The sequence below is a fragment of the Flagellimonas nanhaiensis genome (genome assembly GCF_003382275.1).
Taxonomy (GTDB): Bacteria; Bacteroidota; Bacteroidia; order Flavobacteriales; family Flavobacteriaceae; genus Flagellimonas; species Flagellimonas nanhaiensis.
Window position 1 is genome coordinate 115,343 of the sequence record NZ_QTJX01000004.1, and the last position, 57,671, is coordinate 173,013.

At 39.1% G+C, this 57,671-nt stretch carries 53 protein-coding genes and 2 tRNA genes (2 of these 55 running past the window's edge); 33 read left to right on the forward strand and 22 right to left on the reverse strand.

Features of this window, described 5'->3' with window-relative positions; all coding sequences use genetic code 11:
* Together gyrA and DX873_RS15320 are read left to right on the forward strand one after the other, a co-directional pair.
* On the forward strand, positions 1-1,479 hold the 3' portion of the coding sequence (gene gyrA, locus DX873_RS15315) for a DNA gyrase subunit A (RefSeq protein WP_116185375.1). It extends 1,092 nt beyond the left edge of the window; 1,479 of the gene's 2,571 nt are visible here — the last part of the coding sequence; its start codon lies off the left edge, out of view; the stop codon is at positions 1,477-1,479.
* A 28-nt stretch (positions 1,480-1,507) separates the two neighbouring features.
* Positions 1,508-2,770, forward strand: coding sequence for a tetratricopeptide repeat protein (locus tag DX873_RS15320; protein WP_116185376.1), 1,263 nt, complete (start codon positions 1,508-1,510; stop codon positions 2,768-2,770).
* A gap of 52 nt (positions 2,771-2,822) precedes the next feature.
* On the opposite strand, the gene DX873_RS15325 is transcribed toward DX873_RS15320, so the two are convergent.
* Both DX873_RS15325 and DX873_RS15330 read right to left on the reverse strand, forming a co-directional pair.
* A complete protein-coding gene (locus tag DX873_RS15325) occupies positions 2,823-3,572 on the reverse strand; it encodes a C40 family peptidase (RefSeq protein ID WP_116185377.1) in 750 nt (249 codons plus the stop codon).
* A 20-nt stretch (positions 3,573-3,592) separates the two neighbouring features.
* Positions 3,593-4,768, reverse strand: coding sequence for an acetyl-CoA C-acyltransferase (locus DX873_RS15330; protein WP_116185378.1), 1,176 nt, complete (start codon positions 4,766-4,768; stop codon positions 3,593-3,595).
* A gap of 113 nt (positions 4,769-4,881) precedes the next feature.
* On the opposite strand from DX873_RS15330, the gene DX873_RS15335 reads away from it, so the two are divergent.
* The 9 genes from DX873_RS15335 (at position 4,882) to DX873_RS15380 (ending at position 14,065) form a co-directional block, all read left to right on the forward strand.
* A complete protein-coding gene (locus DX873_RS15335; RefSeq protein WP_116185379.1) occupies positions 4,882-6,918 on the forward strand; it encodes an HD family phosphohydrolase in 2,037 nt (678 codons plus the stop codon).
* A 112-nt stretch (positions 6,919-7,030) separates the two neighbouring features.
* Positions 7,031-7,114, forward strand: a tRNA-Ser gene (locus DX873_RS15340).
* A 22-nt stretch (positions 7,115-7,136) separates the two neighbouring features.
* A tRNA-Pro gene (locus DX873_RS15345) sits at positions 7,137-7,211 on the forward strand.
* A gap of 236 nt (positions 7,212-7,447) precedes the next feature.
* A complete protein-coding gene (locus DX873_RS15350) occupies positions 7,448-8,680 on the forward strand; it encodes a site-specific integrase (RefSeq protein WP_116185380.1) in 1,233 nt (410 codons plus the stop codon).
* A 579-nt stretch (positions 8,681-9,259) separates the two neighbouring features.
* Positions 9,260-10,366, forward strand: coding sequence for a hypothetical protein (locus DX873_RS15360; protein ID WP_116185382.1), 1,107 nt, complete (start codon positions 9,260-9,262; stop codon positions 10,364-10,366).
* 94 nt (positions 10,367-10,460) lie between these two features.
* Positions 10,461-11,240 carry a hypothetical protein gene (locus tag DX873_RS15365; protein WP_116185383.1) on the forward strand — a complete coding sequence of 260 codons (780 nt, stop codon included), beginning with the start codon at positions 10,461-10,463 and terminating at the stop codon, positions 11,238-11,240.
* Positions 11,241-11,243: 3 nt separating this feature from the next.
* Entirely contained in the window at positions 11,244-11,873 is a 630-nt protein-coding gene (locus DX873_RS15370; RefSeq protein WP_116185384.1) for an AbiU2 domain-containing protein, read from the forward strand.
* Between the two features lie 4 nt (positions 11,874-11,877).
* Positions 11,878-12,801 (forward strand): hypothetical protein, encoded by a 924-nt coding sequence (locus DX873_RS15375; RefSeq protein WP_116185385.1) that lies wholly within the window; start codon positions 11,878-11,880, stop codon positions 12,799-12,801.
* A gap of 121 nt (positions 12,802-12,922) precedes the next feature.
* Complete coding sequence (locus tag DX873_RS15380) at positions 12,923-14,065, forward strand: hypothetical protein (protein ID WP_147296675.1); 1,143 nt, start codon at positions 12,923-12,925, stop codon at positions 14,063-14,065.
* A 118-nt stretch (positions 14,066-14,183) separates the two neighbouring features.
* On the opposite strand, the gene DX873_RS15385 is transcribed toward DX873_RS15380, so the two are convergent.
* The 8 genes from DX873_RS15385 to DX873_RS15425 all read right to left on the reverse strand — a co-directional run bounded on the left by DX873_RS15385 (position 14,184) and on the right by DX873_RS15425 (position 22,247).
* Positions 14,184-15,509, reverse strand: coding sequence for a P-loop NTPase family protein (locus DX873_RS15385; RefSeq protein ID WP_116185387.1), 1,326 nt, complete (start codon positions 15,507-15,509; stop codon positions 14,184-14,186).
* 553 nt (positions 15,510-16,062) lie between these two features.
* The gene (locus DX873_RS15395) at positions 16,063-17,049 is read right to left on the reverse strand and encodes a hypothetical protein (protein WP_116185389.1); all 987 of its coding nucleotides are present in this window, start codon (positions 17,047-17,049) and stop codon (positions 16,063-16,065) included.
* Between the two features lie 323 nt (positions 17,050-17,372).
* The gene (locus DX873_RS15400) at positions 17,373-18,953 is read right to left on the reverse strand and encodes a type IV secretory system conjugative DNA transfer family protein (protein WP_232520956.1); all 1,581 of its coding nucleotides are present in this window, start codon (positions 18,951-18,953) and stop codon (positions 17,373-17,375) included.
* 13 nt (positions 18,954-18,966) lie between these two features.
* Positions 18,967-20,046: a MobB family relaxase gene (gene mobB / locus DX873_RS15405; protein WP_116185390.1), complete on the reverse strand. Its 1,080-nt coding sequence runs from the start codon at positions 20,044-20,046 to the stop codon at positions 18,967-18,969.
* On the reverse strand, positions 20,046-20,627 hold the full coding sequence (locus DX873_RS15410; RefSeq protein WP_116185391.1) for a BfmA/BtgA family mobilization protein: 582 nt from the start codon (positions 20,625-20,627) through the stop codon (positions 20,046-20,048). The genes mobB and DX873_RS15410 overlap by 1 nt, the downstream gene beginning before the upstream one ends.
* Positions 20,628-20,997: 370 nt before the next feature.
* Positions 20,998-21,195 (reverse strand): hypothetical protein, encoded by a 198-nt coding sequence (locus DX873_RS15415; protein WP_010519679.1) that lies wholly within the window; start codon positions 21,193-21,195, stop codon positions 20,998-21,000.
* A gap of 10 nt (positions 21,196-21,205) precedes the next feature.
* Positions 21,206-21,655 carry a JAB domain-containing protein gene (locus DX873_RS15420; RefSeq protein ID WP_010519678.1) on the reverse strand — a complete coding sequence of 150 codons (450 nt, stop codon included), beginning with the start codon at positions 21,653-21,655 and terminating at the stop codon, positions 21,206-21,208.
* An 88-nt stretch (positions 21,656-21,743) separates the two neighbouring features.
* Positions 21,744-22,247 (reverse strand): single-stranded DNA-binding protein, encoded by a 504-nt coding sequence (locus DX873_RS15425; protein WP_010519677.1) that lies wholly within the window; start codon positions 22,245-22,247, stop codon positions 21,744-21,746.
* Positions 22,248-22,705: 458 nt separating this feature from the next.
* Here DX873_RS15425 and DX873_RS15435 point away from each other — a divergent pair, with 458 nt between their 5' ends.
* From DX873_RS15435 to DX873_RS15520, 18 genes are all read left to right on the forward strand, one after another.
* Entirely contained in the window at positions 22,706-23,128 is a 423-nt protein-coding gene (locus DX873_RS15435) for an HYC_CC_PP family protein (RefSeq protein ID WP_010519676.1), read from the forward strand.
* A 103-nt stretch (positions 23,129-23,231) separates the two neighbouring features.
* A complete protein-coding gene (locus tag DX873_RS15440; RefSeq protein WP_116185392.1) occupies positions 23,232-27,011 on the forward strand; it encodes an efflux RND transporter permease subunit in 3,780 nt (1,259 codons plus the stop codon).
* Positions 27,008-28,225: a TolC family protein gene (locus DX873_RS15445; protein ID WP_116185393.1), complete on the forward strand. Its 1,218-nt coding sequence runs from the start codon at positions 27,008-27,010 to the stop codon at positions 28,223-28,225. Before DX873_RS15440 ends, DX873_RS15445 begins: the two co-directional genes overlap by 4 nt.
* Before the next feature lie 14 nt (positions 28,226-28,239).
* Positions 28,240-28,755, forward strand: a complete 516-nt coding sequence (locus tag DX873_RS15450) for a DUF3347 domain-containing protein (protein WP_116185394.1) — start codon at positions 28,240-28,242, stop codon at positions 28,753-28,755.
* 6 nt (positions 28,756-28,761) lie between these two features.
* On the forward strand, positions 28,762-29,484 hold the full coding sequence (locus tag DX873_RS15455) for an acetolactate decarboxylase (RefSeq protein ID WP_116185395.1): 723 nt from the start codon (positions 28,762-28,764) through the stop codon (positions 29,482-29,484).
* The gene (locus DX873_RS15460) at positions 29,481-30,038 is read left to right on the forward strand and encodes a helix-turn-helix domain-containing protein (RefSeq protein WP_029511585.1); all 558 of its coding nucleotides are present in this window, start codon (positions 29,481-29,483) and stop codon (positions 30,036-30,038) included. Before DX873_RS15455 ends, DX873_RS15460 begins: the two co-directional genes overlap by 4 nt.
* Positions 30,039-30,115: 77 nt before the next feature.
* Positions 30,116-32,839, forward strand: a complete 2,724-nt coding sequence (locus tag DX873_RS15465) for a heavy metal translocating P-type ATPase (RefSeq protein ID WP_116185396.1) — start codon at positions 30,116-30,118, stop codon at positions 32,837-32,839.
* A 2-nt stretch (positions 32,840-32,841) separates the two neighbouring features.
* On the forward strand, positions 32,842-33,558 hold the full coding sequence (locus DX873_RS15470) for a PepSY domain-containing protein (RefSeq protein WP_116185397.1): 717 nt from the start codon (positions 32,842-32,844) through the stop codon (positions 33,556-33,558).
* Positions 33,555-35,321, forward strand: coding sequence for an efflux RND transporter periplasmic adaptor subunit (locus tag DX873_RS15475; RefSeq protein ID WP_116185398.1), 1,767 nt, complete (start codon positions 33,555-33,557; stop codon positions 35,319-35,321). The genes DX873_RS15470 and DX873_RS15475 overlap by 4 nt, the downstream gene beginning before the upstream one ends.
* A gap of 95 nt (positions 35,322-35,416) precedes the next feature.
* A complete protein-coding gene (locus DX873_RS19190) occupies positions 35,417-35,674 on the forward strand; it encodes a DUF6660 family protein (RefSeq protein ID WP_313777750.1) in 258 nt (85 codons plus the stop codon).
* A gap of 124 nt (positions 35,675-35,798) precedes the next feature.
* Complete coding sequence (locus DX873_RS15485) at positions 35,799-40,142, forward strand: CusA/CzcA family heavy metal efflux RND transporter (RefSeq protein ID WP_116185399.1); 4,344 nt, start codon at positions 35,799-35,801, stop codon at positions 40,140-40,142.
* 1 nt (position 40,143) lies between these two features.
* Complete coding sequence (locus DX873_RS15490) at positions 40,144-41,346, forward strand: efflux RND transporter periplasmic adaptor subunit (protein ID WP_116185400.1); 1,203 nt, start codon at positions 40,144-40,146, stop codon at positions 41,344-41,346.
* A 1-nt stretch (position 41,347) separates the two neighbouring features.
* Positions 41,348-41,761, forward strand: coding sequence for a Fur family transcriptional regulator (locus DX873_RS15495; protein WP_116185401.1), 414 nt, complete (start codon positions 41,348-41,350; stop codon positions 41,759-41,761).
* A 56-nt stretch (positions 41,762-41,817) separates the two neighbouring features.
* Positions 41,818-42,174: a DUF3703 domain-containing protein gene (locus tag DX873_RS15500; protein WP_116185483.1), complete on the forward strand. Its 357-nt coding sequence runs from the start codon at positions 41,818-41,820 to the stop codon at positions 42,172-42,174.
* The gene (locus tag DX873_RS15505) at positions 42,171-44,123 is read left to right on the forward strand and encodes a heavy metal translocating P-type ATPase (protein WP_116185402.1); all 1,953 of its coding nucleotides are present in this window, start codon (positions 42,171-42,173) and stop codon (positions 44,121-44,123) included. Before DX873_RS15500 ends, DX873_RS15505 begins: the two co-directional genes overlap by 4 nt.
* A gap of 144 nt (positions 44,124-44,267) precedes the next feature.
* Complete coding sequence (locus tag DX873_RS15510) at positions 44,268-44,639, forward strand: ArsR/SmtB family transcription factor (protein WP_116185403.1); 372 nt, start codon at positions 44,268-44,270, stop codon at positions 44,637-44,639.
* 1 nt (position 44,640) lies between these two features.
* Positions 44,641-45,243 carry a mercuric transport protein MerTP gene (gene merTP / locus DX873_RS15515; protein WP_181899528.1) on the forward strand — a complete coding sequence of 201 codons (603 nt, stop codon included), beginning with the start codon at positions 44,641-44,643 and terminating at the stop codon, positions 45,241-45,243.
* Positions 45,243-45,455, forward strand: a complete 213-nt coding sequence (locus tag DX873_RS15520) for a GDCCVxC domain-containing (seleno)protein (protein WP_116185404.1) — start codon at positions 45,243-45,245, stop codon at positions 45,453-45,455. The genes merTP and DX873_RS15520 overlap by 1 nt, the downstream gene beginning before the upstream one ends.
* Positions 45,456-45,513: 58 nt before the next feature.
* On the opposite strand, the gene DX873_RS15525 is transcribed toward DX873_RS15520, so the two are convergent.
* The 8 genes from DX873_RS15525 to DX873_RS15560 are packed head-to-tail and all read right to left on the reverse strand — an operon-like array spanning position 45,514 to position 52,325.
* On the reverse strand, positions 45,514-46,311 hold the full coding sequence (locus DX873_RS15525; RefSeq protein WP_181899530.1) for a DUF4138 domain-containing protein: 798 nt from the start codon (positions 46,309-46,311) through the stop codon (positions 45,514-45,516).
* A gap of 11 nt (positions 46,312-46,322) precedes the next feature.
* A complete protein-coding gene (gene traM / locus DX873_RS15530; protein ID WP_116185406.1) occupies positions 46,323-47,264 on the reverse strand; it encodes a conjugative transposon protein TraM in 942 nt (313 codons plus the stop codon).
* Positions 47,254-47,871, reverse strand: coding sequence for a conjugal transfer protein TraK (locus DX873_RS15535; protein WP_116185407.1), 618 nt, complete (start codon positions 47,869-47,871; stop codon positions 47,254-47,256). The genes traM and DX873_RS15535 overlap by 11 nt, the downstream gene beginning before the upstream one ends.
* A 29-nt stretch (positions 47,872-47,900) precedes the next feature.
* A complete protein-coding gene (locus DX873_RS15540) occupies positions 47,901-48,743 on the reverse strand; it encodes a hypothetical protein (RefSeq protein ID WP_116185408.1) in 843 nt (280 codons plus the stop codon).
* 3 nt (positions 48,744-48,746) lie between these two features.
* Positions 48,747-49,307: a TrbJ/VirB5 family protein gene (locus tag DX873_RS15545; protein WP_470299675.1), complete on the reverse strand. Its 561-nt coding sequence runs from the start codon at positions 49,305-49,307 to the stop codon at positions 48,747-48,749.
* Between the two features lie 14 nt (positions 49,308-49,321).
* Positions 49,322-51,736, reverse strand: a complete 2,415-nt coding sequence (locus tag DX873_RS15550) for a TraG family conjugative transposon ATPase (RefSeq protein WP_116185410.1) — start codon at positions 51,734-51,736, stop codon at positions 49,322-49,324.
* Positions 51,723-52,007, reverse strand: coding sequence for a hypothetical protein (locus DX873_RS15555; RefSeq protein WP_116185411.1), 285 nt, complete (start codon positions 52,005-52,007; stop codon positions 51,723-51,725). Before DX873_RS15555 ends, DX873_RS15550 begins: the two co-directional genes overlap by 14 nt.
* Positions 52,008-52,037: 30 nt before the next feature.
* Complete coding sequence (locus tag DX873_RS15560) at positions 52,038-52,325, reverse strand: hypothetical protein (protein WP_010519653.1); 288 nt, start codon at positions 52,323-52,325, stop codon at positions 52,038-52,040.
* A 203-nt stretch (positions 52,326-52,528) separates the two neighbouring features.
* Between DX873_RS15560 and DX873_RS15565 the strand changes: the two genes are divergently transcribed.
* Together DX873_RS15565 and DX873_RS15570 are read left to right on the forward strand one after the other, a co-directional pair.
* Entirely contained in the window at positions 52,529-53,158 is a 630-nt protein-coding gene (locus tag DX873_RS15565; protein ID WP_010519652.1) for an N-acetylmuramoyl-L-alanine amidase family protein, read from the forward strand.
* Positions 53,159-53,312: 154 nt separating this feature from the next.
* Positions 53,313-53,750: a hypothetical protein gene (locus tag DX873_RS15570; protein ID WP_010519651.1), complete on the forward strand. Its 438-nt coding sequence runs from the start codon at positions 53,313-53,315 to the stop codon at positions 53,748-53,750.
* Positions 53,751-53,755: 5 nt separating this feature from the next.
* Here the strand turns inward: DX873_RS15570 and DX873_RS15575 are convergent, their stop codons facing one another.
* The 4 genes from DX873_RS15575 to DX873_RS15590 all read right to left on the reverse strand — a co-directional run bounded on the left by DX873_RS15575 (position 53,756) and on the right by DX873_RS15590 (position 56,620).
* Positions 53,756-54,274 (reverse strand): ORF6N domain-containing protein, encoded by a 519-nt coding sequence (locus DX873_RS15575; protein ID WP_010519650.1) that lies wholly within the window; start codon positions 54,272-54,274, stop codon positions 53,756-53,758.
* 2 nt (positions 54,275-54,276) lie between these two features.
* Positions 54,277-55,392 (reverse strand): hypothetical protein, encoded by a 1,116-nt coding sequence (locus DX873_RS15580; RefSeq protein WP_010519649.1) that lies wholly within the window; start codon positions 55,390-55,392, stop codon positions 54,277-54,279.
* On the reverse strand, positions 55,389-55,676 hold the full coding sequence (locus tag DX873_RS15585) for a helix-turn-helix domain-containing protein (RefSeq protein WP_010519648.1): 288 nt from the start codon (positions 55,674-55,676) through the stop codon (positions 55,389-55,391). Before DX873_RS15585 ends, DX873_RS15580 begins: the two co-directional genes overlap by 4 nt.
* Before the next feature lie 116 nt (positions 55,677-55,792).
* Positions 55,793-56,620 carry an RteC domain-containing protein gene (locus tag DX873_RS15590; protein WP_010519647.1) on the reverse strand — a complete coding sequence of 276 codons (828 nt, stop codon included), beginning with the start codon at positions 56,618-56,620 and terminating at the stop codon, positions 55,793-55,795.
* Positions 56,621-57,159: 539 nt separating this feature from the next.
* Here DX873_RS15590 and DX873_RS15595 point away from each other — a divergent pair.
* Entirely contained in the window at positions 57,160-57,561 is a 402-nt protein-coding gene (locus DX873_RS15595; RefSeq protein ID WP_116185412.1) for a response regulator, read from the forward strand.
* A gap of 76 nt (positions 57,562-57,637) precedes the next feature.
* Positions 57,638-57,671, forward strand: partial view of a heme NO-binding domain-containing protein gene (locus DX873_RS15600; protein ID WP_116185413.1) — the 5' portion only. It continues 512 nt past the right edge of the window; 34 of the gene's 546 nt are visible here — the first part of the coding sequence; the start codon lies at positions 57,638-57,640; its stop codon lies beyond the right edge, outside the window.

The window sequence follows — 57,671 nt, forward strand, 5'->3', positions numbered from 1 at the left end:
TTTGAGCTAAAGAAAGCTGAAGATCGCGCCCATATCCTGGAAGGTCTGATCATTGCTTCGGATAATATTGATGAGGTCATTGAGATTATCCGGGGATCCTCCAATGTGGATGAAGCCAGAAACAATTTGATGGAACGGTTTAAATTGACCGAAATCCAGGCAAAGGCTATTGTTGAAATGAGATTGCGACAGCTTACAGGGCTGGAACAAGATAAACTTCGTGACGAATACGATGAGCTTTTAAAGACCATTGAAGACCTAAAGGACATCCTTGACAAAAAGGAGCGTAGAATGCAGATCATCAAAGATGAATTGCTAGAGGTAAAGGATAAATATGGAGATCCGCGCCGATCAGAGATAAATTTTGCTGGAGGCGACCTGAGTATCGAGGACATGATTCCGGATGAGCAAGTGGTCATCACCATTTCCCATGCAGGTTACATTAAAAGAACCCCGCTCACGGAATACAAGACCCAAAATAGGGGAGGAGTGGGCCAGAAGGCGTCCTCGACACGAAGTGAAGATTTCTTGGAACATCTATTTGTGGGAACCAACCATCAGTATATGTTGTTCTTTACCCAGAAAGGAAAATGTTTCTGGATGCGTGTCTATGAAATCCCAGAGGGAAGTAGGACTTCCAAAGGAAGAGCCATTCAAAATCTTATCAATATTGAACAGGACGATAAGGTGAAGGCATTTATCTGCACCCAGGACCTGAAGGATGAGGATTATGTGAACAGCCATTATGTGATCATGGCCACCAAAAAAGGTACGGTCAAGAAGACTTCCTTGGAGCAATACTCTAGACCACGCCAAAATGGTATCAATGCGATTACCATCAAAGATGGAGATGAGCTTCTAGAGGCAAAACTTACTACAGGTACAAGTCAAATTTTCCTTGGCCTAAAATCAGGTAAGGCTATTCGCTTTGAAGAAAGCAAGACACGTCCTATGGGTAGAAATGCTGCTGGGGTCCGTGGTATAACCTTGGCAGATGACAAAGATGAGGTCATAGGAATGGTTTCTGTTCATAACTTTGAGGACGATATCCTGGTAGTTTCAGAGAATGGCTATGGTAAACGATCTACTATTGATGATTATAGGGTTACCAATAGAGGAGGTAAAGGAGTCAAGACAATTTCCATTACGGAAAAAACTGGAGGTCTTGTGGCTATCAAAAATGTTTCTGATTCTGATGATTTAATGATTATCAACAAATCAGGTATCGCTATACGTATGAGCGTTGAGGACCTCCGAGTAATGGGAAGGGCAACGCAAGGGGTAAGACTGATCAACCTTAAGGACAGTGATTCCATTGCGGCCGTGGCCAAAGTCATGAAAGATGATGCAGATGTTGATGAAACCAATATCCTTGATATTGAGGTCAATGGAGAAGATGGCACAGCTCTTGATAATGACAAGGGGGAAAACAAAGACAGTGATAACAACGACGAAAATAATAACGACAACAACGAATAATCAGTAAACACTAATAATTACATTCAAAATGAGGACAAAAGTTTTAATACTACTTGCAATTGGGATTTCAACAATGGGATTCTCCCAGAAAAATGAGATCAAAGCTGCGGAGAAGGCACTGAAAAATGGAGATGCCGCTAGCGCAAAGGCTTCACTGGAGGGAGCAGCCTCCCTCATAGATGCAGCCGATGCAAGGTTACAAGCGCAATATTATGCCGTAAAAGGTAATATTTATTACGACTTGGCAAAAAAAGGGGATGAAACAGCCTTTCAAACGGCGATTGATTCCTATAACAAGGTCATATCTGTTGAAGAGGGCAGTGGCAAAGTAAAATACACTTCGGTGGCCACTCAAAACCTAGCTCAAATAACAGGTGATTTGGTAAACTCTGCTGTAGAGGACAACAATAGCCAAGAGTTTGAAAAAGCTGCTGATAAATTGTACATGAGCTATAAACTGAGCCCATCTGATACCATTTATCTTTACTACGCAGCCAGCAGTGCTGTAAACGGGCAGAACTATGAAAAAGCACTTAAGCACTACAACGAGCTAAAAGATTTGGGTTATGATGGAAGCGCTGTCACCTTTACTGCAGTTAATGTAGAAACAGGCGAGGTTGAGACCATGGACCAAACCACTAGAGATCTTTACGTTAAGGCAGGAACCCATAAGGATCCAAAAGAAGAGAAATCTGAGTCTAAAATGCCTGAGATTGTTAAGAACATTGCACTTATTTACCAGCAATTGGGAGATAATGAAAAGGCTTTGGCTGCCTATTCAGATGCTAGGTCTGTAAACCCAGACGATGTTAACCTAGTATTGGGTGAAGCTAACCTTTACTATTCCATGGGGCAAAAGGATAAGTTCAAGGAAATGATGTCCCAGGCCTCTGACATGGCACCTGATAATCCTGATTTGCTATACAATATTGGGGTAATCAATATGGAGCAAGGCAATCTACAAGATGCCCGGGAGGCATATATAAAGGCCATAGCCATTGACCCAGGTTATATCAATGCGCTATTGAACCTTTCTACTACTTATGTGGATGAAGGAAATGGCCTTATTGATGAAATGAACAGTCTTGGAAGCTCTAGAGCCGACATCGCCAGATATGACGAGCTTAAAAAACAAAAAGATGATTTGTTCAGGGAAGGGGCAACTGTTTTGGAAGACGCGTTAAAGACAAATCCGGACAACCAAAGTGTACTTACTCAATTAAAGAACATTTATGGAGCTCTTGGGGATACCGAAAACTTTATGAGAATGAAAAAGCTTTTGGGAGAATAAAAAGAAATTTGAAAGTTTAAAAAAGGCCCTGATGCACAATCAGGGTCTTTTTTTATATCACTTTTTTAATGACTCGCAACGTGTGGGAATAGAGTTTTTCTTCAACATTGAAGATTCCTGTATGGTCCAATCTGTCTATTCTGACATGTCCGTGGGAATGAATCACGTAGTTGTCCTTTAAAATTATCCCAACGTGGTCTATAATACCTTCTGAGTTGTCAAAAAATGCCAAATCCCCTGGTTCACTCTCTTCAATAAAACTCAAAGCTTCACCTTGTTGTGACTGTTTTTCCGCATTTCTCCGCAAATGATGTCCATTGATTTTATAGACCATTTGGGTAAATCCGGAAGAATCAATTCCAAAAGGAGTTTTCCCGCCCCATTGATAGGGTGCTTTTAAATACAACAATGCCGTATCTACAAGGCAAGACTTTGGATGAGCCCCCTCTATGGTACTTCCTTCAAAGGTGTGGCCCAAAATCTTTGCTGACGAGACCACTGAACCCAAGAGAATGGGAAGTAAAATATCATCTGAAGTACATACATGTGAAATAATATCTGATGAATATGATGGTGTAGCATCTTCCAATTCACCATAAACATTCTCAGAAACTAGGGTAATCTGGTCATTGGAAACCCAGCCTTCATACCCGTCATAGGCCACTCGAATTCTGCTCCACTTCTTTCTTTGTTCCAGGACCTTAACGTGCTCTCCATACTGCAATTGCGATACCATTTCAGTGCAATCGTCAGGGAGAGCTCTTACGGGAACAATGCTCAGATGGCAAATTCCATATTGCATTTATTGGCAGGCTTGTTTGACTAATTTCTTTCAAGAACAATGGCTGAAGCACCACCTCCACCATTACAAATTGCCGCAGCTCCCAATTTGGCATTGTTCTGCCCCAAAATATTGAGTAAAGTAATAGTGATTCTGGCTCCAGAGCATCCTAGGGGGTGTCCCAAAGAAACAGCTCCACCATTCACATTTACGTTATGGTCTTTCAATCCCAAAATTTTCATATTGGCCAATCCAACAACAGAAAAAGCTTCATTGAATTCAAAGAAATCCACATCATCAATGGAAACTCCCGCTCTATCCAAAGCTTTGGGCAAAGCTTTAGCTGGTGCTGTTGTGAACCATTCTGGTTCCTGGGCCGCATCGGCATAGCCCTTAATCGTAGCTAAGGGAGTAAGGTTGAGCTCTGCAGCTTTTTCGGCACTCATTAATATTACCGCAGCGGCTCCATCATTAATGGTGGATGCATTGGCAGCGGTAACGGTACCATCCTTGGTAAAAGCTGGTCGTAACGACGGAATTTTTTCCATCCTTACATTTTTATACTCTTCATCTTCAGAAATTATGATAGGCTCTCCCCTTCGTTGAGGTACTTCAACAGGAACAACTTCGTCCTTGAACTTACCTTCTTTCCAGGCTGCAGCAGACCTTTCATAAGACTGAATGGCAAAGGCATCTTGGTCTTCTCTACTGAAGCTATGTTTTACTGCACATGCATCTGCGCATACACCCATTGCGTTTTGATCATAAACATCTACCAAACCATCTCTTTGCATTCCGTCCACTAAAGTGGCGGGACCAAACTTGAGACCGTTTCTCATATACGCATAATGAGGAATAAGACTCATATTTTCCATACCTCCTGCAACAACAATTGAATTTTCTCCAAGAGCAATGGATTGGGCACCTTGCATAATGGTCTTCATTCCGGATGAACAAACTTTGTTTACCGTAGTACAGGGAACAGAATCCGGAATTCCGGCGTAGATGGCAGCCTGTCTGGCAGGAGCTTGTCCTGTGCCAGCTTGAACTACATTGCCCATAAGGACCTCATCTACCATTTCAGGTTTTAAGTTTATTTTTTCCAAAGCTCCCTTAATGGCTATGGAGCCCAGTTTTGGGGCAGGTATGCTTGATAATGCTCCCATAAAGCTTCCTATTGGAGTTCTAGCTGCGGAAACAATCACTACTTTGTTCATATATGCATTTTTTACTATTGCGAAAATACTAAAATTAAACGCAAGGAAGCTCAAAGAAATAGCTGGGAGACTTCTTATTTATATTTTCTATTTTTGACGGTAACTGCATACAAATGGGAAAAACTTTGGACAACGTATATAAGTATCAATCACTTGCCTACAAGTACTTCCTCTATTTTGTATCGGTAGCATTGATTGTGTTTTTTTTTCCGAAAGGTGGGAAGTTCAAGTACGAGTTTCAAAAGGGAAAACCTTGGCAATACGATAACTTGTACGCCCCTATTGATTTTTCCATTAAGAAAACCGATGGCGAAATTGCGGAGGAGCAGTTATCACTAAGGAACAATAAAACAGATTACTACGCTTTTGATGCCACCATCTTTTCTGATGTTACAAGTGGATTTGAAGAAGATTTTCGAACCGTTTTTCCCTCCGGACAATACTCCGAGGGTCAACAACGAAGATTATCTGATCTAGGTTCAGCCGTTCTGGATAGTATCTACGTTTTGGGTATTGTTCAAAACCTGCCCGTATCCAATTCCATAAATCTGGTTAAAAACAATGAGGCAATTTCAATTACCCCGGGCAATTTCGTAGACCTTGTTAAGGCCAAGGCCCGGGTGACGTCTATTTTATCGATGGGGAATCGGGATGTTAACCAGCGATTGGAAGCACTTATCCAAAGAAGCCTTAGGACAAATGTTTTCTATGATGAAGCTCTTACCGATAGGGCTCTGGAGGAAGAACTCTCAAGAATCTCCTATACTCGTGGCGAAGTTTCCGAAGGAACCTTGATCATTGCTAAAGGTGAAGTTGTAGAAGCGGAGAACTTTAAGATTCTAAATTCCTTGAAAGAAGAGTATGAGTCGGAACTCTGGAGAGGGACAAACTACTATTTCATAATTCTGGGATATACCATTTTGGTTGCCTTGGTATTGGTTATGCTGTTCCTATTCCTAAAAAGGTACCGCTACGAAATTTTCCAAAACAATAATAAAGTCACATTTATCTTCTTCAATATTTTGTTGATGGTGCTTGCGACCACATTGATGGTCAAAAACAATGAGGATTATGTTTACGTGGTGCCGCTTTGTATACTTCCTTTGGTCCTCAAGAATTTCTTTGATGCCAGGTTGGGGCTTTTTGTACATGTACTTACTGTGCTGATTCTTGGGTTTGTAGTGCCCAACAGTTTTGAGTATATCTTTTTGCAGACCATAGCAGGTATTGTTACCATTCTTACGGCCTCTGAACTTTATAAGAGGGCAAATCTTTTCATTTCGGTTGGTCAGATAACATTTATCTATATTGTTGGTTATTTCGCTTTTCACGCAATCCACGAAGGCAATCTGGAGAATATTGAGTGGATATTGTTTGGAATCTTCGTCTTGAATGGCCTGCTTACGTTGTTTGCCCAACCCCTGATTTATATCTATGAGAAAATATTTGGATTGATTTCGGATGTGTCGTTATTGGAACTTTCCGATACAAATTCCAAATTGCTAAAAGAACTGTCCGATAAAGCTCCGGGAACGTTTCATCATTCATTGCAAGTAGCAAATTTGGCGGAGGCTGCGGCCAATGAAATCAGGGCCAATGCAATGTTGGTAAGGGTAGGGGCACTATACCATGACATTGGAAAGATGGAAAAACCAACTTTCTTCACCGAAAACCAAATTACCAACGTTAATCCGCACGATGACCTTCCACCAAGAGAGAGTGCAAAAATTATCATTGACCACGTTATAAGAGGTATTGAAATAGCCCGAAAAAATAAAATCCCCGATCGAGTTATAGATTTTATTAGAACCCATCATGGAACAACTACGGTATATTATTTCTTCAAGAAACAGCAAGAAATGGATGCTGAGGTAGATGAAAAGGATTTTAAATACCCCGGACCAATTCCCTTTTCAAAAGAGACAGCTATTCTTATGATGGCAGATGCAGTGGAAGCCGCTTCCAAAAGTTTGAAGAACCCTACGTTTACAGTAATTGATCAATTTGTAGAGAAAATAGTAAAAGGCCAAATGCAGGCAAATCAATTTTTGAATGCTAACATCACCTTGAAGGAAATAGAAATGGTGAAAAAGGTTCTTAAACACAAGTTGACCAATATTTACCATCTGCGAGTTGAATATCCGGAGTAAAACTTTGGGTATGAGTTCTTTTTTAAAAAAATGGAAAAATAGTTGCGATCTTACAGATGAAAAAGTACATTTGCATCCGCATTTTTAAGATGCACGTTCATAATAGAATTTAGGAGAGGTGCCGGAGTGGTAACGGAGCAGATTGCTAATCTGTCGGCGGGTAACTGTCGCCTGGGTTCGAGTCCCAGTCTCTCCGCTTTTTCCAATAAAAACAAATTCGGGGTGTAGCGTAGCCCGGTTATCGCGCCTGCTTTGGGAGCAGGAGGTCGCAGGTTCGAATCCTGCCACCCCGACGAACCTCATTTTATTTGAGGTCATAGAATAGCTAACTTTATGATTATCAGGAATTTAATTTTTTTTGATATCATTTGGTTAGCTATTTTTTTATTAAAAAAGTGACCTATTCGGTTACCTAATCGGTTACCTCTTTTTTTTGTAACTTTTCAATGAGAGCAAGGCTTTCAGCGTGATTTGACTTTCGTTTATGGATTTTAATCGGTTACCTATTCGGTTACCTAAAACGAAAGATATGAGGACTTCAAAAACATTCACCATTTTGTTTTGGCAGAACATCGCCAAAAAGAAGCGGGGTATCGCCCCGATTTATGCTCGAATTACCGTCAACGGTAAAAGGGCGGAAATAAGTTTGGGAATACAATTCCCCATGGATTCTTGGAATCGGAAAATGAGTCGGGCCGAAGGCAGAACCGCAGAAGCACGTGACTTAAACCAAGATTTAGATACGATTTACACAGAACTTGTAGACTGTTACAAACAACTAAGAAAAGAAGGAAGGTTCGTTACGGCACAATCGGTCAAGGCAAGGTATTTAGGAACGGACCAGAACGATGAAACCTTATTCGGCTTGTACAAGTACCACTATGACAAAAACCAGTTCAAATTAGCTCAAGGTACTTTAAAGAACTATGGTGGCACCAAAAAATATTTAAAGTGCTTTTTAGCCAAGAAATTCAAAGCCGCAGACATACCTCTGACATACATACAATATAGCTTCGTAGTGGATTTTGAGCTGTTCTTAAGAAATCCCGAAAACCATTTGGATAAGGCTAAACCCCTAAAAAATAATGGTATTATGAAACATATAGAACGGCTCAATAAACTCATGGGATTTGCTGAAAAATTAGGTTGGATTATGAAACACCCTTTTGAAAAATACCAACTGAGCTATACCAAGTACAAAAGTGGTTTTTTGACCAAGAAGCAATTGGAGACTTTTGAAACCATAGAATTGAATGAGCCGAAGCTTATTCGTGTGCGAGATGTATTTGTATTTTGCTGCTATACAGGTCTGTCCTACATTGATGTAAAGCTGCTTACCGATGAAAATATAGTTATGGGAATTGATGGCAATCTTTGGTTATTCCTATATCGAGAAAAAAGTGCCCAACCCGTAAAAATTCCAATTTTGGACAAAGCAAAAACTATATTGAACAAATATGAAAACTTTGAAAATTCAGAACGTTTATTGCCTGTTTGTTCAAATCAAAAAATGAATGCCTATTTAAAGGAGATCGCTGCTCTTTGCGGAATTAATTTTAAGGTTACCTGTCATGTAGCGCGGCACACATTTGCCACAACAGTTACTCTTTCGAACGGAGTACCCATTGCCACGGTATCAAAATTGTTGGGGCATGCCAAGCTTTCTACAACTCAGATTTACGCCAATGTTGTAGAAAAGAAGTTGCTTGACGACATGGGCAAGCTGCAGGATGCATTAAACAGCGATAGAGAAACTGCATAGTAAACACAAATCCGTTGAAGATTATTTAAAAGGCACATGAAGAACCTGTTAAAGTAAGAATGAGTAAAATTGATATGGTTACTTCAAAGTAATTTGATTTTGAAAGTCAAATCATAAAAAAACCGCTTAAGAATTTTTCAAGTCTTTGGCGGTTTTGATAGTCTTAAATCAACATATGTCAATTATTGGTCTAAATCTATCTAATTTGAGTTCCGGGTTTAGTAAGCCATCAATGTGTATATAAACCAGACTTATATTCCTTTTCCTATATTAACTTTATGGATTTTGAAATCAGATTGAAAGAAGATACATCGCAATCGGAAACATTCATATTACTATTCATTTTTATTTCCTTTCAGAGCTTAGATTGCCCAAAATGCACATCGTACCGATCAAATGTTTTCCGTGGAAAATCTATATGGATGCGAGTTTGTTGAATTCTTTAATTATGAGTTCCCAACCTTTATTGGAATCAAAGGGTGGGGAAGTTATCTTTATCCTTAGTCTGTTTATTGATGACTACAAGTGCCAAGACCATCAAATAACAAAGTGCCAAGACTATCAAATAACAACAAACTAATGATTTATTCACAAGAAGAGATTTACAAATTTACCGGACAATTTGATAAGGTAGTGTCAGTATCTTTTAGGTTCGGTTCAGAGGCAGCCAAGAAGTATGGAAGTTATATTACCGGGACTTTTTATTATACCCCGGATGAACGGGAAAAATTGGAAGAAGCAGTAGCCGTCGATGACTTCGAAAAAACGGATGGGCTAATTAAGTTCAAAGCCGGAAAAGGGATAAACCAATTGTCCGAGGAGCAAATTGGAGATTTGCGATTTGAGGGTATTTTGGCCTCTGATATCATTGAAATCTTATCTTTTGCAAAACCGGTAGAAAATGAGTTTTCAAAATCAGATATCAGGAACCTGCCGGATCCCATAGTGATCAAATCGAATTTTTCAGATGTTGATGAGGAAGAATTAACCCTATGGACGAATAACCAAAGACTCAAAAGTGGCTTCAAATTGATACCAGAGGAAATTAACCGTCATAATGGAATCATTCTTCGGAAGTACGAAGATAAAATGCCAGAAGAGCACCTAAAGAACTTCAAGGACCCGGAAACAGGCGAAATAAAAAAAGGGATTAAGTATCATTATTTGAACAGTAAATACTACAAAGACCTACTGTCGAACGAAGAGAAAGCGGAATTCGAAAAGGTAATAAATGAGGATGTCGATGAAAAAATCAAAATTCTAGGGAAAGAGTTACAAAAAAGTCAAGATAAATGGAAAGAAGTAGGGATAAATTACAAAGATGCTTTGGCTTGGTTAATCCATTTTTCTTCAAGTTTTAGACCGGAACGACTTACTCATGGTAAGATACCGGTTTGGTGGGATTATGAAAGCTTATTGCACATTTATATGCGACACGTCAGTGAAACGCAAATCGGCGAAAGGTTTGAGTCCAAGACGGTCTTCCAATATAAGTTTAAGGACATAAAGAGAGTGATTGAAATGGTCCTTAGAAGGGCAGAAGATGAAATCATTCAACATTTTACTGAACATCCGGATAGGGACTTCAGACGGGTGGGAGCACAGAGTGTATATTTCAATGGTGATTATTATACCTTCCATATTAGTCCCGGAGGTAGACTAAGAACCTTTTACAAGAATAACTGATTCGCCTACCTTTAAAGGGATATTATGGATGTTGCCGAGGAGTATTCATTCAAAAGGCCCTTGATAGTTAAGTTGATTTAAACCTAAAAATACTATGGCTAAAAAAGAAGGGAAGGAAGTGCTTATATCTGTCGCAAAATCTTCCTTGGGGGCAATTCCTTACGCAGGGACAGCACTAAATGAAATGTTTTTCGATCATCGCGAACGAGTGAAACAGAACCGATTTAATCGCTTTGTGGAAATCCTTGGTGAAGGGTTCACCGATGGGACAGAGTTCAATTTGGAGAATGTGACTTCTGAAGATTTTGGGGATCTTTTTGAATCCGTTTTAAGACGTGTAGTAAAAACAAAATCGGACCTAAAGCTCCAGAGGTTCAGGGAGATTCTTTTGAAGCAAATAAGGGAACCGAGCAACCAAATGGAATTGAGTGAACTGTACCTGGATTTGGTCGCCGCACTTTCGGAAGAGGAAATATCGATATTGTTCCATCATCAATGCTTTGACCTTTCCTATGAGGAAAGAATAACAGAAATGAACCGGCTCAAAGATCAAAGAAATGAAATTGCCCAAAAGAAAAAGAGGGAGACCATTATTTACGAAAGGTCCAAGTATGCGGATGAGGATGAATTGGTCAACGGTAAGATCAGTGAAATCGAAAAATGGCTAGATACCTTGCAAAAGTTTAGACGGGCAGACTTTTATAATCTACCGGAGAGTAAATTCATGTTGTTTAAACAGCGGTTACAAGCCCAGGGCCTACTAGTGGACAATAGGATGAACCGGATAGGGGGTGGCAATTTTCAGAACATGGGCATCACTGAGTTTGGATTGGAATTTTTGGACTTTATTCAAGAAAAGAACGAATTAGTATGAAAAATGCCAAGTAAAAACGAACTGAAGGAAAGTATCCTACCGATTTGGAAGGTAGTTACCCTAGCCAAAAAATGCTTCAGGTATGCCTTTTATCTGCATAAGCCAGATACGGAGATTGAATTGGAATTTCTTGAACGCTCCCGGGAGTTCACATTTATTCGCCACATATTATGGAGGAACACAGTTATTGAACTATCCAAACTGTTCAGCAGTTCGCCCAAAAGGGACAAATACAATATCTTTCATTTTATCAATAAGCTCAAAAAAGATCAGTATTTCGGCACCTTTGAAATTGACCCGTCGAAAATCAAAACATGGGAAGAACAACTTGAAATGAATAGCTCCACCATTAATATTATTTTAGAGCTAAGGGATAAGGTATACGCCCATACAGATAATGAAAAAGCAAAGTCAAATTTGGATACCCCAACCTTTGAACAGACTGAAAAGCTTTTGAATATTGTAGAGGGTGTAATTCAAGAAATTTATGCAACTGTTTTTGATGGCTATGCGGAAATGGAAAGCCCAACAGTTAAAGAGACTCCAGAAAAAATCATTAAGATTTTGGCCAAAGAAAAAAAGAATCGGATAGATGCCATTCATAAAGGCCTAAAATCAAAAACTACCAAGTAGAATCATGCTGTTAAAAATTGAAGCGGAAGTATCGGGTGCTATTATTATTGAGAGTGGTATCAATACATTCCAAAATCCCTTTACGATTGAGGTTCGGTGTGATTCTGAGAATGGAAAACACTATATAGGATTGACAAAGAGGGTAAAAGATTATCATATGTTTCTTCCTAAACTTGAGGTGAGTGGTAAAAAGGTGAAATCCGCGGTTTTTTTTGAGGAGAATTTTCTTGAAGAATCAGTTCAAATTTTGAGGCACCTTGAGGCCTTCGGCTCAATGGATTTAAGTATTGAAAGAATCCAATGGGAGAGTTGTTCCATAGAGTGGATTCCTGAAAGTGAAAAGGAGGCAGGCGAATTGCATATTCGTGAGTACAAGCAGGAATTCAGTTACAGTTCAAAACAAACAATATTGACCGAGGAATGGATTCGAGATACATTGATATTTCGCAAACAACTTCAACATTTAGTGGTGCCATTTACCTTTTTTAGAATTGGTGTTAATCTCTTTCATAAATTTCAATATCAAGAATCCTTCCTTAACTTTTATATGATGTTGGAAGGTTGCTATGGCAGTGGCCAATTCAAAAATGAAAGGATGAAAAGGGAGTTTTCCAAGTCTAATGGCTTGACTCAGGCTATAAATAAAGTAATTAAAAAGCTCTCGAATACTAAGGATAAACACTATGAGTGGCTTTTGGAAGTCTGCAAGAAATACCATAAGGAAGCCGATATATCAGGGGTCATTCATATCATGGTTGAAATCAGGGGAAATCTGTCACATTTTTCATTGGAGGGTCCTCAAAAATTCAGAAACCCCTTCAATCAAAGGGATTTTGAATCATTGGCTTATATCTCTATGTCTATCTGCGCTTTTGCCGCCATTGATATGAGGCTACAACCATTTCGCATGAATAACTCTAGTAGTTAGATTTCGGCCTTGGTTAACGGAGTATTTTTGTAGTAAAATCAATTATCATTTAGTTATGTCCCAAGACCCAAATGTTTTGTTAGATCGGCAAACCTTAACGATTAAAGCCGTGTTTAACGAAATGGAGGTTTCATTATCTGGTCAACGATTGTTCACAATGAAAGGAATTTCATTGATTCCTATCCATGTAAAAATTGAACCTTTAGAAATCAAGAACAATCTGGTAAAAAAGACCAAAGAGAATCAAGAAGATATTCAGAACAAACTGTATGAGGGAAACTATTTCGTCAATATTCTGGACTATACGCTGGGAGAGATTACGTTCGCTGCGAATTCTATTTGTGAAAAATGGAGTGAACACATCTTAAACTACATTCAACATGACGATTCCAATAAGAAAGAGGCGCAGATTACATTGACAGATGACGCTATCAAGAAGCATATTCAAAAGGCCAACCCTGAAATATTCCCTTCGATTGATGAAATAGATCGATTTTGCTCAAAATATAACGTTACGGTAGAAAAATTTGTCATTCCAGCAAAATTCAATCAATTGGAAATAGAGCTTGAGGGCATTTCGGCAAGGCTATCTTCCGAAATCTTTTTTTTCCGAAGAAAACTTTTTGCTGAACTCTTCATGCAAAAAATGGACAGTAAAATATATCATTGCGAACAAAATGAAAAAGCAATCTTGAACCCTGCCAGCAAGAAGATTTTCAAGAGATGGAAGGATACGCAGTTAGAGGAAATCCACAAGGTTCAGAGATACATAAAATCACCTTTTGTTTTTGATGATTTAGAACAATTCTCAAATTTCAAGTCAATTAATGAGTTTTCACCCAAAAGGGAACTACAACAAGATTTGATTTCTGAAACTTTTTACTGGATAGACGGTTTTCCAAAGGTTAAGAATCGTTTTGAAAGGGCGGTTACCCTTTACAATGATAAGTCGGACCATATCGACTGTGTAAATAACTTGCGCCTTACCTTGGAGTTGTTGGTCAAAGAAATCTTACAGAACAAAAAAAGCTTGGAAAACCAATTAAACGAAATAGGTAAATATCAGAAGGAAATGGGAATCAGTGCTGAAATAAGAAACACCTTTGTTTCTATGCTTGATTATTTTAATAAATATCAAAACAACAAGGTAAAACACGATGTTGAAATCAATAATGAGCATGAAGTAGAGTTTCTGTTTGGAATGACAATGGTTTTCATCAGGATGCTCACAAAGCCCAACAAGGATTTTCAAGGAAGTCGCTAGCTCGAAACTTATTAGTGATAGTTAAAAAATTGTATTTCGCTTTTCTACAGTCAATATTTTATAAGTGTAAAGATGGTTGAGAGCTTTATAGTTATCAAATAAAGGATGAATCTTTAAACTAATTTGATTCGAAATCTTTAATGAAAGCTTGTCTAGCAATTTCCAATTCTTTGCTTAACGTTTCGCGAAACTCTGTTAGTAATTTTGACTTACTAAATTCTGTTTTAACTGAGGTTTTCAATGCGCATTGACAGTATGCCTTTATGAAAGGATTTGAAAAATAATATGAATTGTAGTCTTTATTAAATCTAAGAATTTCCGCACGGTCAGAAGTTGTCAACTCGTCTAGGTACTTCTTTAGGTTATTTCCTTTATATGATTTATCATTTATTTTCAGGTTTTCTTTAACATCAAAAACTGTAACATTCTCTTTGCTGGATAACAAAACTGCATTTAAAATATCTGCAGGATTCTCGGATTTTCTTTTATGAATAATCTTAGTAGCTGTTTCAAAAACAGATTTAAAAGTATCCGAGTTCTCTTCTAAATATTCATCTAAAGCAATATCAAATGACTTAACATCAATTTTCTTTGGAAGTGTGCTTCTAATGGTTTTATCAACTGAATTTGCTTCACATATTAATAAAGCTAATTGATGCGTAACCGCTGGCAAACCACTAGAGTAGGCTATGATTTTATCAGCAACAGAATCAGGGATTTTTATATTCAATAATGATTCGCCAACATTCAGAATTTCTCTTAGATTTCCTTTTTCCATTAATGGAACCTCAATCTCAGAGACCCTATTTTTCATTTCAGAATCATATTGAATGACCTCTCTTGCAGTGTTAACGGCTCCAATGGCAATAATTTTCAGTTTGGGATATTCGGTGGAACTATCCATGAAAACTTTCATTATTTGTGCCAGAAGAATTTTGTCTTCTGAGCGTACTTTGTGATAATCCTCTAAAACCCAGCACTTAGAAGATTCACCTATAAACTTTGCAAGGTTCTGGGGAGTTATCGGGAGCTCAACTGCTCTTTTTGCAATCGCTTTATCGTTTTCATTTAATTCAGAGGATAGTGAAGCTTTTATTCCAAAATATGAGGCGCCAATTGAGCCTCCGATTTTTCCTCCCTTACTTACATCTTTTTGAGCAACATAATATATTTCTAATTGTGCAAATGCATCTTTCACAATATCTGCTAAAGTCATACCCGACATACATCTTGTTGTGATGCAATCAAACTTTTCTTCTTTAAGCTTTTTTGTAAGTACAGTTGTTTTACCAGCACCAGAGTATCCATAAATTATAATCTGCTTGCCAGGCGTATTTAAAGCTCTTTTCAGTCTTGTGTTGACAGAGTACCTTTCAACAAATGTGTAATTAGCAGGCTGACTTGGAGTAAAGACTTCATTAAGAGTAAAATATTTTTTTTTCATATTGATTTTCTAACAAATTTTCAAGATTAGTGGTCGATTTGGGTCATTCGTTAGACTTGGAACCTTGCATCTTAAAAATCAGATTCAGTACGTAAAAGGATCGAAGAAATACCAGTAAGGTGAATATGAAACAAACTACGTTCAAATAAAGGCCTATTGCCGCATAAACATTCTTTAAAACTACGCTAATACCTAAAGTGACGAATGAAACTATTAGTAAGTAAATAACACCGTTTCTTAAAACGGATATTGCTTTAGAATATAAATCAGAAGCTAAAAAAATGCTAAAGTTATTTCTTAGGGTTTCCTTTAATCCATTCTCTTCTTTGGTAATTAGACTTGACTTTAGTGTCAAAAGAATTGTAAGAACCGTTAGGATAAATCCTGAGATAGTAATTCCTATTGAAGGTATCACCTGAGAAGTTTTATCAAATGAGAAAGCATAGTAACCTTTGTATTCAATGAAAAATATTAGGCTTACGGCGGCTATATTAATTAAGAAATCAAAAAGTAACGGTCGTCGATAATAAATATCTAGAATCTTTATTAACATCTAATTCCTTTTTTCAGCCTTATAGGCGAGATATTTCTTTTTAATGTCCTCAAATAGGAAACGAGTATCAAGGAGACCTTTCTTACCATCTTTTAGGGGACAGTTTGAATCAAGAGACACCTTGCCCCTAATCAAACTAAAATCGTTACTTTCCCCATTAGAATCTTCGTATTCTAGAAAGAAATCATCAATATCTTCAACTACCTTTGTGTTATTAAGTACAGCATTCAAAATCTTTTTAGAAGTACTTACCATTTTATAATTAGTTTCGGACACTAATTTCTTACCACCCTGGTCTCTAAAAGATAAATCAACACGAATAGTTTTAGGGTCAACCGTGTTTACTAATGATTGCATATTGGTAATAAATGCATCATTAATATCTCTATATAGAGACGGAAGGTTTTCCGGTCTTGCCTTGAATTTAAATCTAAAGACATTTTGCATGGAATCGATGACCTGTTCCACAGATTTTTCCATATGTATTTTTGCTTTACATGCTTTGGAAATTATCAAATGTTTTCTAGAAGATATTGTTCTAAAGTAGTACTCAATATCTGAAATCTTAGGGCCTAGATTGTTGTATTCGCAAATGACAGTTGGTTCGTTAAGCTTATCCATGTCTATGTAGAAATTAGTTGTCTCGACAAGTTCTTTGTTTTTTAGATCAATTGTTGAGGAGATAGTGAGCTTTTCTTTATCGAGAAAAGAAGGGGCTTTATCTCTTAATAAATTAATTCTGCATTTAAACATTTTGTCTGTATGTGAATAGCTCGCGGAGGAAACAAAAAGTTTTCGTGACTCTGCTTTATCCCTTGTCTCGTGTCTATCTATGATAAGAAACCTACGGTTTTGGGTCCGTTCATCATTTATTTTTCTAATACAGGATTTAAGTATGTTGAAGCTTCCAAGGGTGCCCGATTGTTCTTTGTAAGGCTGAAACTCTAAGTCGAATATGTGAAATTTAACATCTAAGTTTTCTGCCATAAAATTATTTGTACGTGTTTTTTTTATAGGATCTCAATTTCCCATTAACAACCCATTTCTACAGCCTATTGTTCAATCAGGCTGAGATAAGTGAATTATTCAGAATTTTTAGGATTCATTAATTCGCCAGAGTTGAAAAACCCTTGGAAGTGATGCTAATATATATAATTGTTCATTCAACATTAAGTATATTTTTACCTCACATAGGATCATAAACAAGTTGTTTGGGGAAGTAGGTGAAGATAAAATTTTTGTAATAAACTGAATTGTATAAAAACCCTAATTTTTCTATGGTTTTTACACAATGAGCAATCAAATATTTACTATCTAAAAATGCTTTGGGCCTCTCGATGAACCCTCTCAAAATTCGCTTTCAATTCATCTTCATCAATTGACATTGGTTGGGGCAATTCCCTTTTGATTTGCGGCGTTTTAAACCGCACTTTTTTGTCCTTCCCATCAAAGAACACCACGAATTCCCCTTGTTCTAAACCATAGAAGGCGTCGGCCCGTCGTTTGGCCACTTCCTTTTCCCCTTGGGTCACTCGGGTATCAAAACTCAGGGAATTTCCCTTACTAACACTTCGTGTTTCCTTCTTTACGATTTCAAAGAAACGCTCATAATACTTTGCAGTATCAGGGTCATTGGCCTTCCCAAAGAATTGATAGGATAGGTTGCTCAAGATGGCCTTGCTGGCCTTATCACCGTACATCATATCGTTCTGAACCTTATCCTGTAGAACATAGATGGTAGCAATGTCATAGCTTCTTAGAGTTGCCGGAATACGATGCATGTTCAACAACCTCAAAGTGGCGGCTTCCTCCATCAAAAGAAAGGAGGACAAGCGATTTCGTTCGCTCATTTGTTTGGTGATGGAGTGGATGATAGTGGCAATGACAGGAGAGAGGGAGGTTTCCTTTTTCGGGTCATTGACCACAGAAATGACGGAGGGAGTTTCAGGGTCGTTGACATTCAAGGGCACTTCGTCCGCCGACAAGACCATAAAGATTTTTTGTGTGCTTATCTTTTTAAAGGCATTGGCCAAGGTGCTCTTGACCCCAGCGGTCTGCCTATCGGATTCCACACCACTTATAAAGGCATCGGCCATGGCCTTTGAGGTGGTATTGTCACTAAGAAACGCTACCAATTCCTCAGTGGTCAGGTGTTGATACAGCGCGATCATATGGGGAATGGTACAGTAATCGGAATAGTCTTCTTTCAACCGCCACATCAATCCACCTATGAGCCCTTCCACGGCATCATTAAAGAATTTTGAGGTTCCGGTGCTGCCACTTTCTTTTAGTTCGAGGAGGTTTTCCAAAAGGACGCGGGAGATTTCATGGACGCTTTCCTCATCAGGAATGTATCTCGGAGCGATGGGATTTACACGGTTATAGATTGGCCCAAAGGAAATAATATAGAAGTCCTTATTGGTCGCTTTAAAGATGGGATACGCCATCTCGGTAATCTCAAAATTCTTGTAGTCGTGCATTACCCCACAGAACCCATGAGCCCCCAAATGTTGGAAAAGACCATGGACGACGCTTTCCGTTTTTCCGCTCCCAGCCGAGCCAATAATGGAGATGCCACGACGGATATTCCCTAGGGTCAAGCGGTAGCCTTTTGTGTCCAATATCGCTCTGTATTTCGCCTCCACATTTGATGTCTTTTCCTCTTTGGCCACAAAGACAAAGAAGAGAATGGCCACGAATAGGAGGGGGAGTCCTGCATACAAAACCGACTTTAAAAACATTGTGGTGGGGAAATAATAATAAAAGATTCCGGCCAATACAAGCAAGAGCAAAAGGGTCACATAAAAGCCCTTTTTCAGAAAACGGATCAACATATACTCCAAAGCAAATCCTACAAGAAGCACTACGATTAATAGCAAAACATTTTCCATATCATTCATTTTTTTAGATGCCTATTGAACCCGATTCTAGGGCCCTTTTCATTCCTTTTTTCATTTGCCTAAAGGCTTTGATAGCGAGCTGTACCTGGTTGGTAGGGATGCTGGGCACATGCAATCCCGCCTCTCGAAAAAGTTTCAAGGCCACTCCCTTTTGATTGGTGGGAATTCCCATTTTGTACAATGATTTTAAGGCCAGTTCCCGTTCATTGGTGGGCAGTCCAACAAGCAGGGCAAAGAATTTTATAGGGTCTTTGCGATATAGTTTTTTGGTGGCGTAGCGGTCGATAAAGTTTCGTTCATAGCTAAACAGTTTGTCAAAGCGCTGTTCTGCCGCATCAAAGAATTGGTTTCGATCAAAGCCCTGTTTCTGCTCTTTCCCATTGAGAATGGTCACATTTTTTCGGTGCTGGGAATTGGGGGAAAGGCTATAGGTATTGGTGACATCCTTACGGCTTACAATGATGTGAACATGGGTCTGAAAACCCTCTTTTTTCGTGCCTTCGGTTATCATTTTTCCATTAATCTTATGGGGAGCTTCGGCCATCAATCGGTCAATTTCCCGTTGTATTTTTTTAAGATTGCCTTCCAGTTCTCCCTGTCGCACCTTGGCCATATCGTGTTGGAGTTTGGCGATTCTTTTTCGATACGGTTCATTAGCCTTTACTTCCTTTTCAAAGCCGCGAAAGGTTCGTTCATGTTCGATTTTGGCATAGTATTTAATGTCATCAACAGTAATCTGTCTATCACGATAAAAGGAAGCGGCATAGTCCTTCATGAGTTCACGGACATAGGCACGCAGTAGGGCAGGATCGTTATTGATATGTTTGAGTTCCTTGGCACTCGGACTGACGACTATGGAGTAGAATTTTGGGTCGCGTTTTTTTAATTTTTTGAGGTTCCCATCGATTTCCGAGATGACGGTTTCGGGGCTGACTTGGTTATTGTTCTGATCAAAGAAATGCTCTTGCAGTTCAGGGTGTTTCCCTTCGTTTTCTTTTTCCAGATAGTTCACATAGTCGGTCACACTACTGTTGTAGGTCTCGTGTTGTGGGCCAATCTTTTGTGGGGTGATATTGATGTGCATCACGAATGGTTTTTTAGGGTTCTTTTGAATTTTTCAAGCTCTGATGGTGTAAGCTCCAGTTTAAAATAGGCCTTCCCAAAACTTCCTTTGACAAGCTCTACCTTGTCCAGCACATGAGCATAATCCTGTTTGATTTTTTCCAATTTTTCCGAAAGCCGTTCATAGCGGATTTTGGGAACTGTCACTTCGATTTCGGGTATGGGTTTGGATTTATTTTCGAGCTGTTTTCGTTCTTTTCGGAGTGGTTTTTTGGTCTTGGCATCTTCCCCAAAGAGGGCCAACAGCATGGCATTGTTGGGCTTGGTCTGGTTGATTTCAATGTCGCGGATGATGGCGATGGTGGCCTCATTACGTTTGATGGAGGTCTCCGTTCGCTGTCGGTTTTTCAGGATTTCTTGGATAATACTTTTGCCGAATTTCTTGGACGGGTCAAGGCCGTGCCACTCAAAAAAGTCCATGATGGACTCCAAGCATTCAGAATGGGATTGGGCCATCTTTTTGGAGAAGGAACGAAACCGCACGGCAATCGTATGTTTGATGCTGATGGCTGAATACCGATATGTGCTATGCTTCTTTTCCATGGTTTACAGTAACTTTTTTCAGTGTTTACGAGGGTTTTGATGGTGTTTACAGTAAATTTCATTTTTTATCCTTTCTCGTAAACCTTCGAAAACCCCCTTGTTTTCAATGCTTTTCGGAGCAAATCAAATTCGTAGCGTCGCTTTAGCGCGCTACCCTCTTGCTATTCCTTTTCGCCCGCGAACGGTCGAAAATCCATACAAATACCAAGGTATTCGCAGGGGCTTGTTTTTAAGGTAAAACAGGAGATTTTAAGAAAGTGGAAAGCGGACTTTTGAAGTATTGTTAGTGGATATTTCTTTTCGCTGTATATCCATCAAAAGAAAAAGGACAGTTTATAAACTGCCCTTTCCAATAGTAAAACTATACTGTTTAAATAATGAATACATAATCGTAGGTATATAGATTACGTTGTGCCTCCTGTTCCAAAAGTGACTGGTAATCAACATTGTTTCTTTTGGCGTATCGTTGTAGGTCTAGACCAAATTTTTGTTCGATATCTTTTTTAGAAACGGTCATTAAATGTTGCTGCGTTTCTTCGTCCAAATTTGTAAAATTCAAATAGATCATTACTCAAATTTTAGATTAGGCCTTCATCGGCAAAACTGAAATAGTCGGCATTGGGGGCAATGATGATATGATCCAATACTTTGATGTCCAAAAGGGTTGCGGCATCCTTTATCTTTTTAGTGATTTGCTTATCGGATGCACTTGGTATTAGCGTTCCGCTTGGGTGATTATGGGTCAATATCATTCCCACGGAAAGGCATTTTAAGGCCACGGCCAGTAATACCCTTATATCTACCAATGTACCCGTGATACTCCCTTTGGAGACCTCAAATATTCCTTTGGCTTTATTACTATTATTAAGTAACACCACTTTAAAGGTTTCATGTAGGGCTATGGTGTTTTTGTCCCATTGTTTGTATATGAATTCCGCTGCACTTTGAGAGCTGTTCAGCTTCACCCATTTATCGGATAAGATGCGGTCTTTGTAGCTTATTTTTATTTCATTAATTTGCGTTCTCATTGTATTATCTTAATAGGATTTATAATGAAAAAGAGGGCAAACCTGTGGTTAGTGTGTGCCCTCTTTACTTTTGAAGAAGTACCTAGCGTTAGGCAACTTTCTGGTTACTTTTTGGAGTTCTTTTTCTTGTGCTTCCCTGTGGTTTTTTTCCTTGTTGGGCTTCTGTAGTTTTCCCATTGGCTGAAGTGTTGTCCATAGAAGGGTTTGCATTTACTTCATCTGCGGTAACCTCCATTTCCTTTAGAGGGGTAGGTTCATTTTTAGACCCCAATAGCAAGATTTCTGTGGCCACAATTTCGGTCACATAGCATTTAACACCCATTTCATTGGTATAGCTTCGGGAGATTAATTTACCCTCTATGGCCACTTCTTTCCCTTTATGGGTGTACTGCTCTATGATGTCCGCTTTATTATCCCAGGCGACTACATAGTGCCATTGTGTGGATTGTACTTTTTCCCCTTGTGCATTTCGGTAATACTCATTGGTTGCCATGGAAAAACGGGCCACTTTGTTACCGCTTTCAAGGTTGGTGATTTTTGGCTCATTGCCAATGTTTCCGATCAACTGAACTTTGTTTCTTAATGTACTCATAACTTAAAAATTTAAAATGTTACTATTGATTTTGCCTTCTTCATAAGGCCTTTAAAACTGATTTACTTATTATATCCAGAGCGTTTTCCCTTTTTTGATTTTTTAACTGCTGTATCGCTTCCGTTTTATTGTTTTGGTATGATTTCATTGGATTTATTTTAAATGATTTACTTCCCATAGTGCCGTCGCTGTTACCTTTTTTGATGCTATTCTCGATACAATAGCAAGGCCTTGGAGGGCGTATAAAAAGTGAAGGAAACGAAACGGCTTTATGCCGCAATGCAAGGTTTTGCTATTGTTTTTTTGCCTATCCAAAAAGGGAATGGTGACGGTTAAAGGGAAGTCGATTTAAATGCATTGGAGAAGAGTACTCCTGCAATGGAAGCAGTTACGGCTCAATTAAATAAATGTTATAGTTTATCGTTATATATTAAAATTGAATACTTTTGTGTTGTTCAATGAAGGACTTGTTTCATAAAATATCGGCCCTTGCCTTATCGGCAATTGTGTTGCTGTCCACGATGTCTTTTACCGTGGATATGCACTATTGTGGTGACCACTTAGTTGATTTCAGTTTTTCCGATAGTGCAGCTAGCTGTATGATGAAGGCTGAGATGTCCAAATCATCAGCGGGGTGTGCTGTTATGGACATGAAGATGGATTGTTGTACCGATGTTCAAATTGTTTTGGAGGGTCAGGACGATTTAAAGGTATCCTTTGACCAACTCACCTTCGACCAGCAACTTTTCGTTGCCTCTTTCATCTACACCTATATCAACCTTTTTGAAGGATATGATGATACAATAATCCCCTTTAAAGAGTATTCCCCTCCCCCCCTGATACGGGATGTGCAGCTATTGCACCAGACCTTTTTAATTTGATTTTTAGATAACTACAAATGTGCCCGGCGATTTACCGCATTGGGCCAAACGTGCTATGCACTATTTCCGCGAAGTACTTGTAATTATCTAATACTCGAATTATATGCTGAACAAAGCGATCAAATTCTTAATCGAAAACAAATTAGTAGCCATCTTGCTACTGGTCCTTTTTGTGGGCTGGGGAATGGTACATGCCCCCTTTAAATGGGACACAGGTTTTTTGCCGAGCAATCCAATTGCGGTGGATGCCATACCCGATATTGGTGAGAATCAACAAATCGTCTTTACCAAATGGGATGGCCGCTCCCCTCAGGATATTGAAGATCAGATTACCTATCCGCTTACCACATCATTATTGGGAATACCGGGTGTAAAAACCATTAGAAGTTCCTCAATGTTCGGTTTTTCAAGTATCTATATCATCTTTGAGGAAGATGTGGAATTCTACTGGTCACGAAGCAGGATTCTCGAAAAACTGAATTCCCTTCCCGCTGGACTGTTGCCCAATGGGGTGAATCCTTCATTGGGTCCTGATGCCACGGGTCTTGGACAAATATTTTGGTATACCCTTGAAGGTCGCGATGAAGACGGAAACGTCACCGGAGGTTGGGACTTACACGAACTGCGAAGCATTCAAGACTACTATGTGAAGTATGCGCTGTCATCAGCAAGTGGGGTCTCTGAGGTGGCCTCTATCGGTGGATATGTCCAGGAATACCAAATTGATGTCAATCCTGAGTTGATGCGCCAATATAATATTGGCCTTCACCATATCGTAAAAGCCGTAAAGCAATCCAACCAAGATATTGGGGCACAAACCCTGGAAATGAACCAGGCGGAGTATTTGGTTCGCGGCTTGGGCTATGTAAAATCGATTGGGGATATTGAGAATGCGGTTGTCGATGCGGAGAACTATACTTCCATCCGTATAAAGGACGTTGCCAAAGTGAGTTTGGGTCCAGCGACCCGTCGTGGCCTATTGGACAAAGAAGGTGCCGAAGTGGTCGGTGGTGTGGTGGTAGCCCGATACGGTGCAAATCCCATGGAGGTCATCAATAATGTCAAAGACCAGATTGCGGAGCTTTCTTCGGGCCTCCCTTCAAAACAGTTGTCAGATGGACGAACCTCTCAGGTAACTATTGTTCCATTTTACGACCGAACCGAACTTATACAAGAGACCTTGGGAACCCTCAATGAGGCCCTTACCCTTGAAATTCTGATTACCGTATTGGTCATCATTGTCATGGTATTCAATTTACGAGCTTCCATTTTGATTTCAGGTTTGTTACCCGTTGCCGTGCTAATGGTTTTTATTTCCATGAAATTATTTGGGGTCGATGCCAATATTGTTGCCCTTTCAGGTATTGCCATTGCCATAGGTACCATGGTCGATGTTGGGGTCATACTTTCAGAAAACATCATTCGTCATCTGGACGAGAACGATACTAAACCAGAAAATGAACGGTTACACACCAATGACGTGGTCTACAATGCCACTGCCGAAGTTTCAGGAGCCATTCTGACAGCCGTACTCACCACTATCATCAGTTTTATCCCCGTGTTTACGATGGTGGGTGCCGAAGGGAAATTATTTCGCCCATTGGCATTTACCAAGACCATGGCGTTGACTGCATCCATAATCGTTGCCCTTTTCTTGATACCACCTTTTGCCGCCATTTTCTTCAAAAAAAGAAGAAGCAAAAGTATCGTGGGGTATGTTTCTAGTGCAGTATTGATTATTACAGGACTAGCGGCTGTTTTCTATGGTTATTGGTTAGGCTTGGTGTTAATAGCCTTTGGAACCATAACATCCCTAAAGAACAAAGAACTGGCTTCTCGTCTGTTCAATGGATTTTCGCTTTCTGAAAAACAGGCGACACGTCTAAACATTATTATTTCAGCAACAGCTATCATCTTCCTTTTGGCCATTTACTGGCGACCTTTGGGATTTGATAGAAGTGTGCCGATGAACCTGCTTTTTGTGGGAATAATCAGTTTCACTCTTTTGGGCACTTTTTGGGTATTTAGAATGTATTACACCCGAATACTCCGTTGGGCATTGGGGAACAAGGTTTTATTTCTTTCCATCCCCACTGTGATTGTGGTTTGTGGAGTTCTCATAATGAACAATACGGGAAAGGAATTTATGCCTTCCCTCAATGAGGGTTCTTTTTTATTAATGCCCACGTCATTGCCACATTCTGGTATAGCTGAAAACAAACGGGTCTTGCAGCAGTTGGATATGGCCGTAGCCAGTATCCCAGAAATCAAAACTGTGGTGGGGAAGGCTGGACGAACCGAATCTGCCCTTGACCCTGCGCCGCTATCCATGTATGAGAACGTTATCCAATATCGTTCGGAATATGAATTGAACGGGGAGGGCGAACCACAGCGCTTTAAGGTAAACAAAGACGGTCTGTTTGAACTGAAGAACGGCAAGTTGGCAGCCAATCCCAACCTAGCCCTTACCCAAGAAGCTACTTATTCCGAAACCAAAGTAACAAATCCCTATGGGATTGAACGAAGTCAATTGATTGCAGATGAGGATGGGGAATACTTTCGCAATTGGAGGCCTGAAATTGAATCACCCGATGATATTTGGAATGAAATCGTAAGGGTGACCAAGTTGCCCGGGGTTACCTCCGCACCTAAGCTGCAACCGATAGAAACCCGACTTGTCATGCTTCAGACTGGAATGCGCGCACCCATGGGCATCAAGGTAAAGGGACAGGACTTAAGAGAAATAGAAGCTTTTGGCCTACAATTGGAAGGGATATTAAAAACAGCTGAAGGTGTTAAGGAACAGGCTGTTTTTGCCGATCGTATTGTAGGAAAACCATATCTGCTTATTGATATAAATAGGGAACAATTGGCACGTTACGGCATTACCATTGAAGACGTGCAAAGTGTTTTGTCGATTGCGGTGGGAGGAATGCCTTTGACCCAAACCGTTGAAGGTAGGGAACGTTACGCGGTCAGGGTTCGTTATCCAAGGGAGTTACGTGCCAATCCAGATGATTTAAAAAATATCTATGTGCCCGTTTCCAAAGGGAGTCCGGTACCGCTGGATGAACTGGTTACCATACGTTACGAACAGGGTCCACAGGTCATCAAAAGTGAGGATACATTTCTTGTGGGCTATGTGTTGTTCGATAAGCTGGACGGTTACGCGGAAGTAGATGTGGTTGAAAATGCACAAGCCTCGATCCAGGCCAAGATTGATAGTGGCGAACTCCTAGTCCCCAAAGGGATAAACTATGCTTTCACGGGTACTTATGAAAATCAGCTACGGGCTGAAAAGACCCTGGGTGTCGTGGTGCCCTTGGCACTGGTCATCATCTTTCTGATTCTGTATTTCCAGTTTAGGAGTGTGGCCACTTCGTTGATGGTATTTACCGGGATTGCTGTCGCTTTTGCAGGAGGATTTATTATGATTTGGCTATATGGACAGGATTGGTTCTTCAATTTCAATCTGTTTGGCGAGAATTGGCGGGACCTTTTTCAGATGGATGTCATCAATTTAAGTGTTGCCGTCTGGGTAGGCTTTATCGCCCTCTTTGGCATAGCCACTGATGATGGGGTGGTCATGGCCACCTATCTGACACAGACTTTTGATAGAAATAAACCGATGGATCTAAAAGGGGTCCATGATTCCGTTGTTGAGGCCGGTGAAAAGCGTATTCGACCTTGTTTGATGACCACGGCGACCACTATACTGGCCTTGTTGCCAATCCTTACATCCACGGGGAGGGGAAGTGATATTATGATACCAATGGCCATTCCATCTTTTGGGGGAATGCTCATTGCCTTGATTACGCTCTTTGTCGTCCCCGTGCTATTTGGATGGCGGAAGGAAGTTCAACTTAAAAAGGTAAGCAAATGAACAAGCTGAAAATTATTATCGGTCTTTTGTTGGTTTCCGCTATGGGAAATGCACAAGGATTGCAGTCATACATTGCGGAGGCACAGGCCAATAATCCGAAAATTCAAGCCTACGAACTGCGATATACGATTGCTAGGGAAAAGGAAAACGAGGCCAACTGGCTACCCAATACCGAATTCGGGGCGGGGTATTTTGTCAGTGAACCGGAAACCAGGACGGGGGCACAGGTTGCGCGTTTTTCCGCCAAACAAATGCTGCCTTGGTTCGGGACAGTTGCTACACGTCAAAAGTACGCCTCTGCAATGGCCGAAACAGATTACGTGGACTATGTCGTTGCAAAGCGAAAATTGGCACTGGCCGTGGCCCAATCGTACTACGAACTCTATAGCTTATGGGCCAAACAAGGGGTCTTGGACACTAACATTGAACTGCTCCACACCTATGAGACCTTGGCCTTGACTTCGGTGGAAGTGGGCAAAGCAAGTGCCGTGGATGTGTTGCGACTGCAAATTCGTCAGAACGAATTGGAGCAACAAAAGCAAATGCTCAGGGAGCAATTTAAAGGAGAGCAGGTCAACTTCAATAATCTATTGAATCGAGATACGGATCTCACAGTTGATTTGACCGTAGCTATGGACATCCCTGATAGGGACCCTGTCACTATGGACAGTCTTGAGTTGAATCCTGAACTTCTTCGTTTTGATAAAATGTACGAATCGGTGACCCAGGCGGAATTGCTCAATCAAAAAGAAGGAGCACCAATGTTAGGGTTTGGGTTGGACTATGTTTCCGTACAAGAGCGACCCGATATGAGCTTTAGCGATAATGGCAAAGACATTGTAATGCCCATGGTCTCGCTTTCCATTCCAATTTTCAATAAGCGGTATACTTCAAAAACCAAGCAGAACGAACTTCGTAAGGAGGAAATTACATTTCAAAAACAAGAACGCTTGAATGTATTGGAGTCCGCTTTTGCCAAAGCGATAGCACAGCGAAATGAGGCCCGCATAGCCTACGATACCCAATCAAAAAACCTGAAACAGGCCAAGGATGCCGAACAGATTTTGGTTAAAAATTATGAAACGGGCACCATAGATTTCAATGATGTGCTCGACATTCAGGAACTACAATTAAAGTTCCAGATAAATCAAATCCAATCGGTGCAGTTGTACTATGTGCAATCAGCTATTATCAACTATTTAATAAATCAATAATTTAAAATTCAAAGATGAAGACACTTTTTAAAACAACAGTAACAATGCTTGCTTTTGCAAGTTTGATTTCGTGTAAAAATGAAACAAAGGACAACACCAGTACATCGGATTCCAACACAGAAACGACCAAGATAGTAGGGCTTTCTTTTAGTGATGACAATGTTGGCGAACAATTTCAACACTACATCCATGTAAAGACCGCATTGGTAAACTCGGATGCTAAAGAGGCTCAATCTGGGGCGAAAATGCTCATGGAAAATACAGACGATACAGCCTTAAAAGGTTTACTTTCCAAAATTTCGGAAACCAGTGATATCGAAATACAGCGCACGGTATTTTCCGATGTTACTGCAAAGATGACGGCAATAGTGGACGCATCTATTTCTTCTGGCGAGGTGTATCAACAATTTTGCCCAATGGCCTTTAACAACCAAGGTGGTTACTGGCTTTCAACCGAAGAAGAAATTCGTAACCCTTACTTCGGGGATAAAATGCTAAAATGTGGTAAAGTGACAGAAACCATAAAATAAACAAGAATGACCGCTTCTTTAAAACAGATCCTTGCCGTGGTCTCACTAACCTTATTACTGGTTAGCTGTATTCCAGAGGCTCAGAATGGAGAAGTAAAATATGCAGGAGCGTTACGTACACTAATGTCCGGTAACTTGGAAGCAACGGTTGCATTGGATTCACTTTCAAAAAAGAAAAACCTATATGCGCTCGGTGCTTTTGAGAACTTAAAAGGTGAGATTCAGATTTTTAATGGTAGGGCATTCAACACGTCCGTAGCATCTAAAAAAGTTGTTTTCGATACCACTTTTGATAAAAAGGCGGCACTAATCGTTTATGCCCAAGTCTCCAATTGGCAGAACATAGAAATGCCAAATGAAATTGATTCTTCCATTAAACTGGAGGGATTCATAGAAGAACGGGCAAAAGCATTAGGGATTAATACTGAAAAGCCAATTCCTTTTTTAATTGAAGGAAACGCCCAATCATTGCGTTGGCATGTCATTAATTGGAAAGATGGCGATACCGTTCACTCGCATCAAAAGCACAAGGAATCTGGTTTAAATGGAGTTGAAGAAAATAAAGAAGTTGAGATTATCGGTTTCTTTTCGAAGTCGCACAAGGCGGTATTTACCCATCATTCTACCTTCTTACATATGCATTTTAAAACAAATAATAATGAGATTGCCGGCCATGTTGATGATTTGTCATTAGGTCAAAAAGCAACATTAAAGCTGCCCATACCGTGAAAGTAAAACTTAAAAATATGGTTTGTGACCGCTGTAAGACCGTTCTAAAACAAGAACTAGACAATGCTGGAATAAATGTGTTATCAATTGAGCTTGGCGAATTAACTGTGATGGATGAGGCGCATGTAAGTAAAGGTATTCTCAAGGAGATCGCTGAACGTAACGGTTTTGAAATCATTGATGACCAAAATTCAATTTTGGTTGAGAACGTGAAGTCAATTTTGATTAAAAGCCTCGATTCCTTAAAAGGGTTACAGGAAAACCTATCGGTAATTTTGTCCAGGGAATTAAGGACGGAATATTCGATAATCAGTAAATCCTTTAGTGCTACTGCTGGAATTACGATTGAAAAATATCTCATCCGTCTGAAGGTTGAAAAGGCTAAAGAACTTTTGCAAATGAGCAATATGACTTTCGCTGAGATTGCTTATTCACTGGATTACAGTAGTGGAAGCCATCTTGCAAAGCAGTTCAAAAATAATACTGGCATGTCAATGACAGCATATAAAAAAGTACAAAACTGGAACAGAAAAAACTTAGACAAAATTGTATAAGCTTCAACCCGAATTGTTCAAGCCTGTGGTATAAAGGCTTCATATTTTGTCCGGTCTAACACTAAATAGTTTTAAAGATGAAACATACATATCAAATAGAAGGAATGACCTGTAAAGGTTGTCTGAGAAGTGTGAAGTCGGCTTTGAACGAAGTTCCGGATGTCATCAACGTTGCTATTGATTTGGAAGCATCAACTGCGACGATAGAAATGCAAAATCATATCCCGATAGACAAATTTGAAGAAGCCGTACAGCAAAAGAAAAGTAAATATCATATACATCCCGTCAAACCAGATGGCATAAAAACACGCACCTATCCTATAAATGGAATGACCTGTAACGGCTGTAAGTCGCACGTTGAAAAAACACTTTCAAAAGTGGATGGTGTTGTAAAAGTTTCTGTGAGCTTGGAAAAAGCTGAGGCTATCATTGACATGAAATCAGATATACCAATAGAAAAATTTCAGGGCATACTAGAAAAAGATGGCGGTACTTACAGTATTTACAAATCAGGTCAGCGCCCCGAAAAAACTGAAGAAAAGAAACAGAAACCTAAAGGCAAAGGGACGGGAACTTTCTATTGCCCGATGCATTGTGAAGGCGACGCAACCTACAATCAGGCGGGTGATTGTCCAGTCTGCGGAATGGATTTGGTTGAGGAAGTAAATCTTTCAGCTACTACCAATACGCAATACACTTGCCCAATGCATCCTGAAATTATTAAGGACGAAGTGGGAAGCTGTCCAATTTGTGGGATGGATTTAGTACCGATGGAACCCGACCTGTCCGCAGAAGAAAAGACTTATAAAACACTACGCAAAAAATTCTGGATTGCAGTCGTATTTACATTGCCCATTTTCATAATTGCAATGTCTGAAATGCTGACCGACAATCCCTTATACGATATTCTGGAACAGAATTATTGGAACTGGATTCAGTTCGTGCTTTCCATTCCAGTAGTGTTTTATGCTACTTGGATGTTTTTTGAACGTGCCTACCGCAGTATAAAAACCTGGAACCTCAATATGTTTACGCTCATAGGCATTGGTGCTGGTGTCGCATGGTTATTCAGCGTAATAGGTATGCTCGCACCCGATTTTTTCCCAGACCAGTTTAAGACCGAAGCAGGTACTGTTCACGTTTACTTTGAAGCAGCAACGGTAATTCTAACCTTAGTGCTTTTAGGTCAATTATTAGAGGCTCGTGCGCATAGTAAAACCAATTCGGCAGTAAAAGAACTGTTGAAATTAGCACCCAATAAAGCCATAAAAATTGTAGATGGTGAAGAAGTTGAAGTCAGTATTGACGAGATAGCACTCAATGATATTCTAAAGGTAAAACCAGGCGATAAAATTCCTGTAGATGGTATCATCACAGAAGGCAATACGAGTATTGACGAATCGATGATTACGGGTGAACCTATTCCAGTAAACAAATCTATAGATGATAAGGTGAGTAGTGGAACCATCAATGGCAATCAGTCGTTTTTAATGAAAGCTGAAAAAGTGGGTTCGGACACGTTATTGTCCCAAATCATCCATATGGTAAATGATGCTAGTCGTAGTCGCGCACCAATCCAGAATTTGGCGGATAAGGTTTCGGGGTACTTCGTTCCTGTTGTGGTAATCATTGCCTTGATAACCTGTGCGGTTTGGGCAATATGGGGACCAGAACCAGCTTACGTCTATGCTTTGGTCAATGCCATTGCCGTATTGATAATCGCTTGCCCTTGTGCTTTGGGATTAGCTACACCAATGTCTGTTATGGTAGGCGTTGGAAAAGGTGCGCAGAATGGTGTGCTTATCAAAAATGCGGAAGCTCTCGAAAAAATGGATAAGGTAGACACACTCATTGTTGACAAGACAGGAACAATCACAGAAGGAAAACCTACTGTAGAAAAAGTAGGTTCTTTTGATAACGGTTTTAGCGAAAATGAAGTGCTACGATATATCGTTTCCTTGAACAATCAGAGTGAACATCCATTGGCTGAAGCTACAGTTAAATACGGGAAGGAACAACAAACGGAATTTTTAAAAGCTGATGGGTTTAGCGCAATTACAGGCAAGGGTGTTGAAGGCGATGTAAATCAAAAGAAAGTATATCTGGGGAATTCTAAAATGATGGAACAGGCTAATGCGGCACTATCCAAGGTAATGGAAAACGAAGCTCAATCCTATCAAAAGCAAGGTAAAACGGTTTCGTACCTGGCCATCAAGGGAAAAGTCGTAGGATATGTTGTTATAGGCGATAAAATCAAGAAAACAAGTGCCAAAGCTATCAAAGCATTACAAGACAAAAATATTAATGTCATAATGCTAACAGGCGATAATCATGATACCGCTCAGGCGGTGGCATCTGAATTGGCCCTGGCAGATTTTAAAGCCAGCATGCTACCAGAAGACAAGCTCAAAGAGGTAGAAAAGCTACAAGAAAATGGGAAAGTAGTGGCAATGGCAGGTGATGGCATAAATGATGCACCGGCTTTGGCAAAAAGCGATGTTGGAATAGCAATGGGGACGGGAACGGACGTAGCCATAGAAAGTGCAATGATAACCTTGGTAAAAGGTGATTTAAACGGAATTGTAAAAGCAAGGAATCTAAGCGATTCTGTAATGAAAAACATTAAGCAAAACCTATTTTTTGCATTGATATATAACACCTTAGGTATACCTATCGCCGCAGGGGTCTTATTCCCAATTTTTGGAATATTACTCTCACCAATGATAGCAGCTTTAGCAATGAGTTTTAGCTCTGTTTCGGTAATAGCAAACGCACTACGTTTAAGAAGCAAAACGATATAATTATGGTAAGCAGGAATACAGCTTTAAAAATCAGAAAAACGCACAGGTATTTGGGTCTCTTTTTAGGCATTCAGTTCCTGTTTTGGACCATTAGTGGTTTATACTTTAGTTGGACAGACATCGATGAAATACACGGTGACCATTTTAAAAATTTGGAGCATCAAACTAAACCTTATAGAGATTTAATAAGCCCATCCCAACTTGATGTTGCAAATGGAGTTAAAACCATTGAATTGAGGGATATTGGCAATAGACCCTATTACTGGATAAATAACAAACAATTGTACAGTGCCATTAATGGAAAACCAAAGAACAGTATTACGAAGGATGAAGCACTATCTATAGCCAAAAACCGTATGAGAAATGATTTGATCGTGGAATCTATTGAGCAGATTACTGAAACTGGAAAGCACCACGAATATCGCGAAAAGTTATTACCTGCTTATGTCATTTCATACAAAACAGATGAAGCCTTAAAGGCCTATGTTTCCGTTAGTGATGGAAAATTTCAAACGGTTCGCCATAGGGATTGGCGAATTTTCGATTTTCTATGGATGACCCACACTATGGATTATGAAGGTAGGGATAACTTCAATACAACAGTTTTGAGAGCATTTTCACTTTTAGGTCTGATTACGGTATTAAGTGGATTTCTCCTCTGGTATATCAGTTCGCCTTCAATTATTACATTAAAAAAACGATTAAAAATAAAGAAATGAAACAACGCATAATTTTAATTGTAGTCGCGGCTATTATTGGATTGGGAGTAGGGTATGTTCTTTTTGGGACATCCGATGCCGATACTATGGAAGCTACGGTGCATGACCATACAACAGCATCAGAAGACCAAATGTGGACATGCTCCATGCATCCCCAGATCATGCAGCCTGAACCGGGTGACTGTCCTATTTGTGGAATGGACCTGATTCCTGCTGAAGTCGGTACTGGAGGTCTTTCGCCCGAACAATTCTCAATGACGGATAATGCGCTTGCCTTGGCGAATGTACAGACCATTGTGGTCGGCACTAAATCCGCAGGTGACGACAATTCCATTTCCCTATCGGGTAAAATTGCAGTAAACGAAGAAGCTGTTGCCGTACAGGCCAGTTATTTTGACGGAAGGATTGAGCGATTGAACGTTAATTATGAAGGGCAAGAAGTTCGAAAAGGACAATTACTGGGAACTATCTATTCTCCTGAACTGGTAGCGGCACAGCAAGAACTATTGACCACGGTATCTTTAAAGCAGTCGCAACCGCAATTGTACCAAGCTGTCCGTAACAAATTGAAGCTCTGGAAATTATCGGAAAATCAAATCAACGCCATAGAAAGCTCCACTAAGGTGACGGAATACTTTCCTGTTTATGCAACGGTTTCCGGTACGGTTTCGGAGGTCATGAGCGCGGAAGGTGATTATGTAAAGAAAGGGCAGCCTATTGTAAAGGTGAGTAATTTAAACACGGTTTGGGCCGAGTTTGATGCCTATGAAACTCAGTTGTCACAACTAAAAAAAGGGCAAAGAATAAGCATAACCACCAATGCCTATCCAAATAAAACGTTTAATGGTAAAATTTCATTTGTGGACCCTGTACTTAACAATGCTACTAGAACCGTAACAGTGCGTGCAACACTTGCAAATCAAAATGAACAATTCAAGCCTGGGATGTTCGTAACTGGGAAGATTCAGAATGATAAAAATTTTAGTTATGAATCGAAACTGTGGGTACCTTCCTCAGCTGTGATGTGGACAGGAGAACGTTCTTTGGTCTATATAAAAGTCAAACCAGATGAGCCAGTCTTTGAAATGAGGGAGGTAATGTTAGGGGTAAGAAATGGAGAACAATTGGAAGTTATTTCTGGCCTTAATTCAGGCGAAGAAATTGTGGCCAATGGAACTTTTTCAGTTGATGCGGCTGCACAATTACAGGGTAAAAAAAGTATGATGAACAAAGCTGGCGGCAAGACGATGACGGGTCATGAAGGCCATCTGGGAATGCAACCTCAGGAAGATTCCAATAGTTCGGAAGACCAGATGAAAATGACATTGCCGGACACCTTTCAAAAGGAGTTTGAAAAAGGATTTCCAGCCTATTTAAAATTAAAAGATGCATTGGTGGCCAGTAATTCAAAGCAGGCAGCAATACATGCAAAAGCTACTTTGGAAATATGGCAAAGGCCAAATTTTTCTGACTTGGGTACAATGGAAAGAGGACATTTGGACAAGAGTATTGAAATGTTGGAAGCTATCACTACAGCGGGAAAATTAGAAGACCAACGTTCCCATTTCGTAATTCTTAATGCGAATATGGTCGCTATTGCAGGTGAGCTAAAGGATTTGGGTAATACACTTTATGTGCAGCAATGTCCTATGGCAAACAGTAATAATGGCGCGGTTTGGTTAAGTGCTGAAAAAGAGATTCGCAATCCCTATTACGGGGATGCTATGTTGACTTGCGGGAGTGTCATTGATTCATTGCGATAGTTATTTGCAACCCAGTTGCACGAAAATCTTTTTATCTTTGTGTGGTGAAATTTTTGGCAACCATATTATCCATCTACTTTTTGGCACTCAATTTTGTGCCTTGTAGCGATGCCAGCTGTGTTGATGAAGGCACAGAGGTCGTTTCTGTAATGGATTTTGATGGCGAACACGGCCAAGACTGTGAACTGTGTTCCCCTTTCTGCCAATGCCACTGCTGTCATTCGCATACCATCGATTTCCAGTTGGCTATTTTTGAACCGATCCAGCCCACCATTTCGCTAGAAAATTTTGCCCACGTCGACAGTTTGGGCAAGGATATTTCACTTTCCCTTTTACAGCCACCTCGGGCATAATTCAGTTTTCATAGGATAGCTATATCCTGTTTCGATGTATCCAATATTTGATACTTCAATGTCGTGCATTGCCTTTTAGCCAATGCACTTGACGCAAATTTTAACTGAATTAATACCCTTATCTATGATTAACAAAATCATTGATTTTTCAATCAATAATAAATTTATAATTGGGCTGCTAACGTTGGCACTCATTGGTGCAGGGATCTACAGTATGACCCAAGTTCCCATTGATGCCGTGCCAGATATTACCAATAATCAAGTACAGGTCATCACACAATCACCCAATCTGGGTACGGAGGATATTGAGCAATTCATAACCTATCCTGTAGAAATTGCCATGAGCAACCTACCTAAAGTAAAAGAAATCCGTTCGATTTCACGATTTGGACTTTCCGTGGTTACGGTTGTATTTGAGGATGATATGGGAACTTACTTACCTCGTCAGCTCGTTTCCGAGAAACTGACTGAAGTGCGTGAGCAGATTCCCGAAGGACTAGGTAGCCCATCTATGGGACCTATTTCAACAGGTCTCGGTGAGGTGTATCAATACACCTTAAAAGTACAACCAGAGTTCAAAGACACTTATTCCTTGTCCGATTTGCGTACGATTCAAGACTGGATTGTACAACGCCAAATGGCAATGGTTCCAGGCGTTGTTGAAATCAATGCCATTGGCGGAAAAATAAAGCAATATGAGGTAGCTGTTGACCCTAATGAGCTGAAGGCTATTGGTCTTACAATTACAGATGTTTTTGAGGCTTTGGAGGCCAACAATAAAAATACGGGGGGTGCTTATATCGAAAAAAACCACCAAGCCAACTTTATCCGTGGCGAAGGTTTGGTACGCAGTCTTGAGGATATTGAACAAATCATTATCAAGAACGAGAATGGGCTGCCAATTACTGTAAGTGATGTTGCCGATGTACGTTATGGTTCAGCCGTTCGCTATGGAGCATTGACACAGGATGGCGAAGGCGAAGTCGTTGGAGGATTGGTAATGATGCTTAAAGGAGCAAACTCAAACGAGGTTATTGGTCTTGTTAAGGATAGAATGGTAGAAATCCAGAAATCGCTTCCAGAAGGGGTTGTCATTCAGCCTTTATTGGATAGAAGTAAGCTTATTAGTGAAACCACGGGAACAGTGCGCAACAATCTACTTGAGGGGGCACTCATCGTAATTTTTGTTCTGGTTTTCCTTCTAGGTAACTGGCGCGGTGGGTTAATTGTGGCTTCGACTATTCCCCTATCCTTATTGTTCGCATTTATATTGATGAATGTTTTTGATGTATGGGCAAACCTGATGAGTTTGGGTGCAATCGACTTCGGAATCATCGTAGACGGGGCGGTCATCATTGTGGAAGCTAGCGTATTTGTTATGGGCGGCTATATCCTCAAAAAGAAAACTTTAAAAAGTGAAGACCGGGACGCAATCGCTGCCAATGCATCCAAAAAAATGATGAACGCTGCTTTTTTCGGGCAATTGATAATTCTAATTGTCTTCCTGCCCATCTTAGCATTGGAAGGTGTAGAAGGAAAGATGTTCAAGCCAATGGCACTAACATTCATATTTGCTATGATAGGGGCAATGATTCTGTGTCTCACCTATGTACCTATGATGTCAGCCTTATTTTTAAAACCACCCGAAAAGGAAAAAAAATCTTGGGGCGACCGTTTTGTGCATTGGGTACAAAGAAAGTATGAACCACTTTTAATACAAGCCTTGGCAAATGGAAAGTGGGTCGTGGGAAGTGCTGTTGTCACATTTGGAATAGCCGTATTTGCATTTTCTAAAATGGGCGGTGAGTTTATCCCACAATTGGACGAAGGCGATATAGCCTTCCATACGATTCTTAAACCTGGTAGCTCGCTCAGTGAAACTATTGAAACCACAACCAAAGTAGAGCGTATTATAAAGGCAGAATTTCCTGAAGTGGAAAAAATTGTGAGTCGTATCGGTGTTGCCGAAGTACCTACCGACCCAATGCCAATGGACTTTGCCGATGTGTTTGTTATTCTGAAACCACAGGACGAATGGGTGTCCGCAACATCCAAGGATGAACTTATCGACAAAATAAAAGATGCTGTGAGCATAATACCAGGTGTCAACTATGAGTTCTCGCAACCTATCGAAATGAGGTTCAATGAATTGTTGGAAGGTATTCGTGAAGATGTTGCCATTAAAATCTATGGTGAGGATATCAATGTACTAGCTGCCAAAGCGGATGAGATTACCAAAATCATCGCGGGAACTGAGGGTGTAGGAGATATGAGGGCGGAAGCCACTTCAGGTCTACCACAGATGACCATTAGGTATAATCGCAGTAAACTGGCACAATACGGTGTGAGCATTGACCAGCTCAATAGGATAGTTCAATCTGCTTTTGCAGGTGGTTATGCGGGTGTCATCTTTGAGGGTGAAAAGCGTTTCGACTTGGTTGTTAGACTGGATGAGCAGAATCGCACGGACATCAATGACATCAAAAACCTATATATCAATTTGTCAAACGGTTCGCAGATTCCACTTCAAGAATTGGCGAGTATCGAATACACACCAGGACCGATGCAAATAAGCCGAGACAATACCAATCGTAGAACTTATGTAGGTGTTAATGTACGTGGACGTGATGTAGAATCATTGGTTAATGAGATTAAGGGTAAACTTGATGCAAACCTTGATTTACCGCCAGGCTACTTTATTCGTTATGGTGGTGCATTCGAAAACCTAGAAAGGGCAAGTAACCGATTGCAGACTGTTGTTCCTATTGCATTATTGCTCATATTCATCCTGATTTATTTTGCCCTAAAATCTTTTCCGCAAACCTTGATGATTTATTTGGCTATACCTATGGCGACCATAGGCGGGGTGTTTGCCTTATGGCTTAGGGGTATGCCCTTTAGTATTTCCGCAGGGGTCGGCTTTATTGTATTATTTGGTGTTGCGGTATTGAATGGCTTGGTAATGATTAGTGGACTTAATGAGTTAAAGGAGGAAGGTGTTACTAATCTCAAAGACCGCATTTTAGAGGGAACTAAACGCAGGGTACGTCCCATTATGCTTACCGCATTTACCGATATTCTTGGTTTTCTGCCAATGGCAATTTCTGCATCCGCAGGAGCGGAAGTACAGCGACCATTGGCAACCGTTGTTATAGGTGGATTATTGACTTCTACATTATTGACCCTTTTTATCCTTCCCATCTTTTATCAATGGGTAGAAAAGCGTTCGGAACGTAACTTGAAGTTCAATCCTAAAATCGTGACGGCAACAGCGGCAGTTTGTTTGCTGCTGACCTCAACTTTCGCAAAAGCGCAACAAGTTCAAAATAGTGATGTATTACCAATTGTATCGTTAGAACAGGCAGTGGAGATTTCGAAGAAAAATTATCCATTATTGAAAACAAAACAATTGGAAATCCAAAAACAGAACGTTCTCAAAGGGACGGCGTATGACTTAGGGAATACCCAAGTATTCACGGGCGGTGAAGAAATAAACGATGGTCAAGGCATCTACACTTTGGTGGGTGTAGGTCAGCAGAACATCAATCTTTTCAGTATTGGTGCAAGGAAACGTTTGCAGCAACAGCGCATTGCTCTGGCAGAAACTGCTCTTGACCTTTCTGGACTGCAAGTGGAACAAGAATTGAAAAAGGCGTGGTCGCAAGCCTATCAGCAACGACAAAAATTTATGCTCTACCGTGAACTGGATTCTATCTATTCACAGTTTGAAAAAGCAATCGAACTCAATTTCAAAGTAGAGGCTATTTCACGATTGGAATATTCATCTGCAACCAATCAGGCGTTGCAAATCAATAATAAACTGCAACAAGCCGAGAGCGACTATGCTATTGCTTTACAAAAGCTTAATTTGTGGTTGGTCTCAGATACGTATTACGCGGTTCCCGACACGTTGGATGAAAGTGAAATTACCATATTGGGAATTCCTGAAACTATAAACGTTCACCCTGAACTGGAACTTTCACAAAAGCGAATCGAGGAAGCAAAAGCTAGCTACAAAGCCGCTCGTTCTAATTTGCTGCCCAACTTTAGCCTTCAAGGGGGATTACAGCAAGTAAACGGAAGTGAAGGGTTCTACACCTATCAGGCAGGAATATCCGTTCCGCTACTCTCTGGCACAAAACGCAGTCAAGCCAAATCTGCTAAAATAGACAGTGAAATTGCCGAGATTAATGCAGACTATGTAAAACGTCAATTACTATCAACATATCAACAAGCTGTACAAGCGTATCAAAAATGGGAAGCATCTTGGCAATTTTATAAATACAAAGCCTTGCCACTTGCAGAAGAACAGCGACGGGGAGCATTGTTAGCCTATAAAGAAGGGGCAGTTGATTATGCTGCTTTTACTCAAATTATACGGGATGCCATACAGACCGAAATGGATGCGTTGGAAACGCTTGACAATTATCTAAAATCAGTTTTTGAACTACAATATTTTAAGCAATAAAATGAAAAATCTATCTGAATATAAAGCTATCGCACTGTTAATAGTACTATTAGGGTTGTCTTCTTGTGGCGATTCTAAGAATGGTGCTTCAGAGGTGAAAGCGGTAGACTCCGAAATGAAAGAAGAACATTCCGAAGGTGAAGCTGAGGAAGTACTATTGACCGAAAAGCAGTTTGATGCATTACAAATGCAAATAGACACTTTGCAAATGCGAAATATGAGTGGGTACGTGAAAGCTAACGGTCAGCTGGAAGTTCCACCACAAAACGAAGCGACCATCACGACCGTAGTAGGTGCCAATGTGGTATCTATTGAGGTTATCGAAGGCGATAAGGTTAAGAAGGGACAAACGGTTGCTTATCTCTCACATCCTAATATCATTGAGAAACAGACAGAATACCTTAATGCATATAGCAACAGCCAGTTTCTTAAAAAGGAATATGAACGACAAAAAACATTATACGATGCTGGCGTTGGTAGCGGTGCTAATTTTCAAAAAGCAGAAGCGGAATATCAGGCATCCAGAAGTATGGCAAATGGTCTTCAAGCACAACTAAAACAATTGAGCATTAATGCTGCTGGAGTTAGAAATGGAACGATTTATCAACGCGTAGCACTCAGAAGTCCGATTGAAGGATTTGTACAAAAGGTAGAGATTAAAACAGGACAGTATGTACAACCACAGACAGACCTAATGGATATTGTAGATACACACCACGTACACGCTGATTTAATGGTCTTTGAAAAAGATGTATACAAGGTAAAGGAAGGGCAAAAAGTGATTTTCAATGTCCAATCCATTCCTGGCAAGGAACTTATCGCAGAAATCTATTCCGTGGGAAAGACTTTTGAACAGAATCCAAAAGCAATACATATACACGCTGAAATTGAAAATAAGGAGGGTAACCTGATCCCCGGAATGTATATCGAAGGGCGCATCCAAACTGACAATTCCAAAATATTGGCAATGCCCGAAAGTGCTATAGCTTCTGACGGCGACAGGTTCTATGTTTTCTCTGCTGAAAAGGAGAAGGAAAATTGGACTTTTATACCCTATGAAATTATAAAGAGTACCCAAGATGGTGAATGGATTGCCATTGACTTCCTAACAGAACAAAAATTAAATGCAGAATACGCCTTTAACAATGCCTACTATTTAATGGCAGAAATGAAAAAAGGCGAATCTGAAGAAGACGAACATTAATATGAAAACTATAGAAGAATTATTAGAATCAAAGGGAATTCGAATTACCGCCATGCGTCTGTTGATATCCAAATTCCTTGCGGAAAAAAAGATGGCAGTTACTTTGAGTGATATAGAAAATGCTTTCGCGAAAGCAGATAGAACCACCCTTTATAGAACTCTTAAAACATTTGAGGAAAAAGCTATTGTACATCAAATCGATGATGGCACGGGCATTACTAAATATGCGATGTGTGAAGAAGGTTGTAATTGTGAAATGGAACGGGATTTACACCTTCATTTTCATTGTAACAATTGTGGGGAAACCGTGTGTTTAACTGAACATAAAATCCCGCAAATAAAAGTCCCTGATGGTTTTGTTTCAGAAAATGTAAACTTGGTGATAAAAGGTATTTGTGATAAATGCAGTGCCTAATAAATGCACTTCCGTTGCACGAACGATTAAGCTACTTTTATCCAAAATAGATGGATATGAAGTTTAATGTAAAAATACCGAGACATCTAAAAGAAGCTTATAATTCGGAGTTAAAATATTATAGACATTACCTTTTAAAAAAGGAATATGATAATGCTTGGAATCATTTGGAACGGAGTCATATTTTAGGTCAGTCTTACCCGATAGAACATACCTATTCCCATTGGCTAATGCTAAAATTTGGATTTAGACAAAAAGATACCAAAGAAGTTATTGGGCAAATACTAAGGCTAGTTGTCGGAGGTTGGAAATCGTTTATTAATCACGTACCGCTTGGTAATACCGGTGGCGCAAACGTGCCTCCATTAAAACGTATGCCTATTCCAGAGGATATTAAAGGATTGATTAGATGAAAAAAAAGAAAGTAAACTTAAAAGACTTAAAACCAAATTCTGAGGAACATACTCGCGATGATGGTCACAATCACGACCACGGAGATGGAAGTGCATTTAAAACATACATTCCTGCACTGATAAGCTTTGTAATGCTAATTACTGGAATAGCATTAGACTACTTTGATGTTGCCTTTTTTAAGGATTGGATTCGCATTATTTGGTACAGTATTGCCTATTTACCTGTAGGTTTTCCCGTAATAAAAGAAGGTTGGAAAAGTATTGTACGAGGAGATTTCTTTACTGAATTTCTGTTAATGTCCATCGCCACAATTGGGGCATTTGTTATTAAGGAATATCCTGAAGGTGTTGCTGTTATGTTGTTTTATGCTGTTGGTGAATTATTCCAAAATGCAGCAGTCAACAGAGCAAAGGGAAATATAAAAGCATTGTTGGATGTTCGTCCAAAAGAAGCTACTGTTTTCCGTGATGGTAATTACATAAGCGTATCACCAGAAGATGTATTGATTGGAGAAAAAATTCAAGTCCGAGTAGGTGAAAAAATTCCTTTGGATGGTATTTTATTATCTGAAAAAGCATCATTAAATACTGCTGCTTTGACAGGCGAGAGTAAACCCGATTCTATATTGAAAGAATCCAAAGTTTACGCAGGAAGTATCAATTTAGAAAGTGTCATTGAAGTAGAAGTTACCAATTCCTTTGAAAATAGTTCTATTGCAAGAATATTGGACTTGGTTCAAAATGCAACAGCGCGTAAATCAAAAACAGAACTTTTCATCAGGCAGTTCGCACGTATCTATACACCAATTGTTGTGTTTTTGGCTATTGGCGTTACATTCCTACCATACTTTTTTGTGGAAGATTATGTCCTTAGGGATTGGTTGTACAGAGCCTTAATTTTTCTGGTTATTTCTTGCCCTTGTGCGTTGGTGATTTCTATTCCTTTGGGTTATTTCGGTGGATTGGGGGCAGCTTCAAAAAATGGAATTTTGTTTAAAGGGGCTTCATTTTTAGATGCAATGACCAAAATAAATACATTGGTAATGGATAAAACAGGAACCGTGACTAAAGGTGTTTTTAAAATCAAAAACATAAAAGCTATTGGTTGGGAAGAATCCGAGTTTATGAAATACCTAATGGCTATGGAAGAGCAATCCACACATCCCATTGCAAAAGCCATAATGGAGTATAAAGAAAATGGAGAAGATTTTGAAGCACAAGACGTTTCTGAAATCGCAGGCAAAGGATTAAAAGGCATTGTCAATGGCAAAACGGTTTTAGTAGGAAATAAAGCCTTAATGACTGCCAATAATATTGATGTTCCAACTGAAACGGAATCTATTGTAGAATCGATAGTTTTAGTGGCAATCGATAATCAATTTGCTGGTTATGTCGTGATAGCAGATGAATTAAAGGAGGATGCAAAAGAAACAATTATAGATTTACACAAAGTAGGCATTAAAAATATTATGATGCTTTCTGGTGACAAAGATTCTATTACCCAACAAGTCGCCAAGGAGTTAAATATTGAAAATGCTAAAGGTGGTTTACTACCAGAAGATAAATTAAACGAGGTAGAAACTTTAAAACAAAATTCTGAAAACAAAGTAGCCTTTATTGGTGATGGTATTAATGATGCACCAGTTTTAGCAGCAAGTAACGTTGGTATTGCGATGGGTGGCCTAGGTAGTGATGTCGCAATAGAAACAGCAGACGTTATCATACAAACCGACCAACCTTCAAAAGTAGTTAGAGCCATTAAAATAAGTCGTTCCACACGTAAAATTGTTTGGCAGAATATCATATTAGCATTTGGCGTTAAAGTTATCGTTTTGATTTTAGGAGCAGGCGGTCTGGCCACAATGTGGGAAGCTGTTTTTGCTGATGTTGGCGTAGCCCTATTGGCTATCTTGAATGCTATACGGTTACAAAGAATGAATTGGTCATAGCCTGTAAACCAAGCTGTTTTTTATCAGTAGGCATTCCTTTCTTTATTTTCAAATCTTCAGAGTCAAACTTATTTTAACTCAAGTTTTTATTTAAGTATTTGCTTAAATAATTACATATCTATATTTTTGACCAAAATAAGTTATATGAAACTTGAAACTAGCTGTATCAGGGCAGAGGCCGACCACACCCAAATACTTCGTTGTAAAGAAGATTTGAATATGGTATCAACTTCCATTGAAGGCATAAGTAAAATTATGGCACTGGCTGGTAATGAAGTCCGTTTTAAAATATTGTTTTTGTTGAAGAGGGAAACCGAATTGTGCCCTTGTGACTTTGCTGATATTTTAGAAATGAGTGTTCCTGCTATTTCCCAACATTTACGCAAGATGAAGGATGTAAATGTAATTACTACCCGTAGAGATGGTCAAACCATCTTTTATCGTATTTCGAAGAAAAATGAAGATTTTTTAACTGCTATTTTAAGTAATGTAACATCTGAAAGAAAAATTGCATAGGATGAAAAAAACAATGACCTCTAATCGAACTGCTTATGCCGGATTGTTTTCAGCTATCGCAGCATCTCTATGTTGTATTACTCCTGTGTTGGCCTTGATTTCGGGAACTACAGGAATTGCCTCTACTTTTTCTTGGGTAGAACCCTATAGGCCTATTTTGATAGGTTTGACCGTTTTGATTCTTGGTTTTGCTTGGTATCAAAAATTAAAACCACGTACACAGGATATTGATTGCGACTGTGAAGATGACAAACCTAAATTTATACAATCCAAAAAATTTCTTTTTTTGGTGACTATTTTTGCAGGTATAATGTTGGCATTTCCATATTTCTCGCATATGTTTTACCCCAACTCAAATGCTGAAAAGCAAGTCGTTTATGTATCTGAAAGTAACGTAAGTGAAGTGAACTATTCCATACAGGGAATGACGTGTGCAGGTTGCGAAGCCCATATTGAAAACGAGGTAAATAAACTAGAAGGCATTTTGGAGGTAGATGCAAATTATGAAACATCCAAAGCTTTTGTGAAGTTTGATAAAAGTAGAGTAACTGCTAATGAGATAGTAGGCGCTATTGGAAAAACAGGATATAAAATCATAGAGTGATGGAAGCTATTTTAGAATCTACAATTAGGTGTCCAAACTGTGGACATAGGAAAGAAGAAGAAATGCCAACAACAGCTTGCCAGTTCTTTTATGATTGTGAAAATTGTAAAGAAGTATTACGCCCTAAAGAGGGAGATTGCTGTGTATTCTGTTCGTATGGCACGGTGGCTTGCCCACCTATTCAACAAAACAAAGATTGCTGCAATAATTAGGAAACATATAAGAGCGTATAAAAAAGCCCTGATAATGGAATCAGGGCTTTTTTTATTATCACCAAATTAAATTCACAGCTCTTGTCGTGTTTAATTCCTGTAACCTTACCTCCATCTTTTCACTGTCACCAATAGTAAATTTCGGAACAACATAAACCAACTTCGCTTTTGTATTGGGTAATATTTGATAGGGTTTGTTGTGAACATAAATAGGGTTTAAGGGAATTTCCTGATAGGATGCATTCCGCTTTTTATTTCTATTTACCTTAAAAACATTGAGATAATCAAAATCGAATCGTACACCGGATTTATTTTCAATCTCAAACTGTAGATAAACATTATCTCCGTGATATTTGAAGTTTTTAAGGCTCAACTTTATATCACTCATTTTCGTCTTGATATTCTTTTCTTCAGGAAGTTTTAATAATGATTCACAAGATCTGCGCAGTAGTCCCAGCGAATCTTTAACTGAAAAGCTCTGTTTTGTAATTGTCCGCTCAGTTTGAACTTGCTTGACGTTTCCAATGCTTTCATTCTTTGTTATAAAACGATTGGGGTTCTCCAGATGTTCCGAATATTTCAAAATATAGGAATACACTGTGCCATCTGCGGTAATTACCAATAAGTTACTAAGGTCTCCTTTTACCGCTTTTAATAAACCCAGATTCTGTTCTTTTTCTCTATCGTAGGTAAAAACAAAATTGTCCGATCCTGTGATGCCCTGTTTAATATCCGTAGGGAAAAACAACGCCATTGTCATTGTTGAATTAGCATATAGAGTATCTAACTGAATTTTATTTTTTGCATGAGCTGATAGCATAAGCCCTAGACTCATCATGACTATTAACTTTTTCATAGTATTCATTTTTATTGTTCTGTCTCGACCTTTAAGGTCAGCACATAATTATTGTTTACCGTTACTTTTACCTGACGGTTAGAACGTTGAAATATTCTCTTTACCCCCCTAACCTGTGGAATGCCAGGTACATTAACTTCGTTTATAACATCTCCAAGTACTTGTTGTCTCAGTTCTTCCCGAAAACTATTCTTGATATAGATTCCTTCTAAATTATCTCTGTAGTCATAGGCTTTAAAAGCTAGTGGGATGTTTCTAATGTTCTCTATTTTCAATAAAACTCGATTCGGCTGAAAGCTGACAATACCAAAAAGAAGGGTGTTTCTTGGAATGAAATACCCCTTGATGGTAACATCGTTTTGGGTACGCATTTCCAAACGGTCATTTGCTTTTATAACTTCTTTGGAATCGACAACTACATTTACGCTGGGTATTGATTCCGCAGCCGAATTCGGTAAAGGGTTGGAAGCAAAAAACAATTGTTGTTCCAAAGCCATTTCTTTTGCTAAGATTGCTGTAGACTTGCTCTTGTCATCTTCAGGCTCTTCTACTTTTTTACCTATAATACCCTTTATGGCATTATCTACATTGGAGGTGCGTTTTCTAAATGCACCGGTGCTATAATCAATTTGACTATTGGAGTAGATACTATCGACAAGACGCATTTTCTTCTTTTCTATAAAATCAGGGTCATAGACTCCCGTTGAATCCAAATACTTCTCATCATAGATACTTGGTGCGTTGGTTTCCCTAATTTCCTTTAAATCGTCCACAGCATCAAGCCTAGATGTATAATCATCTTTTACCGTTTCTAATGTGGGTACTAAGGGTTGTAGCAGTTCATCTTGTTCGTCTTTATCACCGCCAAAAGTCAATATGGAATAGGCAACAATGAAAATTACCACCGCTCCAATGACTACGGCAAAAGTGATTTTCTTCTTATCAATTTTCATAGTCTATTTTTTTTAAAGTGTTCTCAAAGTAATCCGTAATCAAAAGCCCGTGCGTGTTCTTCGGGAAGTTTCGTTTTTCCAGATGTAAAATTTTACCCGTAGTCACCAATTCATAAGTGTCGATTATCGACCCCCTATTGACTTGAAAAACTGTAGTTGTTCTAAAGGGATAGGGTTCTGCTTTAAGGTCTATTTCAGAATCGATACTGATTACCTTTTGAACTAAGGAGTATTGCATCAATCTGTTATACACACCATCGGCTTTTTTCTGTCTGTATACGTTATCCACTGTACTATTTCCAAGCCATAAGGCTTTTTCAATATTCATTTCAAAATTAGTAGCATCTATATCGTAGAAATAGGTATGAAATAGACGCAAATGTTCTAAGGTTTCTACCTTTAAATTCTCTTTTTGCTGTACCCATTGCAGGGGTATCACTTCGCCATTCTTACCGATGGCAAAAGAACCATCCAATGACTTGTGGTACATCTTAAAGGAAATGATACTTGAAGCAATCGTGGACAGCATCGCCATTGTAACAACGGTCAGAACTATAAACCGGTTCGTTTTCAGGACCTCGTATATGTTTTTATATGGTGTTTTCATTTTTCATTACTTTTTTAATTAAAAGAGCCTTAGGCACTAAATAGTTTGAAGGTGAATGAGGTTGCCCGTTTGTACAATTTGAATTTCAAAAAGACGATAAAGCCTATGGTGCCCAACTCGATAATGGGTGCAAAAAATGAACTTCCAAAATCAAAGCCGAAAAGGTTTACCCAAAAATTGGTAGTGAACTCTGTGTAGAGTGCATTCACGAATACATTCACCAGAAAAAAGGCAGGAACCAACATATAAACAGCCGCGTATAATTTGAAAAAAGTATAAGCCATTGACCGAAACTTTTCAAACACGGCAAGGCTTATGACCAAGGGAAAAAAGGCTTGCATTATCCCCAGCAAAAAGAATCGTTCCGCCAAGAACAGGGGGTAAATAAAGAGGTCTAACAACCAAAGAAAAACACTCAATATAAATGCTAATATCTTTAATCCATATAGTGGTGTGGTCAATGCCTCATATAATAAAGCCAACCCCTTGCTAGCGGCTTCCAGTCCACTTACATCATCCTCAATTTCCACATCTTGTAATTGTAGTGGCAAAAGTGATGGTGCGGTATTTCTGTACTGTCCTTCAATGGCCACCAGGATACTATCAAATACCTCAAGTACCTGACTTGAAAAAATGACCAGAATCACTATGATGAAATTCTTTATCAGTTCGGTTGGGGTAAGCCCCCACGTATATCCATCCCTATTGGCGACTCCTTCATTGTACTTTTTTAAGACGTTGATTAGGAAGAATAGGATGGCAAGGGCTTTCATACCTACAATGGTATACTGTAGAAAATCACTGTCTTTAATTGTTTGAAAAACAGTGTCTACATATTCCAATCCTCCGATTAATGGGATAGCCAACTGCATAGCCTAATAATTTGTTGCCCTGCTATTAATTCTGTCTTGCATTTCCCGAAAGGAAATGATGTCATTGTATCGCTTGGTCTTACGCTCTATTTCAGCGACCATTTCTTTGGAGCTTGTTTCCCGGTCCTTTAATACAGCAGCCCTTTCTGCATCGGTCATTTTTAAATAGTCACTGGATAGGATTTGTTGTACAAAATCCAAATCCTCCAAAGAGTTTTCGATAATATTTTCAAAGGATTGCGATACTCTTGTAATTTCTTCGGGTTTGATATATGGGGAATTCAAAATATTCCTCACGTCACCCCTTACCACTTCAAAAAGACGTTGGTTGTTTCGGGCAAGTTCCCGAACCGCTTTTAACTGTTTTACAACATTGCTGACCTTCTCGATACGGTCTTTTTGCTGCTTCATAAACTCCACCGTTTTTATCAGGTTTTCTGTTTGTTTGGCGGCTTCAATAATTTGTTTTCCCAGAGTGATAAAATTGGTGTTATCATACACGGGCATTCCCTGGCACGCAGTACGTGCGGGCAACAATAATAATCCGAGTGCCAAAAGGCACATAAAAATGAATCTTCTCATAACTCTTTTGATTTTAATTGAACAAATTGTTTAATGGCCATCTCCATGCAGCCACTTTCTTTATAAAAGGCCATTATGGCCTCGTTATCGGCGCCATCAGTGAGATAAGCAGCGAAAACTTCTTGGGGTACTTCCAGTCTGAAAATGTTGCTTTCCTTTCCGATTTTGATAAAAATCTCTGTGTACTTACGTTTCCCTGATAAGTTATTTTTGATGGATTTTAATTGATTCAGGTCGTGACTGGACAGGCTAAGCCTATTTTTTAATTCTTTATAGCCCTTTTCATTGTTAAGGCTGTAAATGACCTGTGTATTTTCCAGAATACTTGCCGAAGTGGAATTGTCTGGCAATTGATTAATGGACTGTAGTATGATGCCGATTGCTCCCTCTTGTTTTCGGATAGCTTGGTAATAGAATTCCACCGATTCCAGCACGTTATCGAATTTTAATTGTTTGGCGAACTCATCAAAAAGGATAATACCCTTTTCTTCTTTATTTTGCCAAATGGTTCGTTGTATTGCTGTTTTGATCAGTTTGAGCATTACGGAAAGAATTTCTTTATTGTCCTTTACCTCATCCAGTTCAAATACAATCAATCGCTTGTCCTCAATCTTATAGGATTGGTCTTCACTTGTTTCAAATAAAAAACTATACAATCCATCACGTACATACTCAGATAGGATATGCAAGAACCCTTCAATATTGAAGTAATCAGAATGAATATGCAGTTGGGTCAATAGATTTTCCCGTTGCGATTCGATATAGGTATAAAAACTATCGAGGGAATGCCCCTCTGCATTTTTTTTATAATAAGCGTGTAATATTTTCTTGAGGGCTACGGACTGTTCCTTTTTTGGCTTGGTGCCTTCCCCAATCAGTTCAAATAGGAATACAGATAGATCCTCTAACCGCTCTGGGGTGACATCGTCACCTTTTGTTATAAAGAAGGGATTGATACCAAGGCTCTTGCCGCTTTCATAGCGCAGTACAGTATATTGTTCGGGATACAGACTGGCAAACTTGGTGTAGGAACCTCCCAAGTCAATAATGACAAGGCGCACACCCATTTCAAAATACTGCCGTAATATGTTGTTTGCCAAAAAGGATTTCCCCTCTCCCGTAGGCGCAAAAATGGCAAAGTTCCTCGCTTTGATACGTTTCTTTTTCTCGTCCCAAACATCCTTTAACACGGGGATGTTATGTTCCCTATCATTGAATATAATTCCTTGCCTATCCGTCCTGTAGCTGGTGTTGTTTATGAAAAGGCAAAGCGCATGTTTCAAATCGGTCACGTACAAATCCTCATTTGAAAAATTGGAAGAAAAACAGGGATGGCTATTTAGAATATAATTTTTACGTTCCTCACCCCTTGGATAGTATGGAGTAATATCCAGTTCCTTAAATTCCGATTTTATTTGTGAGCCTATGCTTTCCAGCTGTTGGGCTTCCCGGTCCCAATAGACAATATTCAAATGTCCTCTTATGATTCTTGCGCTATCATCATTGTTGATTTGGTCAACGATATGCTCAATTTTTTTAAGAATGACTTTGTTCTGCGTACCAAAATTCGAACTCTTTTTAAGTTCCTCAATCTTCTTTTCTAAGAGTTTTCGCCATTTCTGTTTATCATCTAAATAAAGGATTTGATTAACGATATGATTTTCATTCAGGGAAAGTCCCAAACCATCGATATACCCTTGATGAAATACAAAATCATCCGAAGTAAAACGTTCGTTGATTTTACTTGTTTGTACGTTTTCGCCAAAACAGGATTCACTATTGATGGCCAATACGTCAAAATGATTATTGCCTATGGTAATTTTGGATTTCTCCAAAAGCATATCGGTATCAAAATTGAGATTGAAACCGTTAAAAAAGGTTTGTGAAAAATTGAGTATTTCGGATTCCTTTAAAGGTAGAAATTGAACTTTGCGGCTATTGTTGATATAGGAAATGGAATCATTTACCGAACCAATGAAACTGTGAACGTTCTGATTTAATTCTTGGTAAATCCCTTTACTTATTTTCCGAAATGGGTTTACATATTTGGGGTTGTTAAATGTTTTGTTTCCTGCCAATGTGAGGAATAGATAGCAACGATGTTCTATGTATTCCCTTCCTTTGAAATGGTCGTGTGTTGCTTTTCCAAGAAAAGTATTATTGGGTAGGTATTCCGAGCTAAACCCTTTCTTAAGGTAAACATCTTGCTTATGAATAACGGAACCAACGGGCAAAGACTTTAGTGCTTGAAACCAAATACTGTGTAAGTCCTCGAAATCCTTTTCCGATAAAGAATAGATCTCAGGGAGTTCTCCACGATAACAGGCAATGATATTGCCATTGTTGGCAAATATTAAATTATCCCGTATTTCTATGATGGGGTTATATGATGCTGTATTAATAATCGACATAGTATTGTATGTTTTCTTTCTTGTTGCTTATGATTTTAGGAAATACCTTAACGATGTTTATGGTTATTGCTTTACGGGCAATTTTGGTCAGAACGATATAGAATGTACCGTTTAGTAAGAATGCTCCGATGATGACCCAAAGGCTGGATGAAAAAATGATTATCAGCAGGGATCCCAGTATTAAGAGCATCATCATTGCAAAGAGGGATATGGGAAGCCCCCATATCATTGCCCCTTTGCGAATGTTTTTATAAACTTCATACCTTTTCATTGTATAGTTTTTTAATGTCGATTATCGACCTTAGACTACTATTCCAATGAGATAGGTAAAGATGCCCACTACCGCCCCTGCTATGAGTACAAAAACCAAAACACGGGTAATTCCCTTTTTGAGGTCTGCATTTTCGCCGAAGAAATGACCTGCATTAAATAAGAATCCGATGAGGAAAATGACCCCCAATAGTAGAGGGAAAATAGACCTAATGGTATCGGAAACATCATTTACCGAATCTTCAATACCTCCGATTTGTGCAAATGTGGGTAGGCTCATTAGGAGCATGGCCCACAAAGGATAAACTGTTTTTTTCATAACGCTTACGTTTTTATGGTTCTCCAATGCGCTTAGGGAACCTGTTTGAAATAACTTTTTACGAAATCTATAAGGGAATGCATGGAAAGGGAGAAAAACTGAAAATATTAACGGTAATCAGCGTTAAATTTTGAAGGATAGTTATGCATTGGTTGAAATCTTTAAAAATTGTGCAATGGATAGTTACCTAAATGCAAGTAAATATGAAACCAGTAAAACTGTTGATAACGCTACTTTTTTTGATGCCTTTACATATGCCCGTAGCACAACATAAAAAGGTAATCATAATTGATGCCGGACATGGTGGAATGGATTCTGGAGCTATAGGAACCAATCATATAAAAGAGAAAGATATCACACTGGCCATTGCAAAAGCAATGCTAGAGTTTAATAGGAAAGTCCTCAATAATGAATATGATTTGTATTTGACAAGATACACGGACACACTTATTTCACTGCGGCATCGGACTAAACTGGTAAAGGCAATTCAACCCGACCTTTTTATATCGTTGCATTGCAATCATGCTAAAAATGAAAGGGCTACGGGCGTTGAAATTTACCTGCATAGCAAAACAAGCATAACGACCAAAAATCAAGTGGAATCAATGCGCTTGGGCCAATCCATAGTAGAAACGCTTACTCAAAAATTGGGATATAGAAGTAGGGGACTTAAAAGAGCAAACTTTCAAGTACTACGCGAATCGATAGCGGTATGCCCAGCAATTTTGGTGGAGTTGGGTTTCCTGTCAAATCATGATGAGGCAGCCTATTTGGAAATGGAAAACAATAGTATGGCCCTAGCACTGGCTGTGCTCATGTCAATTAAAATGTAGGATGATGAAAGCGTTATTTGTGAGCCTGTATAAAGTACTAAAAGAAATTGTTATTGCAGTCGGTAAAGAATTGTTGGTATTCGTAAAACAACTTTAAATAAGGCTAAAAAAAGAAGTTTCGTCAAAAGAATTAGTAATATAAAAACGATAGATTATGAAATTTAGAATTGAATCAAAACCAAGTCCATTGAGACAATTGGATAATTTTAGACAACTAAAAGTTGCCCTAAAGCCAATTAAGGCCGATGAAGGCGGTAAATTTTTAGATGTACTACTAACGCATTGTGCCATGCTCAGAAGTGCAATTAGTAAAGACTTTAGTTTGGCTGACCAAGAGCACGTAGCTATAAGTTGTGATGTTTATTTCAACATACCTCTGGTATCATCGGCGAGTGTTGGTGGCGAAACGATTTCCAGACTTCAGAAATATGGTAAGAATGGAATACGGACTATTTTTGAAAACAAAAAAGAATTGGGAGAATACTTACAGGGATTGGATCGTATACCTAGTATTATATTGCCGAACAAATTGGAATTGATGCAGAAGATCGGTGATGCAAAGAGTAAATTTGTTTACGAGTTAGTTGGTTAATTCTCTTATTCCTTCTTATATCCGATAGGTTTTCTTTTGCTTTGTGCAAGTTGCTTTTTATCTTTTTGCAGCAAGTAATTAATGGCCTCAAAAATGTCGGTAAATTGTTGGTTGTATTTAGTTTCCAGCTCCTGTAACTTTTGGGTTAACTCCGTATGTGATAAAGCATATTTTCTAAGAAAAACAAAGGCACGAACAATCTGTATATTGACTTCTATGGCCTTGGGGGTTCGCAACACACTGGCCAACATTGCAATGCCCTGTTCGGTAAATGCAAAAGGATTGTATTTACTGTGTTTTCCTCTACCTGTATTTTCTAAGGTCGCAAATTGCGTCCTTAAAGAGTTGTATTCTTCGTTTGTCAATTCAAACATAAAATCTGATGGAAAACGGTCTTTATTGCGCCGTACAGCTTCTTTAAGGCGTTTAGTTTCGGTTTCATAAAGTAAAGCCAGATCAAAATCTAAGAGTACTCTTTGTCCACGTATTTCATAAATCCTGTTTTGTATTGTCTGTAACTCCATTTTTAACGGATTTTTAGTTCCGACCATACCATGGGATGTTCACTGGCACTATGCAGTTCATTTTTGATGCTTTTTAGGATATTCCATTGAGGCCTTTTTTTAAACCAAATCCCTTTTCTTATCAATCCACTGGCCTTTACCGTTCTATACAATTTGCTGGAAAGCATCAAATAGTCGCTTTGCTTCAAGTTAACGCCCATTTTATAGGCTCCCAAACGATAATATTTTGAGTCTTTTCCCTTGTCCAAATCCACTTCAAAAGTGTGATGTTTTGAAATATCCTTTAAATCGGTTCCTAGGGTTAACGGCGCAAGAAGTTTGCTGTAGGACGGGACATTTAGTGTGCCTACAACAGCGATCAATTCATTGGGACCATCTTTATCCTTATATACTTCTGCTATCTTTTTGGATTGAACTTCAATTTTGCTTTTAGCATCCTTATGGTGTTCTAAGTTATCCAAAAAGCACGTTGACAGTATGCTTACGATTTTACCATTGGGGGTACTGATTTTATATTCCTGTAGGTCCATATCAAAAATGGGATTGCCATTTTCATCAAAATCATTGACATGGGATTTCATTGCAAGTACTTCATAACCGGATTTGGTCAACAACCCGATACCTCTACCGTACAGGTCATTGGTCTCCAAATACAGGATATGGGTATAGGTGTCAGATAAAAAACTCTTGTTAAATTCCAGTAGCGATGACCTGTCCTCGACCTCCAATAAGATCAGTATATCTGGTGAAACTTCCTCAACGACCTTCGCTTTGTTTACTATGGCCACTTCATTTATCGGGGTTGAGTTTAATCTGACCCACCCGTTCCAATTGGTTAAAGGGCTTGCTTTATTGGCTTCTGAGGCTGCATCCTTTTTTAGGAATAGTTGTCCGGCTTTATGTACCATGGTGAGGTAAGGACCGTTCTGGGCATCTTCAAAACCCAAAAGTTTTGATAGTGTTCTGAGTCTATTGAATTCCTTATTGGTGCGCATCCCCATGACCATAAGCCGTTCAAATTCTTCAATCCAAAGTTCCCGATTTTCTTCACGGTATTTTTTTATTAGCGCTCTGTCCCTATGGAAGATATTCTGGATGTTATAGGTTGCAATGATCATAGCTGTTTCTTTAGAAAGAAATTCTTGTTGTTTTTAAGAATCTCATCGATTTCTTCTTCATCGTAGTAAATAATACCTCCCAATTTTGAGAAAGGGATGGTTTCATTAATGCGAAAGTTTTGCAATGTTCCAGGGCTGATGCCCAATTTCTTCATTACGATATTTGATTTTATCCATTTGTCAATGGTGACCCTTTCATAGTTTGTCAAGAGTTCCTTAATATCTGAGATAAGTTCTTCCTTAAACTCCTGCAGGTCATCTGCGGTAATAATATTTGCTGGCATATCCTTAGTTTTAATATTATACAGCAAATATGAGTCGATGATGAAAAATAAATTCACAAGGTTTCCCTAGGTAAGGGGAAATTTTAACAACCTCTTTAAGAGGGAATAACACCTTTTTATTCGTCTCCTTTTTCCAAATCAAAGAGCAAACTGGTGGTCAAATCATCCAAGAATTTTGTACGGCTTTTTTTCCGTATTCGAATCTCCCCGTAGTTTCGGTAAGGATCGCCGCTCTTAAAGCGAAACGCCTGTTCAAGCGTTTTAATAATTTCGCGAATACTTACTTTACCGTCATTTACGGCACGACTACTTTTTAGTGCATAGGCCAATTCCGTCATGTCGGTCTTGCTCGCCGTCCAATTGAGTTGGGTCAAGGGGATGAATGGATGTCCGTTGGGTCGATCAATATTTTTCAATCGATGGTCCAGATAAGTAATCAATCTTCGATTCGCACTTAGTTTTGCCAACAACAAATCATGTGAGGTACTGAAATCGGGATCTCGAAAGTAGTATCTCGCATGGGTGATATTGAATTCATTAAAGTATTCCCGGGTAAAATAATGGGTATCCAAATAGGTCTTTCCTTGGTCTATATATTGAATGAAATCAAGGTTTCGAGAAAAAAAATCATTTAACTTTTTCAACTTCCTTGTGGTGTATTTCCTTTTGGTTGAGCCATCCCCTTTGGGATAATGAATTTCAAAGGATTTGAGCTCAAAGAAATAGACCAGGTTCGACAGGGGTACCTGTTTGGTGTATTTGAAAAAAAGAATTTCTTTGGCGGGTGATTCAAATTTCTTTTTTGAGATAAATCTTTTTAGTTTGGTCAGCAGGTTTCTACAGAGCACAATGGACAGATCACTTTTTTTGACGACATCCTTTGTGATTGATTCAATTCTTGCTAATTCTTCCGAAAGTTCTTGAGATAGTAAATGTAGTTCCATAAGCTGACCTTTGAGCGTTAGTTACCATTGTAGGTCAAAGCGAATATTGAATTGGGGCTACGCTTTATTTAGAGGTCAGACCATATACCAAAATTAACCGCAATTATTGTGCCTTAATTCTTGTTAATAGTATAATCTAATTCAATTGAAGGAAAGTTGAAAGTGGTATTGAGCGTAGCACCAACTTCAGTGAGTTATCGTTCCATTTTTATTCGAAAATTCAGTTGCTTTAGATTTCCGCTTTGTATATCTTTGCCCCCAATTTAACGTAAGTTAGATCAAATAAAAAGTTACCTATTCGGTTACCTACAAAGTTGAAAAACTCATAAGGTATTGAATTTGAAGGGATAGCGTGGCAGGGTTTCCGTCCTGCCACCCCGACCATATTTTTAAATTAAAGCACTGTCAACAGACGGTGCTTTTTTGTTTCCAATCACCGTAACTTTCTTTCCATTCAACTACACATATTGCCTATTCATCTATAGCTATGGGTAGACTTTACAAGAGATAGGGTTAATTTGTAGGTTCAAAACAACAAAATGGATATTCTATTTATAGAAGATGACGCTATTGAGACCATGAAGTTTCAAAGAACGCTTTCCAAGCTTAATTCGAAACACAAATTGATTGAAGCTCGAAATGGGGAAGAAGCTCTGGAATTTTTACAGTCCGAAAAAAAACTTCCAGATGTTATTCTTCTTGATTTGAATATGCCCAGAATGAATGGTATTGAGTTTTTGGGTAAGCTAAAACAACATGACAAAATAAAATACCTCCCTACCGTTGTACTTACTACTTCTGAAAATCGAGATGATTTATTGGAATGCTACAAAATTGGCATAGCTGGCTACATCATTAAACCGCTCAAATATGAGGATTATGAGGCCAAGTTGAAGACCGTTTTGGAATACTGGAGCATCAACGAATTGGTCAAAGCCTAACGAAAATAGCGGTTTCACAACAAAACTTACCAAAAAGGTAGACATTTTCCTACTTTTGAGTTAATTGATATAAAGTATGAAGGGAATAGTTTTTACTGAGTTCTTGGATA

What these genes read in the sequence shown, in the direction of transcription:
- DX873_RS15320 (WP_116185376.1), top strand. Translation starts at nt 1,508, where the DNA reads ATGAGGACAAAAGTTTTAATACTACTTGCAATTGGGATTTCAACAATG.
- DX873_RS15325 (WP_116185377.1), bottom strand. Translation starts at nt 3,572, where the DNA reads ATGCAATATGGAATTTGCCATCTGAGCATTGTTCCCGTAAGAGCTCTC.
- DX873_RS15330 (WP_116185378.1), bottom strand. Translation starts at nt 4,768, where the DNA reads ATGAACAAAGTAGTGATTGTTTCCGCAGCTAGAACTCCAATAGGAAGC.
- DX873_RS15335 (WP_116185379.1), top strand. Translation starts at nt 4,882, where the DNA reads ATGGGAAAAACTTTGGACAACGTATATAAGTATCAATCACTTGCCTAC.
- DX873_RS15350 (WP_116185380.1), top strand. Translation starts at nt 7,448, where the DNA reads ATGAGGACTTCAAAAACATTCACCATTTTGTTTTGGCAGAACATCGCC.
- DX873_RS15360 (WP_116185382.1), top strand. Translation starts at nt 9,260, where the DNA reads ATGATTTATTCACAAGAAGAGATTTACAAATTTACCGGACAATTTGAT.
- DX873_RS15365 (WP_116185383.1), top strand. Translation starts at nt 10,461, where the DNA reads ATGGCTAAAAAAGAAGGGAAGGAAGTGCTTATATCTGTCGCAAAATCT.
- DX873_RS15370 (WP_116185384.1), top strand. Translation starts at nt 11,244, where the DNA reads ATGCCAAGTAAAAACGAACTGAAGGAAAGTATCCTACCGATTTGGAAG.
- DX873_RS15375 (WP_116185385.1), top strand. Translation starts at nt 11,878, where the DNA reads ATGCTGTTAAAAATTGAAGCGGAAGTATCGGGTGCTATTATTATTGAG.
- DX873_RS15380 (WP_147296675.1), top strand. Translation starts at nt 12,923, where the DNA reads ATGGAGGTTTCATTATCTGGTCAACGATTGTTCACAATGAAAGGAATT.
- DX873_RS15385 (WP_116185387.1), bottom strand. Translation starts at nt 15,509, where the DNA reads ATGAAAAAAAAATATTTTACTCTTAATGAAGTCTTTACTCCAAGTCAG.
- DX873_RS15395 (WP_116185389.1), bottom strand. Translation starts at nt 17,049, where the DNA reads ATGGCAGAAAACTTAGATGTTAAATTTCACATATTCGACTTAGAGTTT.
- DX873_RS15400 (WP_232520956.1), bottom strand. Translation starts at nt 18,953, where the DNA reads ATGGAAAATGTTTTGCTATTAATCGTAGTGCTTCTTGTAGGATTTGCT.
- mobB (WP_116185390.1), bottom strand. Translation starts at nt 20,046, where the DNA reads ATGCACATCAATATCACCCCACAAAAGATTGGCCCACAACACGAGACC.
- DX873_RS15410 (WP_116185391.1), bottom strand. Translation starts at nt 20,627, where the DNA reads ATGGAAAAGAAGCATAGCACATATCGGTATTCAGCCATCAGCATCAAA.
- DX873_RS15415 (WP_010519679.1), bottom strand. Translation starts at nt 21,195, where the DNA reads ATGATCTATTTGAATTTTACAAATTTGGACGAAGAAACGCAGCAACAT.
- DX873_RS15420 (WP_010519678.1), bottom strand. Translation starts at nt 21,655, where the DNA reads ATGAGAACGCAAATTAATGAAATAAAAATAAGCTACAAAGACCGCATC.
- DX873_RS15425 (WP_010519677.1), bottom strand. Translation starts at nt 22,247, where the DNA reads ATGAGTACATTAAGAAACAAAGTTCAGTTGATCGGAAACATTGGCAAT.
- DX873_RS15435 (WP_010519676.1), top strand. Translation starts at nt 22,706, where the DNA reads ATGAAGGACTTGTTTCATAAAATATCGGCCCTTGCCTTATCGGCAATT.
- DX873_RS15440 (WP_116185392.1), top strand. Translation starts at nt 23,232, where the DNA reads ATGCTGAACAAAGCGATCAAATTCTTAATCGAAAACAAATTAGTAGCC.
- DX873_RS15445 (WP_116185393.1), top strand. Translation starts at nt 27,008, where the DNA reads ATGAACAAGCTGAAAATTATTATCGGTCTTTTGTTGGTTTCCGCTATG.
- DX873_RS15450 (WP_116185394.1), top strand. Translation starts at nt 28,240, where the DNA reads ATGAAGACACTTTTTAAAACAACAGTAACAATGCTTGCTTTTGCAAGT.
- DX873_RS15455 (WP_116185395.1), top strand. Translation starts at nt 28,762, where the DNA reads ATGACCGCTTCTTTAAAACAGATCCTTGCCGTGGTCTCACTAACCTTA.
- DX873_RS15465 (WP_116185396.1), top strand. Translation starts at nt 30,116, where the DNA reads ATGAAACATACATATCAAATAGAAGGAATGACCTGTAAAGGTTGTCTG.
- DX873_RS15470 (WP_116185397.1), top strand. Translation starts at nt 32,842, where the DNA reads ATGGTAAGCAGGAATACAGCTTTAAAAATCAGAAAAACGCACAGGTAT.
- DX873_RS15475 (WP_116185398.1), top strand. Translation starts at nt 33,555, where the DNA reads ATGAAACAACGCATAATTTTAATTGTAGTCGCGGCTATTATTGGATTG.
- DX873_RS15485 (WP_116185399.1), top strand. Translation starts at nt 35,799, where the DNA reads ATGATTAACAAAATCATTGATTTTTCAATCAATAATAAATTTATAATT.
- DX873_RS15490 (WP_116185400.1), top strand. Translation starts at nt 40,144, where the DNA reads ATGAAAAATCTATCTGAATATAAAGCTATCGCACTGTTAATAGTACTA.
- DX873_RS15495 (WP_116185401.1), top strand. Translation starts at nt 41,348, where the DNA reads ATGAAAACTATAGAAGAATTATTAGAATCAAAGGGAATTCGAATTACC.
- DX873_RS15500 (WP_116185483.1), top strand. Translation starts at nt 41,818, where the DNA reads ATGAAGTTTAATGTAAAAATACCGAGACATCTAAAAGAAGCTTATAAT.
- DX873_RS15505 (WP_116185402.1), top strand. Translation starts at nt 42,171, where the DNA reads ATGAAAAAAAAGAAAGTAAACTTAAAAGACTTAAAACCAAATTCTGAG.
- DX873_RS15510 (WP_116185403.1), top strand. Translation starts at nt 44,268, where the DNA reads ATGAAACTTGAAACTAGCTGTATCAGGGCAGAGGCCGACCACACCCAA.
- merTP (WP_181899528.1), top strand. Translation starts at nt 44,641, where the DNA reads ATGAAAAAAACAATGACCTCTAATCGAACTGCTTATGCCGGATTGTTT.
- DX873_RS15520 (WP_116185404.1), top strand. Translation starts at nt 45,243, where the DNA reads ATGGAAGCTATTTTAGAATCTACAATTAGGTGTCCAAACTGTGGACAT.
- DX873_RS15525 (WP_181899530.1), bottom strand. Translation starts at nt 46,311, where the DNA reads ATGAAAAAGTTAATAGTCATGATGAGTCTAGGGCTTATGCTATCAGCT.
- traM (WP_116185406.1), bottom strand. Translation starts at nt 47,264, where the DNA reads ATGAAAATTGATAAGAAGAAAATCACTTTTGCCGTAGTCATTGGAGCG.
- DX873_RS15535 (WP_116185407.1), bottom strand. Translation starts at nt 47,871, where the DNA reads ATGAAAACACCATATAAAAACATATACGAGGTCCTGAAAACGAACCGG.
- DX873_RS15540 (WP_116185408.1), bottom strand. Translation starts at nt 48,743, where the DNA reads ATGCAGTTGGCTATCCCATTAATCGGAGGATTGGAATATGTAGACACT.
- DX873_RS15545 (WP_470299675.1), bottom strand. Translation starts at nt 49,307, where the DNA reads ATGTGCCTTTTGGCACTCGGATTATTATTGTTGCCCGCACGTACTGCG.
- DX873_RS15550 (WP_116185410.1), bottom strand. Translation starts at nt 51,736, where the DNA reads ATGTCGATTATTAATACAGCATCATATAACCCCATCATAGAAATACGG.
- DX873_RS15555 (WP_116185411.1), bottom strand. Translation starts at nt 52,007, where the DNA reads ATGAAAAGGTATGAAGTTTATAAAAACATTCGCAAAGGGGCAATGATA.
- DX873_RS15560 (WP_010519653.1), bottom strand. Translation starts at nt 52,325, where the DNA reads ATGAAAAAAACAGTTTATCCTTTGTGGGCCATGCTCCTAATGAGCCTA.
- DX873_RS15565 (WP_010519652.1), top strand. Translation starts at nt 52,529, where the DNA reads ATGAAACCAGTAAAACTGTTGATAACGCTACTTTTTTTGATGCCTTTA.
- DX873_RS15570 (WP_010519651.1), top strand. Translation starts at nt 53,313, where the DNA reads ATGAAATTTAGAATTGAATCAAAACCAAGTCCATTGAGACAATTGGAT.
- DX873_RS15575 (WP_010519650.1), bottom strand. Translation starts at nt 54,274, where the DNA reads ATGGAGTTACAGACAATACAAAACAGGATTTATGAAATACGTGGACAA.
- DX873_RS15580 (WP_010519649.1), bottom strand. Translation starts at nt 55,392, where the DNA reads ATGATCATTGCAACCTATAACATCCAGAATATCTTCCATAGGGACAGA.
- DX873_RS15585 (WP_010519648.1), bottom strand. Translation starts at nt 55,676, where the DNA reads ATGCCAGCAAATATTATTACCGCAGATGACCTGCAGGAGTTTAAGGAA.
- DX873_RS15590 (WP_010519647.1), bottom strand. Translation starts at nt 56,620, where the DNA reads ATGGAACTACATTTACTATCTCAAGAACTTTCGGAAGAATTAGCAAGA.
- DX873_RS15595 (WP_116185412.1), top strand. Translation starts at nt 57,160, where the DNA reads ATGGATATTCTATTTATAGAAGATGACGCTATTGAGACCATGAAGTTT.